Origin of the sequence: Lentzea sp. NBC_00516 (assembly GCF_036346835.1) — a bacterium.
Classification (GTDB): domain Bacteria; phylum Actinomycetota; class Actinomycetes; order Mycobacteriales; family Pseudonocardiaceae; genus Lentzea; species Lentzea sokolovensis.
The window spans coordinates 6,627,858-6,685,528 of record NZ_CP107840.1 but is presented as its reverse complement, the minus strand read 5'-3'; the positions used below and the strand labels follow the sequence as shown (position 1 = coordinate 6,685,528).

51 protein-coding genes and 2 riboswitches (2 of these 53 cut by a window edge) are annotated in these 57,671 nt (G+C 68.4%); of the genes, 28 read left to right on the top strand and 23 right to left on the bottom strand.

Annotated elements, in window-relative coordinates; translation table 11 throughout:
- The 3 genes in view from OG205_RS30270 to OG205_RS30260 are tightly spaced (at most 5 nt apart) and all read right to left on the bottom strand, a layout consistent with a single transcriptional unit that may run on beyond the window.
- Window positions 1-1,034: the 5' portion of a class I adenylate-forming enzyme family protein gene (locus tag OG205_RS30270; RefSeq protein ID WP_330271395.1), read on the bottom strand. It extends 352 nt beyond the left edge of the window; only the first 1,034 of its 1,386 coding nucleotides appear in the window; the start codon lies at window positions 1,032-1,034; its stop codon lies beyond the left edge, outside the window.
- Between the two features lie 5 nt (window positions 1,035-1,039).
- Window positions 1,040-2,113: a 3-dehydroquinate synthase II gene (locus OG205_RS30265; protein ID WP_330271394.1), complete on the bottom strand. Its 1,074-nt coding sequence runs from the start codon at window positions 2,111-2,113 to the stop codon at window positions 1,040-1,042.
- Window positions 2,110-2,898: a 2-amino-3,7-dideoxy-D-threo-hept-6-ulosonate synthase gene (locus OG205_RS30260; RefSeq protein WP_330271393.1), complete on the bottom strand. Its 789-nt coding sequence runs from the start codon at window positions 2,896-2,898 to the stop codon at window positions 2,110-2,112. The genes OG205_RS30265 and OG205_RS30260 overlap by 4 nt, the downstream gene beginning before the upstream one ends.
- A gap of 200 nt (window positions 2,899-3,098) precedes the next feature.
- On the opposite strand from OG205_RS30260, the gene OG205_RS30255 reads away from it, so the two are divergent.
- The gene (locus OG205_RS30255; protein ID WP_330278258.1) at window positions 3,099-4,013 is read left to right on the top strand and encodes a LysR family transcriptional regulator; all 915 of its coding nucleotides are present in this window, start codon (window positions 3,099-3,101) and stop codon (window positions 4,011-4,013) included.
- On the opposite strand, the gene OG205_RS30250 is transcribed toward OG205_RS30255, so the two are convergent.
- The 3 genes from OG205_RS30250 to OG205_RS30240 are packed head-to-tail and all read right to left on the bottom strand — an operon-like array spanning window position 4,008 to window position 8,125.
- The gene (locus OG205_RS30250) at window positions 4,008-4,319 is read right to left on the bottom strand and encodes a hypothetical protein (RefSeq protein WP_330271392.1); all 312 of its coding nucleotides are present in this window, start codon (window positions 4,317-4,319) and stop codon (window positions 4,008-4,010) included. The two genes, OG205_RS30255 and OG205_RS30250, sit on opposite strands and share 6 nt — an antisense overlap.
- Before the next feature lie 20 nt (window positions 4,320-4,339).
- On the bottom strand, window positions 4,340-5,257 hold the full coding sequence (locus OG205_RS30245) for an N-acetylglucosamine kinase (protein ID WP_330271391.1): 918 nt from the start codon (window positions 5,255-5,257) through the stop codon (window positions 4,340-4,342).
- 51 nt (window positions 5,258-5,308) lie between these two features.
- Window positions 5,309-8,125, bottom strand: a complete 2,817-nt coding sequence (locus OG205_RS30240) for a S8 family peptidase (RefSeq protein WP_330271390.1) — start codon at window positions 8,123-8,125, stop codon at window positions 5,309-5,311.
- 113 nt (window positions 8,126-8,238) lie between these two features.
- On the opposite strand from OG205_RS30240, the gene OG205_RS30235 reads away from it, so the two are divergent.
- From OG205_RS30235 to OG205_RS30195, 9 genes are read left to right on the top strand one after another with little or no spacing between them, the layout of a single operon-like run.
- Window positions 8,239-9,093, top strand: a complete 855-nt coding sequence (locus tag OG205_RS30235) for a fumarylacetoacetate hydrolase family protein (RefSeq protein WP_330271389.1) — start codon at window positions 8,239-8,241, stop codon at window positions 9,091-9,093.
- A 4-nt stretch (window positions 9,094-9,097) separates the two neighbouring features.
- The gene (locus OG205_RS30230; RefSeq protein ID WP_330271388.1) at window positions 9,098-10,408 is read left to right on the top strand and encodes an enolase C-terminal domain-like protein; all 1,311 of its coding nucleotides are present in this window, start codon (window positions 9,098-9,100) and stop codon (window positions 10,406-10,408) included.
- The gene (locus tag OG205_RS30225) at window positions 10,401-11,153 is read left to right on the top strand and encodes an SDR family NAD(P)-dependent oxidoreductase (RefSeq protein WP_330271387.1); all 753 of its coding nucleotides are present in this window, start codon (window positions 10,401-10,403) and stop codon (window positions 11,151-11,153) included. Before OG205_RS30230 ends, OG205_RS30225 begins: the two co-directional genes overlap by 8 nt.
- Before the next feature lie 14 nt (window positions 11,154-11,167).
- Window positions 11,168-12,202 (top strand): sugar ABC transporter substrate-binding protein, encoded by a 1,035-nt coding sequence (locus OG205_RS30220; protein ID WP_330271386.1) that lies wholly within the window; start codon window positions 11,168-11,170, stop codon window positions 12,200-12,202.
- Window positions 12,202-13,677 carry a sugar ABC transporter ATP-binding protein gene (locus OG205_RS30215; protein ID WP_330271385.1) on the top strand — a complete coding sequence of 492 codons (1,476 nt, stop codon included), beginning with the start codon at window positions 12,202-12,204 and terminating at the stop codon, window positions 13,675-13,677. Before OG205_RS30220 ends, OG205_RS30215 begins: the two co-directional genes overlap by 1 nt.
- Window positions 13,674-14,687, top strand: coding sequence for an ABC transporter permease (locus tag OG205_RS30210; protein ID WP_330271384.1), 1,014 nt, complete (start codon window positions 13,674-13,676; stop codon window positions 14,685-14,687). The genes OG205_RS30215 and OG205_RS30210 overlap by 4 nt, the downstream gene beginning before the upstream one ends.
- Window positions 14,688-14,700: 13 nt before the next feature.
- Entirely contained in the window at window positions 14,701-15,003 is a 303-nt protein-coding gene (locus OG205_RS30205; protein ID WP_442916601.1) for an L-rhamnose mutarotase, read from the top strand.
- Entirely contained in the window at window positions 15,000-15,956 is a 957-nt protein-coding gene (locus OG205_RS30200; RefSeq protein ID WP_330271383.1) for an aldo/keto reductase, read from the top strand. The genes OG205_RS30205 and OG205_RS30200 overlap by 4 nt, the downstream gene beginning before the upstream one ends.
- Entirely contained in the window at window positions 15,953-16,783 is an 831-nt protein-coding gene (locus tag OG205_RS30195; protein WP_330271382.1) for an amidohydrolase family protein, read from the top strand. Before OG205_RS30200 ends, OG205_RS30195 begins: the two co-directional genes overlap by 4 nt.
- Here the strand turns inward: OG205_RS30195 and dapA are convergent.
- Window positions 16,780-17,637: a 4-hydroxy-tetrahydrodipicolinate synthase gene (gene dapA, locus OG205_RS30190; RefSeq protein WP_330271381.1), complete on the bottom strand. Its 858-nt coding sequence runs from the start codon at window positions 17,635-17,637 to the stop codon at window positions 16,780-16,782. The two genes, OG205_RS30195 and dapA, sit on opposite strands and share 4 nt — an antisense overlap.
- 71 nt (window positions 17,638-17,708) lie before the next feature.
- On the opposite strand from dapA, the gene OG205_RS30185 reads away from it, so the two are divergent.
- Entirely contained in the window at window positions 17,709-18,587 is an 879-nt protein-coding gene (locus tag OG205_RS30185; protein WP_330271380.1) for a LysR family transcriptional regulator, read from the top strand.
- On the opposite strand, the gene OG205_RS30180 is transcribed toward OG205_RS30185, so the two are convergent.
- Window positions 18,573-19,247 (bottom strand): FadR/GntR family transcriptional regulator, encoded by a 675-nt coding sequence (locus OG205_RS30180; protein ID WP_330271379.1) that lies wholly within the window; start codon window positions 19,245-19,247, stop codon window positions 18,573-18,575. The genes OG205_RS30185 and OG205_RS30180 overlap by 15 nt on opposite strands.
- 189 nt (window positions 19,248-19,436) lie before the next feature.
- On the opposite strand from OG205_RS30180, the gene nagA reads away from it, so the two are divergent.
- Complete coding sequence (gene nagA, locus OG205_RS30175) at window positions 19,437-20,645, top strand: N-acetylglucosamine-6-phosphate deacetylase (protein WP_330271378.1); 1,209 nt, start codon at window positions 19,437-19,439, stop codon at window positions 20,643-20,645.
- A 53-nt stretch (window positions 20,646-20,698) separates the two neighbouring features.
- Here the strand turns inward: nagA and OG205_RS30170 are convergent, their stop codons facing one another.
- From OG205_RS30170 to OG205_RS30150, 5 genes are read right to left on the bottom strand one after another with little or no spacing between them, the layout of a single operon-like run.
- A complete protein-coding gene (locus OG205_RS30170; protein WP_330271377.1) occupies window positions 20,699-21,736 on the bottom strand; it encodes an SIS domain-containing protein in 1,038 nt (345 codons plus the stop codon).
- Entirely contained in the window at window positions 21,733-23,151 is a 1,419-nt protein-coding gene (locus OG205_RS30165; RefSeq protein ID WP_330271376.1) for a glycoside hydrolase family 3 protein, read from the bottom strand. The genes OG205_RS30170 and OG205_RS30165 overlap by 4 nt, the downstream gene beginning before the upstream one ends.
- A gap of 3 nt (window positions 23,152-23,154) precedes the next feature.
- Window positions 23,155-23,973: a carbohydrate ABC transporter permease gene (locus OG205_RS30160; RefSeq protein WP_330271375.1), complete on the bottom strand. Its 819-nt coding sequence runs from the start codon at window positions 23,971-23,973 to the stop codon at window positions 23,155-23,157.
- Window positions 23,973-24,971, bottom strand: a complete 999-nt coding sequence (locus OG205_RS30155; RefSeq protein ID WP_330271374.1) for a carbohydrate ABC transporter permease — start codon at window positions 24,969-24,971, stop codon at window positions 23,973-23,975. Before OG205_RS30155 ends, OG205_RS30160 begins: the two co-directional genes overlap by 1 nt.
- A 10-nt stretch (window positions 24,972-24,981) precedes the next feature.
- Window positions 24,982-26,256 (bottom strand): extracellular solute-binding protein, encoded by a 1,275-nt coding sequence (locus tag OG205_RS30150; RefSeq protein WP_330271373.1) that lies wholly within the window; start codon window positions 26,254-26,256, stop codon window positions 24,982-24,984.
- A gap of 223 nt (window positions 26,257-26,479) precedes the next feature.
- Here OG205_RS30150 and OG205_RS30145 point away from each other — a divergent pair, with 223 nt between their 5' ends.
- Together OG205_RS30145 and OG205_RS30140 are read left to right on the top strand one after the other, a co-directional pair.
- The gene (locus OG205_RS30145; RefSeq protein WP_030480591.1) at window positions 26,480-27,235 is read left to right on the top strand and encodes a GntR family transcriptional regulator; all 756 of its coding nucleotides are present in this window, start codon (window positions 26,480-26,482) and stop codon (window positions 27,233-27,235) included.
- Between the two features lie 29 nt (window positions 27,236-27,264).
- Complete coding sequence (locus tag OG205_RS30140) at window positions 27,265-28,692, top strand: MFS transporter (protein ID WP_330271372.1); 1,428 nt, start codon at window positions 27,265-27,267, stop codon at window positions 28,690-28,692.
- On the opposite strand, the gene OG205_RS30135 is transcribed toward OG205_RS30140, so the two are convergent.
- Window positions 28,666-29,571, bottom strand: a complete 906-nt coding sequence (locus tag OG205_RS30135) for a threonine ammonia-lyase (protein WP_330271371.1) — start codon at window positions 29,569-29,571, stop codon at window positions 28,666-28,668. The genes OG205_RS30140 and OG205_RS30135 overlap by 27 nt on opposite strands.
- Complete coding sequence (locus OG205_RS30130) at window positions 29,568-30,497, bottom strand: threonine ammonia-lyase (protein WP_330271370.1); 930 nt, start codon at window positions 30,495-30,497, stop codon at window positions 29,568-29,570. Before OG205_RS30130 ends, OG205_RS30135 begins: the two co-directional genes overlap by 4 nt.
- A gap of 63 nt (window positions 30,498-30,560) precedes the next feature.
- On the opposite strand from OG205_RS30130, the gene OG205_RS30125 reads away from it, so the two are divergent.
- Together OG205_RS30125 and OG205_RS30120 are read left to right on the top strand one after the other, a co-directional pair.
- On the top strand, window positions 30,561-31,049 hold the full coding sequence (locus OG205_RS30125) for a hypothetical protein (protein ID WP_330271369.1): 489 nt from the start codon (window positions 30,561-30,563) through the stop codon (window positions 31,047-31,049).
- A 583-nt stretch (window positions 31,050-31,632) separates the two neighbouring features.
- On the top strand, window positions 31,633-32,580 hold the full coding sequence (locus tag OG205_RS30120; protein ID WP_330271368.1) for a S1 family peptidase: 948 nt from the start codon (window positions 31,633-31,635) through the stop codon (window positions 32,578-32,580).
- 57 nt (window positions 32,581-32,637) lie between these two features.
- Here the strand turns inward: OG205_RS30120 and OG205_RS30115 are convergent, their stop codons facing one another.
- Window positions 32,638-33,537 carry an NADP-dependent oxidoreductase gene (locus OG205_RS30115; protein WP_330271367.1) on the bottom strand — a complete coding sequence of 300 codons (900 nt, stop codon included), beginning with the start codon at window positions 33,535-33,537 and terminating at the stop codon, window positions 32,638-32,640.
- 49 nt (window positions 33,538-33,586) lie between these two features.
- On the opposite strand from OG205_RS30115, the gene OG205_RS30110 reads away from it, so the two are divergent.
- Window positions 33,587-34,144: a TetR/AcrR family transcriptional regulator gene (locus OG205_RS30110; RefSeq protein ID WP_330271366.1), complete on the top strand. Its 558-nt coding sequence runs from the start codon at window positions 33,587-33,589 to the stop codon at window positions 34,142-34,144.
- Here OG205_RS30110 and OG205_RS30105 read toward each other — a convergent pair.
- Entirely contained in the window at window positions 34,137-34,898 is a 762-nt protein-coding gene (locus OG205_RS30105) for a dioxygenase family protein (protein ID WP_330271365.1), read from the bottom strand. The genes OG205_RS30110 and OG205_RS30105 overlap by 8 nt on opposite strands.
- Before the next feature lie 31 nt (window positions 34,899-34,929).
- Window positions 34,930-35,568: a thiamine phosphate synthase gene (thiE, locus tag OG205_RS30100; protein WP_330271364.1), complete on the bottom strand. Its 639-nt coding sequence runs from the start codon at window positions 35,566-35,568 to the stop codon at window positions 34,930-34,932.
- Window positions 35,569-35,594: 26 nt separating this feature from the next.
- Window positions 35,595-35,706, top strand: a riboswitch (TPP riboswitch).
- On the opposite strand from thiE, the gene OG205_RS30095 reads away from it, so the two are divergent.
- The 5 genes from OG205_RS30095 to OG205_RS30075 all read left to right on the top strand — a co-directional run bounded on the left by OG205_RS30095 (window position 35,701) and on the right by OG205_RS30075 (window position 38,826).
- The gene (locus OG205_RS30095; RefSeq protein WP_442916600.1) at window positions 35,701-36,657 is read left to right on the top strand and encodes an FAD-dependent oxidoreductase; all 957 of its coding nucleotides are present in this window, start codon (window positions 35,701-35,703) and stop codon (window positions 36,655-36,657) included. (Overlaps the previous riboswitch by 6 nt.)
- A complete protein-coding gene (thiS, locus tag OG205_RS30090; RefSeq protein WP_319975882.1) occupies window positions 36,654-36,854 on the top strand; it encodes a sulfur carrier protein ThiS in 201 nt (66 codons plus the stop codon). The genes OG205_RS30095 and thiS overlap by 4 nt, the downstream gene beginning before the upstream one ends.
- A gap of 1 nt (window position 36,855) precedes the next feature.
- The gene (locus OG205_RS30085; RefSeq protein WP_330271363.1) at window positions 36,856-37,611 is read left to right on the top strand and encodes a thiazole synthase; all 756 of its coding nucleotides are present in this window, start codon (window positions 36,856-36,858) and stop codon (window positions 37,609-37,611) included.
- A 77-nt stretch (window positions 37,612-37,688) separates the two neighbouring features.
- Entirely contained in the window at window positions 37,689-38,132 is a 444-nt protein-coding gene (locus OG205_RS30080; RefSeq protein WP_313887795.1) for a MarR family winged helix-turn-helix transcriptional regulator, read from the top strand.
- 70 nt (window positions 38,133-38,202) lie between these two features.
- Window positions 38,203-38,826 carry a hypothetical protein gene (locus OG205_RS30075; protein ID WP_330271362.1) on the top strand — a complete coding sequence of 208 codons (624 nt, stop codon included), beginning with the start codon at window positions 38,203-38,205 and terminating at the stop codon, window positions 38,824-38,826.
- Here OG205_RS30075 and thiD read toward each other — a convergent pair.
- From thiD to OG205_RS30060, 3 genes are all read right to left on the bottom strand, one after another.
- A complete protein-coding gene (gene thiD, locus OG205_RS30070) occupies window positions 38,769-39,584 on the bottom strand; it encodes a bifunctional hydroxymethylpyrimidine kinase/phosphomethylpyrimidine kinase (protein WP_330271361.1) in 816 nt (271 codons plus the stop codon). The genes OG205_RS30075 and thiD overlap by 58 nt on opposite strands.
- On the bottom strand, window positions 39,581-41,236 hold the full coding sequence (gene thiC / locus OG205_RS30065; protein WP_330271360.1) for a phosphomethylpyrimidine synthase ThiC: 1,656 nt from the start codon (window positions 41,234-41,236) through the stop codon (window positions 39,581-39,583). Before thiC ends, thiD begins: the two co-directional genes overlap by 4 nt.
- Window positions 41,226-41,350: riboswitch (TPP riboswitch) on the bottom strand. (Overlaps the previous gene by 11 nt.)
- Before the next feature lie 709 nt (window positions 41,351-42,059).
- Window positions 42,060-42,662: a LysE family translocator gene (locus OG205_RS30060; RefSeq protein WP_330271359.1), complete on the bottom strand. Its 603-nt coding sequence runs from the start codon at window positions 42,660-42,662 to the stop codon at window positions 42,060-42,062.
- Between the two features lie 88 nt (window positions 42,663-42,750).
- Here OG205_RS30060 and OG205_RS30055 point away from each other — a divergent pair, with 88 nt between their 5' ends.
- Window positions 42,751-43,695, top strand: coding sequence for an aldo/keto reductase (locus tag OG205_RS30055; RefSeq protein WP_330271358.1), 945 nt, complete (start codon window positions 42,751-42,753; stop codon window positions 43,693-43,695).
- A 3-nt stretch (window positions 43,696-43,698) separates the two neighbouring features.
- Here OG205_RS30055 and OG205_RS30050 read toward each other — a convergent pair whose 3' ends face one another.
- Complete coding sequence (locus OG205_RS30050; RefSeq protein WP_330271357.1) at window positions 43,699-44,280, bottom strand: peptide deformylase; 582 nt, start codon at window positions 44,278-44,280, stop codon at window positions 43,699-43,701.
- Between the two features lie 108 nt (window positions 44,281-44,388).
- On the opposite strand from OG205_RS30050, the gene OG205_RS30045 reads away from it, so the two are divergent.
- Together OG205_RS30045 and OG205_RS30040 are read left to right on the top strand one after the other, a co-directional pair.
- On the top strand, window positions 44,389-44,667 hold the full coding sequence (locus tag OG205_RS30045) for a DUF3263 domain-containing protein (RefSeq protein WP_089910320.1): 279 nt from the start codon (window positions 44,389-44,391) through the stop codon (window positions 44,665-44,667).
- Window positions 44,667-45,275: a LytR C-terminal domain-containing protein gene (locus OG205_RS30040; RefSeq protein WP_330271356.1), complete on the top strand. Its 609-nt coding sequence runs from the start codon at window positions 44,667-44,669 to the stop codon at window positions 45,273-45,275. Before OG205_RS30045 ends, OG205_RS30040 begins: the two co-directional genes overlap by 1 nt.
- Window positions 45,276-45,767: 492 nt before the next feature.
- Here the strand turns inward: OG205_RS30040 and OG205_RS30035 are convergent, their stop codons facing one another.
- Window positions 45,768-47,921, bottom strand: coding sequence for an AAA family ATPase (locus OG205_RS30035; RefSeq protein WP_330271355.1), 2,154 nt, complete (start codon window positions 47,919-47,921; stop codon window positions 45,768-45,770).
- Window positions 47,922-48,188: 267 nt separating this feature from the next.
- On the opposite strand from OG205_RS30035, the gene OG205_RS30030 reads away from it, so the two are divergent.
- The 3 genes from OG205_RS30030 to OG205_RS30020 all read left to right on the top strand — a co-directional run.
- On the top strand, window positions 48,189-51,425 hold the full coding sequence (locus tag OG205_RS30030) for a LamG domain-containing protein (protein ID WP_330271354.1): 3,237 nt from the start codon (window positions 48,189-48,191) through the stop codon (window positions 51,423-51,425).
- A gap of 62 nt (window positions 51,426-51,487) precedes the next feature.
- Complete coding sequence (locus OG205_RS30025) at window positions 51,488-54,760, top strand: LamG-like jellyroll fold domain-containing protein (protein WP_330271353.1); 3,273 nt, start codon at window positions 51,488-51,490, stop codon at window positions 54,758-54,760.
- A gap of 122 nt (window positions 54,761-54,882) precedes the next feature.
- A protein-coding gene (locus tag OG205_RS30020) for a LamG domain-containing protein (RefSeq protein ID WP_330271352.1) crosses the window boundary here: on the top strand, window positions 54,883-57,671 show its 5' portion. Its footprint extends 490 nt past the window's final position; only the first 2,789 of its 3,279 coding nucleotides appear in the window; it begins with the start codon at window positions 54,883-54,885; its stop codon lies beyond the right edge, outside the window.

Here is a 57,671-nt window from a genome sequence, read left to right as displayed (position 1 = left end):
TCGTCGGACAGCTCGCCTCGGTCGCCGGTGCGGAACCAGCCGCCGGAGAACCGCGTCGAGTCGTTCTCGGACAGGTAAGGCGTTTCTTTCAGCGCCACCTCCACCAGGCCGTCGCGCACGCGTGCCGTGATGCCCTGCATGGGCTTTCCGACCGACGGGCGGACGGTGCCGTTGACCGCCATGGTGAGCGCGCCGGTCTCGGTGGTGCCGAAGCATTCGCCGACCGGGAACCCGTAGGTGGCCGCGAACCTGTCGGCCACGTTCTGCGGCATCAGCTCTCCGCCGGCGAAGGCGCCGCGGACCGTGCGCAACGAGTCGCAGTCGGGCGAGGAGGCCAGCAGGTCGAAGTGGAACGGCAGGCCGGTGACGAAGTCGACCTCGTGCGCCCGTGCGTGATGGAGGATGTCTTGTGCGGTGGGCTTTCCAGCGAACACGAGGTGCACGCCCGCCGCGAGAGAGTGCAGCAGGCCACCGATCAGGCCGAAGCTGGCGGCGGGGGAGTTCAGCAGCAGGAGGCGTTCGCCGCGTCTTGGCATGCCGTCGGATGCTTCGAACCGTGCCACCTCGTCGGTCAGGGACTCGGTGCTGCGGCCGATCACCTTCTGCCGTCCGGTCGAGCCGGAGCTGAACTGGACCAGCCGGTGCGGGGTCGCGGCGGGGAGACCCTCGACCGGCTCGGCCACGAGTCCGTACCGCTCCTGGAAACCCTGCGCGGGAACGCCACTGGGGTGCACGAGGAACTCGGGACGCGTCAGCTCGTGCAGGACATGGGTCTCGGCCTGGCGCAACCGGTGGTCGATCGAGATCACCTGCGCGCCGATGCTCCACAACGCGAGCACGGCCTCCAACTGGCTGAAGCTCGGCGGCACCTGGACGGCGACCGTGCTCCCGTCACGGATTCCGACGGCTTCGAACCGTGCGGCGTGAGCGGAGACGTCGGCGCGCAACAGGCCGTGCGTGACTGTGTTGCGGTGGCTGAAGATCGGCACATCGTCGCCGTGCCGGTGGAGCAGGTCGGTGATGAACTCGCGCATTTCTTTCAGTACTCCTTGCAGAACTCGCCGATCGGGAGGCCCACGTGCCGTTGCTCGGAAGCGATGTAGCCGAGCAGTTCGTCGCCGCGCTGAAGTTCGGTGACGTTGCGGACCTTGCCGCCGGGACCGAGCACGCGGACGTGCCAGTCGTCCTGCACCATCAGGTGGACCTCGACGTCCTCCGGCGAGCGCGCGGAGATGGTGAGCATCGGCCGTGACTCGAGCTTGGCCCTGCCGACGGTGATCTCGCGGGTGCGGCCCTCGGCGTTGACGGCAAGGACCTTGCTGCCGGACCGCAGTTCGGACAGGTAGTTGGTGCGGTTCGCCGGGCCCAGCACGTAGGAGTGCAGCGCGCCCGCGTTGACCCGGAACGGTCGTGTGGGCATGTACGGCAACGGATGCGTTTCGCTGCAACAGAGGATGAAGCCCGACGAGAACGAGCCGACGAGGATGCCCTCGTCCTCCTGGAAGTGCGAGGCGGTGTCGACGCAGACGCGGTCGCCGAGACCGTTGTGGGTCAACGCTTCCACGGTGAGCGTGGTCAGGGTCAGCGGCGGGGACGTGACTTCCAGCAGCCGGGCCAGTTTGAACACGTCGGTCGCGTCGGCAGGGGCCATCAGCACGCCGTCCGAGCCGTGTTCCAGGCATTCGAGGACGATCGCGGCCTCGACGAGGTCGGTCACGACGGTGACGAGCTTGCCGGGTGCGCCGTCCGCTGCGGCGATCACGATCTCGAGGGGGATCTTCGTCGGGTCGGTGAACGCGACGACGGTGTGGTCGAGTCGTTCCGCTGCGGCACAAGCGAGTTTGAGCGTGCGGTCGTCGCTGACCGTCACAAAGGCGGAACCCGTGGACAACCGGTCGAGCTGGTCCTGCTCGTCCACGACCACGGTGACGAGGTGCGGGCTCTCGACGTGGTTCTCGGTCAGCAACACGCGGGTGATCGTCGGCGGCAGGTCGTCGAGCAGTGCGGGATCGTCCGCGACGACGCCGGCGATCCGGCTGTGCACCGCCGCGTCGATCACGGCGGTCCGGTGCTGTTCCGGGACGGTTCTGAGGTCGATCCAGGCGAACTTCACCGGTTCTCCAAGGTAGCGGTCAGTGCGTGCATGAGGCTTGCGTCGGTGGGCGCGTGGACGATCGACGCCAGCTCCGCGACCAGTTGCATCGGCGCGGGCGAGGTGAAGACCCGTCGTCCGACGGCGAGACCTGAGCAGCCGGCGGCCATCGCGGCACTGGCGTGGCCGGCCAGGCTGTTCGCCGAGGCAGGACCCCCCGCGACGATCACGGGAATCGGGCAGCTGGCCACGACCTCGGTCATGTCGTCGGCCAGGTTCGTCTTGACGATGTCCGCGCCGAGGTCCGCCGCGATGTTGACGACGTGGGCGAGCAGCGCGGGATCCCTCGGGTCGGCGACGCGGGGCCCGCGGGCGTAGGCCATCACGACCAGCGGGACGTTCCACGAGTCGCACGCCGCCGCGACCGCGCCGAGGTCGGTGAGCTGGCGGGCCTCCGTGTCGGAACCGATGTTGACGTGCACGCTCACCGCGTCGGCGCCGAGTCGCAGCGCCTCGTCGACCTCGCCGACGAGCACCTTCGCGTTGGCGTCGGCCATGTGCGCGGTGCCGGCGCTCAGGTGGACGATCAACGCACATCCGCCCAGCACGGCGGGTTCGATGGTGCGCACTCGTCCTTTGTGGACGATGATGGCGTCCGCACCGCCCTGCACGACGGCACGGATGAGCTCCTGCCACCTGTCCCGCGGCACCACCGGACCGTCCGAAACGCTGTGGTCCAACGGCACGAAGAGATACCTGTCGTCCTGCGGACGGGAAAGGCGTCGCAGCCGCAACGCTTTCCTCATGGCGCTCACACCCCTCGATCGTTTGGTGTCAACAGGGTGGAGGAGTCCGCGCGCACAGCGGCAGGTGTGAGGTGCCGATAATTCCCGAGTTATCGGCCTGATAGCGCAATCGCGCTTGCAACGGCGACAGAGCGTCATCTGGTGACACCCGCGTGGCCGTGTTTGTGGATCGGTAACTGCCCTAGGCTTCGTCGGTGCGAATGGAGCTCAGACATCTGCACGTGGTGCTGACCGTGGCAAGAGCAGGCAGCATCAGCAGAGCCGCCTCCCAGCTGAAGATCGCCCAGGCCGGGCTCACCGCGCAGGTGAGGCGCATCGAGGCGAGTCTCGGCGGTCCGGTGTTCCTGCGCCGCACCGACGGCGTCGAGCTCACCGAACTAGGCCGGCACGTCGTGCTGCAAGCCCAGGACCTGGTCGAACGCTTCGACGACCTGCTGGTCTCCTCGCGCAGGCTGGCCGAACGCGGCGAGTCGGGCATCCGCCTGGGCGGGGTGGTGGGCTCACCGACCGCGTTGCTCGTCGGCGTGGTGCGCGAGATGCTCCCCGGTCTGCCGCAGACCACTCACATCGAACGCGGCGGCGACGCGGTGCTGGAACTCGTCCGCACCGGCGACCTGGACCTCGCGCTGGTGGTGGAGTTCCCGCGCAGCCCGTTGCGGTTCCCCAAGGCGGTGGGCCTGCGTGGCGTGGTCACGGAACGCATGCTGATCGGCGTGCCGGTCGGCCACCGCCTGTCCGGCCGCAGCGAGGTGCTGCTGTCCGAACTGGCGGGCGAGGAGTGGGTGGCGCCGGACGAGAACCACGGCGGCCGCCTCAACCTCGACCTGGCCTGCGAGGCCGTGGGTTTCACTCCGCGCTGCGCCCACTTCGGCGTGGATCCGGTGGTGGCGGCGGACCTGGTGCGCTCCACCGGTGCCGTGGCGGGCTTCTTCCCCGGCCCCGACGTGCCGGGCGTGCTGCTCAAACCGATCATCGGCAACCCGCTGCACCGGCGGATCACGCTGGTGTGGAACACCGACGTCGACGCCGCCGAACACGTGGACGACGTGCACGCCGGACTGCTGCGCGCCTACCGCGACCGGACCCCGCACTCGGGCCGGCTGCTGGCGTCATGACTGCGGCGGCTGCGGTGGCTGCTGCGGGTACTGCTGTGGCGGATACGGCTGTTGCTGAGGCGGGTACGGCTGCTGCTGCGGATACGGTTGCTGCTGCGGCGGGTACGGGTACTGCTGTTGCTGCTGTGCGTAGTACTGCTGCTGGGCCCAGTACTGCTGTTGCTGCTGGTGATACCGCTCGCGGTTCTTCCTGTTGTTGCGGGTCACGACGATCACGACGATGACGATGACCGGGATGATGGCGTACCCGACCAGCCGGCCGAGGATCCTGGCGCCGCTGGGTTCAGCAGCAAGAACGTGGAGCATGGTTGCACTTTCGCACACATCTAGCTGGGCCGCGGGGCTTTGGGTCCGAGCACGTCCACGGCCGCCAGCCAGGCAGCACCGGCCGCGCCCTCCGTCGCCATGATCACCTGAGCGTTGCAGCGCGTGAGCAGCTCCTGCTTGAGGTGAGTCCCGACCGGCGTCTTGATCAGGCTGCCGACCAGCACGATGGGGGACGTGTCGGACGGCTCGCGCACGGCTGAGGCCGTGTCGGCGAGCAGCCGGGCGGCGGAGCCGACGATCGCCAGCGCCTCCGGGTCGCCGTGGTGGTAGGCCGAGCTGACCAGCGGGGCGAACCGCGCCAGCGCGATCGGGGGCTGGGCGTTGACGGCGTTGATCAGCTGGCCGCGGTTCTTCGCGCCGGCGGCGGTCAGGACGGCGGTGGCCAGGCCTTCCAGCGGCGCGTCCACGTCCAGCAGTCGCAGTGCCGCCCGGACGGCTTCGCGGCCCAGCCAGAACGCCGAGCCGTCGTCGCCGATCAGCCAGCCGTAGCCGCCGGACTGGGCGATCATGCGATGGCCGGCGATGCGGCCAGCAATGGAACCCGTGCCCGCCACCAGAACCGTGCCGTCGGGCGAGGAGGTGCCGGTGGCGAAGGCGGCCTCGCAGTCGGTGATCACCCGCATCGGGCAGTGCAGGCCCGCGCGTTCCCAGGCCTCGCGGAACAACGCGGAGATCGCGGGATCCGCCAGTTTCGAAGCGCCTGCCATGCCGAGGACGCCGGAACGGACCTTGCGGGAGTCGAGGCCGTCCAGGGCCTCCGCCAGCGCCTCGCCGATGTGGGCGGCGGCGACCGTCGGTGGGTGCGAGTTCGGGTTCGCGCCGCCCGCCAGGCCCTGGCCCAGGCGGGCGCCGTCCAGATCGAGCACCAGCGCCCTGGTCGAGGTGCCGCCGGCGTCGAGTCCCACAACCAGGTCCATAACGACCGAGTATGCCGAGACCCGCTCACCTTAGGCACGCCCAACCGGGTGTCACCTCACGAAAGCGCGGTTACCGCTTGCGTTGTGGTGGAAGAACACCAACGATCCAGACGAAAGCGGATCACCCGGACGAACCACTGTGGACAGTCCGGGAACGATCAGGCCGTAGTCGAACGTGGCGGCGGGCGTCACGTCGACCAGGTCGTCCGAGTCGGCGGGCGCGGTGTAAGGACTGCGCACGCCAACGGTGTAGGTCACCGGGCCGGATGGCAGAGCCGCCCGCGACACCGGCAGCACCACGACGTCGCTGTCGAACAGGTTCGTGTCGGTCGCGCCGTCCAGGCCGTTCAACGGCTGCTCGTCCACGACCTCGTCCGAACCGGCGACCTTGGTCCTGGCGAGCCAGATGTCGGCGGTGATGTCGCCGTCGGGGTTGGTCGGCTTCACGGCGGTGGTCACGAAGTCCTTGCCACCCACCGAGAACTTCACCTGGGGCTGGATGTTGCTGCCGATGTTCGCCCAGGTGCTCCAGGTCGCGACGCCGAACGCCAGCAGGTCGGACGTCGCCGTCGCACCCACGTAACGCAGGTCTCCACCACGAGCGGTGCGGTTGATCGCGCAGTTGTCCTGCACGTCAGGGCCGCAGTCGGGCAGGCGGTCTGAGCGTGCGCCGAGCTTCAGCACGGTCATGCGGGACTGGTAGTCCTGCTGGTCGAGGCCACGGCCCGCGACCCGTCCACCGGCCGCGGTCAGCCGCGACACCGGCTTCGGCGCCGCGTAGACGGGCACGTGCAGCGTCCGGTCGCCGGTGAACGTCACCTGGCCGGACGCCTCCGCCAGGAACTGACGGCCCTCGTCCAGCGCGACCGTGGGGTCGGGGGTCTTGCGCAACGCGGCGGGGTTCGAGATCCGCAGCTGCACGGGAACCGACGCCGAACCACCCGGCGGCAACGCGACGTACGGCGCGATGACCTGGAAGGACACGCCAGGCACGGTGGTGATCGGTTCGAAGCGCGCCTGCAGACGAACGCTCTGCGAACCCTTGTTCACCAACCGGATCGTGCGACTCGTCAGCACCGGACCGGCGGCCTCGACCGTGCCGAACGACGCGTCGCCCAGCGCCAGCACGTCGGACGACAGCGCGGCGAGCCCGTCCACCCGGCCCGCGCCGACCCTCATCGGCGCCTCCCGCACGCCCTTCGCGTCCTTGATCACACCGGACGCGGTGTTCATCAGCGCGGCCCTGATCTCCGCGACCGTCCACTTCGGATGGACCTCGCGCAGCAGCGCGGCGATCCCGGCGACGTGCGGCGACGCCATCGACGTGCCGCCCATCGACACACCGGCCGAGGCCGTTCCGGAGGCAGCGGAGAAGATCGTGTCACCCGGCGCGGCCACGGCGATCGACGAGCGGGAACGCGACGACGACGGCGTGATCGTGTCCGCGATCGCCGGCTCCACGGATGGCACCGCGACCTTCAACGCCGAGGTCAGGTGCACGCTCAGGGGCCCGGCTTCCAGCGCGGGACGCAGTGCGGTGGAAGCCGCCGCCGTCAGCTGGAACGCGGGAATGTGCGCGTTTCCGGCGATTCCGGCCGCGAACACCGGCAGGGAGGTCGGCAGCAGCACTCCGGCCGCCCCGGCCTTCCAGGCGTTGTCGGTGCGGGCACCGGAACCGCAGGCGCGGGTGGCGTCGCTGTCGTCCCACTCCAGCCAGACGATCTTCCCGGCGAGCGCCTCCGAGATCGGCTTGCAGCCATCCACATCGGACGAAAGCCGCACCACGGGCAGAGTCAGGTCGAAGGAGTCCTTGAAGTTCTGGCTGTACTGGCCGGGCCACTGCTTCCCGGCGACCTCCAGCCCGTCCAGCATCGAGAACGAGTCGCGGCTGTTCGCCACGGAGATCGCCTCGGGGGTGTTGCCGGGAGATCCGGAGACGTCGTAGAAGTCGCCACCGTTGCCGGCCGCCGCGACCACCACCACGCCGTGCTCCACGAGCTTGCGCACGAACAGCGAGTCCGGGTCGTCCGGTGCGCCGAAGTCGCTGCCCAGCGACAGGTTGACCACGTCGAGCTTGTCGGCGAAGTCGCCGTCGCCGTTGGGGTCGAGAGCCCAGTCCAGTGCCTGCGCGGTCAGGTTCGTGCCGCCCTCGCAGCCGAACACCTTCAGCGCGTAGAGCGACGCCTTGGGGGCCGTGCCCGGTCCGATCTTCAACGAGTCGAGATCGACCGACGAGTAGGAACCGCGATAGGTCGTGCCGTCGGCGTTGACCCCGTACCCGGCTGCGGTCCCGGCGACGTGCGTGCCGTGGCCCTCGCAGTCCAGCGGGTCCGCGTCCGGCTCCGGGATCGACCCGGACTTGCCGGTGTAGGCGTCGCCCGCGAAGTCGTGGCCGCCGACGACCTTGGCGTTGGGGAACGTGCCGCCGCCGAAGTCCGCGTGCCGGTAGTCGATGCCGGTGTCGATCACGCCGATCCGCACGCCGTCGCCGAAGCGCCCGAGCGACTTCCAGACGTCGGACGTCCGGGTGAGGCGGACGGCGTGGGCGTTCGTGAGCTTCTTGGGGACCATCCGGTGCACCGCCCGCACCTCGGGCATGCGCGCCAAAGCAGACAAGCGTGACTTGTCGGCCGACAGCACGACGCCGGGCACCGCGTTGGTCGTTCGGGCGACTTCCCGGCCGCCGGATCGGGACACGACGCGGGAGACGTGGTCCGATGTCCGATCCCGCGCTGAACGCGCCTGCGCAACGGTGCCCGTGTCAGCGGCTGCGGTCGAGGTCAGCTCGACGAAAACGGTTACAGGCTCGACGGGGCCGGATGGTGCGAGCAGTGCGCCCACCAGGAGTGATGCGGTCACCAGATTCATGATCAACTCCTCTTATTCATCGGACGACTTCACGCTGGGCTCTAGACGAAACCGGCCTTGCAGGGCTATACATCCGATGTATTTCGTAGGGTGTGAGCAGAGGAGGAACGGCCGTGCAGTTCTTGCGCCTGGGGCCGGTCGGCGACGAACGTCCTGCAGTCAGGACCGACGACGGGACCACATACGACCTCCTGCCGATCACCCCGGACATCGACGGGGCCTTCCTCGCGAACGACGGCGTGAACCGCGTGCGCGCCGCCCTCGAGGCCGGCGAACTGGGGGCGCTGAGCACCGAGGACGTGCGCGTCGGGGCGCCGCTCGCGCATCCGGGCAAGGTCATCTGCATCGGCCTCAACTACCGCGACCACGCGGAGGAGACCGGCGCGGACATCCCTGGCGAGCCGGTGATGTTCCTCAAGACGCCCGACACGATCGTGGGCCCGTACGACGAGGTGCTCGTGCCGCGCCGGTCCGTGAAGACCGACTGGGAGGTCGAGCTCGGCGTCGTCATCGGGCGCACCGCCCGCTACCTCGAGTCCGAAGAGGACGCTCTGGCGTGCGTCGGCGCGTACGTGCTCTCGCACGACGTGTCCGAGCGCGAGTTCCAGATCGAGCGCGGCGGGACGTGGGACAAGGGCAAGAACTGCGAGACGTTCAACCCGCTCGGCCCCTTCCTCGTGCCCGCCGACGAGATCGCCGACCCGCAGAGCCTGGAGATGCGGCTCTGGGTGAACGGCGAGATCAAGCAGAACTCGTCCACCAAGAACATGATCTTCCCGGTGGCGGAGATCGTTCGCTACCTCAGCCAGTTCCTTGTCCTTCGTCCGGGTGACGTCATCAACACGGGTACACCCGCTGGTGTCGCGCTCGGCCAGCCGGAGCCGAAGCCGTACCTGCGCGCCGGTGACGTCGTCGAGCTGGAGATCGAAGGCCTCGGCAGGCAGCGGCAGATCCTCGGGCAGGCCTGAACCCATGCCCAAGATCACCGCACTGGACGTCCTCGACATCCGGTTCCCGACGTCGCGCGAGCTCGACGGCTCCGACGCGATGAACCCGGACCCGGACTACAGCGCCGCGTACGTGGTGCTGCGGACCGACGACGGACCTGAGGGCCACGGGCTCGCGTTCACCATCGGCCGCGGCAACGACGTGCAGGCCGCCGGCATCAGGGCGCTGGCTCCGCACATCGTCGGCAAGGACGTGCCGGAGGACGCGAAAGCGCTGGCGGAGCTGTACTTCGAACTCATCGGCGACTCGCAGATCCGCTGGCTCGGCCCTGAGAAGGGCGTCGCGCACATGGCGATCGGCGCCGTCGTCAACGCGGCCTGGGACCTCGCGGCCCGTCGCGCCGGGCTGCCTGTCTGGCGGTTCCTCGCGCGGATGACGCCCGAGGAGATCGTCAGCCTCGTCGACTTCCGGTATCTGAGCGACGCCCTGACGCCCGACGAGGCGTTGCAGATCCTGCGCAAGATCGAGCACGGCAAGGCCGAACGCGCGGAAACCATTGCCCGCGAAGGATATCCGGCCTACACGACGTCACCGGGCTGGCTCGGCTACTCCGACGAGAAGCTCGCGGGACTCGCCCGCCAGGCCCTCGCCGACGGCTTCGACATGATCAAGCTGAAGGTCGGCGGCAGCCTCGACGACGACGTCCGCAGGATGAAGCTCGCCCGCGAGGTCGTCGGCGACGAGGTCCGGGTGGCGGTCGACGCGAACCAGCGCTGGGACGTCGACACGGCCGTGCGCTGGATGCGTGAGCTCGCGCCGTTCGACCCGTACTGGATCGAGGAGCCCACCTCCCCGGACGACGTGCTGGCGCACCGCGCGATCGCCGACGCGCTGGCCCCGATCAGGATCGCCACCGGCGAGCACGTGCAGAACCGGGTGATCTTCAAGCAGCTGCTGCAGGCCGGTGCGATCGACGTGCTGCAGCTCGACGCCTGCCGGGTCGCGGGCGTCAACGAGAACATCGCGATCCTGTTGCTGGCCAGGAAGTTCGACATTCCGGTGTGCCCGCACGCCGGCGGCGTCGGCCTGTGCGAACTGGTCAGGCACCTGTCGTTCTTCGACTACGTCGCGGTCTCCGGCGAGGTCGGCGAGCGCGTGATCGAGTGGGTCGACCACCTGCACGAGCACTTCCTGGACCCGGCCGTCGTCGAGAACGGCCGCTACCTGGCCCCCGCCGAGCCGGGATTCTCCGCACAGCTCAAGGACGAGACGCTCGCCGACTACCTCTACCCCGAGGGTCCTGTGTGGACAGAGCTGGAGGGTGGGAATGACTGACTTCGAAGGACTCGTCGCCGTCGTCACGGGCGGTGCGTCCGGCATCGGCCTCGCCACGGCGAACCTGCTGAGCGGCAGGGGAGCGACGGTCGTCGCGCTGGACCTGAACCCGGACGTGAAGGACCCGCTGGTCGGGATCCGCGCGGACGTGTCGGACGACGAGAGCGTGAAAGCCGCCATCGACGAGGTCGTCGAACGGTTCGGACGGCTCGACGTCGTGGTGAACAACGCGGGCATCGGGTCGCAGGGCGACGTGGCGGCCAACTCCGACGACGAGTGGCTCAAAGTGCTCAACGTCAACGTGCTCGGCATGGTCCGCGTGTCGCGGGCCGCGCTGCCGCACCTGCGGAAATCGCCGTCCGCGGCGATCGTCAACACCTGTTCCATCGCTGCCTGGGCCGGGCTCCCGCAGCGTGCTCTCTACTCGGCCAGCAAGGGCGCGGTGTACTCGCTGACGCTCGCGATGGCCGCCGATCACGTGCGCGAAGGCATTCGCGTCAACGCGGTCGCCCCCGGCACGGCGGACACCCCGTGGGTGGGCCGTCTGCTCGACTCGGCGCCGGACCCGGCCGCCGAACGAGCCGCGTTGGAGGCACGCCAGCCGCACGGCCGGCTCGTCTCCGCCGATGAGGTCGCGGGAGCCATCGCCTACCTGGCGAGCCCGCTGTCGGGGTCCACCGCCGGCACGATCCTCGCCGTCGACGGTGGCATGTACGGCCTGCGCTTGCGTCCCCAGCAGTCATGAAAGGCAGTTCAACGATGAAGCGTCGCAACCTCACCGCCGCGGTGTGCCTCGCGTTTGCCGGTGCACTCACACTGTCCGCGTGCGGCGGCGGGACCGCCGGCACGGGTGCCGGTGGCGTCGGCCCGATCGGCGCCGACCACCCGCGCGCCGACACCGACTTCTGGAACTCCTACATCAAGTACTTCCCGGAGAAGGCCAAGGACCTCGGCGTCAACCTGCTGAACCCCACCAACTCGCAGAACAAGGTCGAGAACCTGGTCGCCAACGCCCAGTCGCTGCAGTCGCAGGGCGCCAAGGCGATCATCATGGCACCGCAGGACACCGGCGCGATCGCGTCCACCCTGGACCGGCTGGAGAAGGCGAACATCCCCGTCGTCACCGTCGACACCCGTCCGGACAAGGGCAAGACCTACATGGTCGTCCGTGCGGACAACAAGGCGTACGGCGAGAAGGCCTGCAAGTTCCTCGGCGACAAGCTCGGCGGCAAGGGCAAGGTCGTCGAGTTCCAGGGCGCGCTGGCGTCGGTCAACGGCCGCGACCGCTCCGAGGCGTTCGCCGCCTGCATGAAGAAGGACTACCCCGGCATCACGGTGTTCGAGGAGCCGACCGACTGGGAAGGCCCGAAGGCGTCCGCGGCCCTGCAGACCCGTCTCAATCAGCACCCGGACATCAACGGCATCTACATGCAGGCCGGTGGCGCGTTCCTCACGCCGACGCTGCAGGTGTTGCGGCAGAAGAACCTGATCGTCCCGCCGACCGACCCGAAGCACATCTTCATCGTCTCCAACGACGGCATCCCGCAGGAGTTGGAAGCGATCCGCAAGGGCGAGATCGACGCGACCGTTTCGCAGCCGGCCGACCTCTACGCGCAGTGGGCGCTCTTCTACGCCAAGGCCGCCGTCGAGGGCAAGACCTTCCAGCCCGGCAAGACCGACCACGACTCCGTCATCGTGGACACCGGTGGTGGCCGTCTCGAGGACCAGCTCCCGGCGCCGTTGATCACCAAGGAGAACGTCGACGACAAGGCGTTCTGGGGCAACCAGATCTGATGAACGAGTACGCAGCTGTCGCGCGTGGCGTGACGAAGAGGTTCGGGCAGACGCTCGCGTTGGACGACGTGGGCATCGAGATCCGGGCCGGTGAGTCGCACGCGCTCGTCGGTCGCAACGGCGCGGGCAAGTCGACGTTGGTCTCGATCCTCACCGGCATGCAGGCGCCGGACGCGGGCGAGGTCAGCTTCTTCGGCGAACCCGCGCCGCCCGTCGCCGACAGTTCGGCGTGGCGCCGGCATGTCGCGTGCGTGTACCAGAAGTCGACGGTCGTGCCGGAGCTGTCCGTCGCCGAGAACCTGTTCATCAACCGGCAGGACCTCGGCGGTGGGCTGATCAGCTGGAAGAGGCTGCGGCGGGAGGCTTCGTCGCTGCTGGAGACCTACGAGGTCGCGGTGGACCCGGACTCGTTGGTGTCCACGCTGACCGTTGAACAGCGTCAGCTGGTCGAGATCGCGCGGGCGCTGTCGATCGGCTCGCGGTTCGTGATCCTCGACGAACCGACCGCGCAGCTCGACGGCCCGGCGATCGAGCGGCTGTTCGACCGGATGAGGTCGTTGCAGGACAAGGGAGTGACGTTCCTGTTCATCTCCCACCACCTGCAGGAGGTCTACGAGGTCTGCCAGACGGTGACGGTCTACCGCGACGCGCGGCACATCGTCACCGCACCGGTGGCCGAGATGTCGAAGCCAGACCTGATCGAGGCGATGACCGGTGAGGCCGGTGGGCTGAACGTGCCCAGCGGCGACGACCGGCCGTCGTCCGCCGAACAGGTTCTGACCGTGTCCTCGCTGAGCGGGGACCACTTCTCGGACATCTCGCTGTCGGCCACCCGCGGTGAGGTCATCGGGCTCGCCGGCAGCGCGTCGTCGGGCAAGCACGAGTTCGCCGAGACCGTCTACGGGCTGCGCAAGCCGTCGGCCGGGTCGATCTCGGTGGACGGTGCTTCGGTGCGCGGCGGCGACGTTCCGGCTGCTTTGAAGGCTGGAATCGGCTGTGTGCCACGGGATCGGCATCACCAGGGGCTCGTGCTGGACCTGTCGATCGCGGAGAACGCGACGATGAGCACGGCGGGTGCGTTCGTGTGGCCGTCGGCCCAGCGCTCGGCGGGCAGCACGGCGATCGCGTCGTACGACGTCAAGGCAGCGGGCCCGGACCAGCCGGTCTCGGACCTGTCCGGCGGCAACCAGCAGAAGGTCGTGATGGCGCGTGCGCTGGCAGGCGACCCGTCCGTGCTGGTGCTGATCAACCCGACCGCGGGCGTCGACGTGAAGTCCAAGGAGTCGCTGCTCGGGGTCGTCGACGCGCAGGCGCGCCGGGGCAAGGCCGCGATCGTCGTCTCCGACGAGCTCGACGACCTGCGGGTCTGCGACCGTGTTCTGGTGCTGTTCCACGGCCAGGTCGTGCGGGAGTTCGCCCGCGGCTGGCGCGATCAGGAACTCATCTCTGCCATTGAAGGAATGAGCTCAGAATGACCAAGGCCATGACTCCGCCTGTCGCGGCACCCGCGCCTGACAAGCCGAAGTTCCGGCTCGCGAGGTACCAGGACCTCGCGCTGGTCCCGGTGATCATCCTGCTGCTGATCATCGGGGCGATCCTCTCGCCGATCTTCCTGACGCCCAACAACCTGATCGCCGTGCTCACCCAGCAGAGCGAACTGTCGTTGCTGGTGCTGGGCCAGGCGATGATCCTGATCGTCGGCAAGATGGACCTCTCGCTGGAGTCGACGGTCGGTCTCGCGCCCGCACTCGCGGTCGCGTTGATCATTCCCTCGTCGGCAGGTGGGCTGGACATCGGTCTGGCCGCGTGGCTGGCGTTGCCGTTGTGCATCCTGATCGGTGTCGCGATCGGTGGCCTGAACGGGTTCCTGATCCTGAAGGTCGGGCTGTCCGGGTTCATGGTGACCCTGGGGATGCTGACGATGCTGCGCGGTCTGCAGCTCGCGATCACCGAGGGCAAGTCGCTGATCGACGTGCCGGAGTCGTTCCTGTACCTGGGTTCCACGACCTGGCTCGGGCTGCCGGCGGCGGTGTGGATCTGCATCGTCTGTTACGCGGCGGGCATCTTCGTGCTGAAGTACCTGCGCGCCGGCCGTTCGCTGTACGCGATCGGCGGCAACTCGGAGGCCGCGCGGGCTGCGGGCATCCGGGTCGACCGGGTGGTGTGGACCGTGCTGATCATCGGTTCGGTGCTGGCCGTGATCGCGGGCATCCTGATGACCGGACGCCTTGGTTCCGTTGCCGCCACGCAGGGCGAGGGCATGATCTTCCAGGTCTTCGCGGCCGCGGTGATCGGTGGCATCTCGTTGAACGGCGGCAAGGGCACGCTGTTCGGTGCTCTGTCCGGTGTGCTGATGCTGGGGCTGGTGGAGCAGATTCTGAGGTTGCAGGGTGTTTCCGGCTTCTACATCAAGGCCTCGTACGGCGCGGTGATCATCCTCGCGTTGATCGTGACGCGGTTCGCCACCGGCCAGAAGCAGGAGTGAGCGTTGGAGACCGTTGCGTTGCACACCCGGCTTCGCGAGGGGGCGCGAGGCCGACTACGACCGCATCCACGCGTCCATTCCCCTGGAGCTGGATGGGGCGTTGCGCGAGGCCGGGGTGCACTCGTGGCGGATCTGGCGTTCTGGGCGCGAGCTGTTCCACCTCGTCGAGGTGGATGACTACCGTGCGATGAGGGCGTTTCTCGCTGAGCACCCGGCCAACGTTCCGTGGCAGGCTCAGATGGCCGAACTGCTGGAGGTCGAGGACGACTACTCCGGCGCCGAACCCGCTGTGCGACTCGTGTGGGAGCTGCCGTGAAGGTTGCTGTTTCTCGTCTGGGCTTTGGCGCCGCGCCGATCGGCAACCTCTACCGGGAGATTCCGGACGAGGAGGCCTTGGGTGCGGTGGAGGCGGCCTGGCAGACCGGCGTCCGGTACTTCGACACCGCGCCGCACTACGGGCTCGGGTTGTCGGAACGGCGACTCGGCCTGGGTTTGGCGGGGCGGCCGCGCGACGAGTACGTGATCTCCACGAAGGTCGGGCGGCTGCTGGAGCCCGCGGACGGCGTCGGGCTCGACGACGAGGGTTTCGCGGTGCCGCGGACGTTCCGGCGGATTCGGGACTACTCGGCCGACGGGGTGAAGCGGTCTCTTGAGTCCTCTTTGGAGCGTCTCGGGACCGACCGGGTGGAGATCGTCTACATCCACGATCCCGACGACTACTGGGACGTGGCTTTCAGTGAGGCCTATCCAGCGTTGGAAGAGCTGCGGTCGCAGGGTGTCGTCGGTGCCATCGGCGTCGGCATGAACCAGTGGGAGATGCCGGAGCGGTTCGTCCGCGAGACCGACATCGACGTGGTGATGCTGGCCGGGCGGTACACGCTGCTGGAACAGCCCGCGTTGCCGTCGTTCCTGCCGGCCTGCGTCGAGCGCGGTGTTTCGGTGGTGGCGTGCGGGGTCTTCAACTCCGGGCTGCTGTCCAAGCCCGTCGTGCCCGCTGACGCGAAGTACAACTACGAAGAGGCGCCTGCCGCACTGGTTGCGCGGGCTCGGGCGATCGCCGAGGTGTGCGGGCGGCACGGGGTGACGTTGCCCGAGGTGGCGATCCAGTTCGCCCTCGGTCATCCCGCCGTGGTGTCGGTCGTGATCGGCTCTCGCAACGCCGAGCAGATGACGTCGAACGCCTCCTACTTCTCGGCCTCGATTCCCGCCGGGTTGTGGGAGGAGCTGAAGTCGTTGGGGCTGCTGGACGCGGAGGTTCCGACGCCGTGATCGTCGACGCTCATCACCACCTGTGGGACCTGTCCGTCCGGGACCAGGACTGGATCACCGATCCGCCGATGGGCGTGATCCGGCGGTCGTTCCTGGAACCGGACTTCGTCGCCGCGGCACCGGACGTGTCGACGTCCGTGCTGGTGCAGACGGTGTGCGTGCCGGAGGAGACGCCGGAGTTCCTGGCGATCGCGGCGTCTTCGGACGTGGTCGGCGCTGTTGTGGGCTGGACCGATCTGACTTCGGCGGCCGTCGGCGATGCGCTGGCATCGTTGGTGGACCGGCCGGACGGTTCGTGGCTGCGCGGGATCCGGCACCAGGTGCAGAGCGAACCGGACCCGGAGTGGTTGTGCCGCAAGGACGTGTGGCACGGCCTTGCTCAGGTCGGCGCTGCCGGGCTGCTCTACGAGCTGCTGACGTTGCCGCACCAGCTGCCTGCCGCGCGACGGACCGTGGCGGCGTTGCCCCAGGTCCCGTTCGTGGTGGACCACTGCTCGAAGCCCGCGATCGGTTCGGATTCGGGCGAGTGGGCCGAGCTGGTGCGCTCCTTGGCGGCGCACGAGAACGTGACGTGCAAGCTGTCCGGCCTGGTCACCGAGGCCGACTGGAAGTCGTGGGACGTCGCTGCGTTGAGGCCCTACTTCGAGGTCGTGCTGGACGCGTTCGGGCCTTCACGGCTGATGTTCGGCTCGGACTGGCCCGTGTGCCTCCTGGCAGCGACCTATGACGAGTGGCTTGGTGCTGCTCGGGAGTTGGTTTCGGAGCTGTCACCCAGCGAGCAGGCCTCGATCTTCGAGGGCACTGCTCGCCGGGTCTACGGGCTTTAGAAGAGGGCCTTCAGTTCGTTGATCAGCTTCGGAGTCGCCTCCGCGAGCGGTTCGCGGACCGGGCCGGCCGGGAGTCCGAGCAGGTTGAGCGCTGCCTTGACGGCGACGGCACCGGGCTCGCGAGTCATGATCGCGGTGATCACCGGCAGCAGCGCCTGGTGGCGGCGCAGGGCTTCCTTGTTGTCGCCCTCGTCGTAGGCGTCGAGCATCGCCTTGATCTCGTTGCCGACGACGTGGCCGACGGTGCTGACCGTGCCGACGCCGCCGATCGAGTACAGCGGCAGGATCAGCTCGTCGTTGCCGGAGTAGAAGTCGAGGCCGGTCTCGGCGATGACGCGGGCCGTGGCGAGCAGGTCGACCTTGCAGTCCTTCACGCCGACGATCCGCGGGTGCTCGGAGAGCCGCAGCAGCGTCTCGGTCTCGATCGCGGTGCCCGTGCGGCCGGGGATGTCGTAGAGCAGCGCCGGGACGCCGGACGCGTCGGCGACGGTGCGGAAGTGGTTCTCGACGCCTTCCTGCGTGGGCTTGCTGTAGTACGGCGTCACGACGAGCAGGCCGTCCGCGCCGTTCTCCTCGGCGCTGCGGGAGAGTTCGATGGTGTGGCGCGTGGAGTTGGTGCCGACGCCCGCGAGGATCTGGGTCCGGTCGCCGACGGCCTCCTTCACGGCCCTGATGATCCGCGCCTTCTCGGCATCGGTGGTGGTGGGCGCCTCGCCGGTCGTGCCGTTGACGACCAGCCCGTCCGCCCCGCCCTTGTCGACGAGGTGCGCCGCCAGCTCCTGCGCACCCTTGAGGTCCAGGTCACCGTCGGGGGTGAACGGGGTGACCATCGCTACGAGCACTCGTCCGAACATGACTCCAGCGTGGCTCTAGTCTTCGCAAAGTTCCAGTTAGAAGTTCTGCTCGGAACGTTAAGCTGAGCTTTGTGTTGGATGTGCGACGGCTCCGGTTGCTCCACGCTCTGTCGGTCCACGGCACGGTCACGGCCGCCGCGGAGGCTCTTCACGTGACCTCTCCCGCCGTGTCCCAGCAACTCGCCGCGCTGGAACGCGAGGCCGGCGTGGCGCTGGTCGAACGGGACGGGCGGCGGCTGGCGCTGACCCGCGCCGGGCACGTCCTGGCGGCTCACACGCAGCTCGTTCTGGATCAGCTCGCCGCGGCCGAGGCGGACCTGGCCTCACTGCGCACCTCCGTGTCCGGCGTGGTGCGCGTCGGGGCGTTCGTGTCCGTTGCCGCCCTGCTGCCACGCGTGATCCAGGTGCTGAGGTCGGCGCACGGGTCTGATGTGGAGCTTTTCGTGCACGAGATGGAGCCCGAGGCGTCACTGCCCGCGTTGCGGCGCGGGGACATCGACATCGCGGTGATCCACTCCTACAACATCATGCCGCGGTCCCTGCCCACGTCCACCGAGTCGCACGAGCTGTTCGTGGAGCCCGTGAACGTGGCGCTGCCGTTGAGCGATCCGTTGGTGCAGCAGGATTCCGTGGACCTCGCCGTGCTGGCCGACCGGCCGTGGATCATGCCGCGCACCGACGCGTCCTGCCACGAGCTGACCCAACGAGCCTGTGGCGCCGCCGGGTTCGTGCCGCGGGCACAGGCCTACTGCGACGACTTCGGGGTGATGTGCGGGCTGGTCGAAGCCGGTCTGGGGGTGGCGCTGGTGCCGTCCGTCGCACGACGGCCCGGGGTGGCGTTGCGGCCGTTGAAGCAGGAGGTGTTCCGGACCGTGTCCGCCGTGGTGCGGAATCGGGCCGATGGACAGCCCGCGGTGCGTGCGGTGCTGGAGCAGCTACGCCAGGTCTGACAACCACTGCTCGACGCCGGCCACGTGCACCGTGGACCAGCTGCGCGCGAGTTCCGGCTGGTGCGCGGCCAGCGCGTCGACGATGGCGCGGTGCTCGGCGACCGTGCGGTCCACGGCGTTCGACTGGGTGATGCCGCGCCAGATGCGGACGCGGACCGTCGGGCCGGCCAGCGTGTCGAGGAGCTGGGCCAGGTAGGCGTTGCCGGAGCAGTGCGCGATGGCGCGGTGGAAGTCGAGGTCGTGCTCGACCAGTTCCTCCACGGACTTGGCGCTTTCGGCCGCGTCGCAGAGGGCGCGGAGCTTGACGACCTCGTCCGGGTCGATGCGCTGGGCGGCCATCGCGGCGGCCGCGGGCTCGAGAATGCGCCGAACCTGAAGAACTTCCAGGACCGAATCTTCGCCTCGGTGCAGATCGAGCACGAACGAGAGCGCGCCGAGCAGGTCGTCCGCGCGAAGTGACGAGACGTACGTGCCATCGCCCTGACGGACGTCCAACACCCGGACGAGTGACAGTGCCTTCACGGCCTCGCGCAGCGAGTTGCGCGACAGACCGAGACGTTCTGCCAGGTCAGCCTCACGCGGGAGCCGATCGCCAGGCTTCAGCTCGCCCGAAACGATCATCTCCTTGACGCGCAGGATCGCATCGTCAGTGACTGCCACGGCACCCTCAACTCGTCGTAGACCTCGGATGTCTGGGGACCAGTATGCGCCACAGATGGTCATCTTCGGCGCAACCCGGCATTTCCGGCGATCATTAACCAAGTCCTATGTAAGATGGTTATCTCTTAACTACACGTGACGGGAACCCCTGTTGTCGCCATAATGGTCTGGACCATTCAAGGAGGGATCTTGGACGCCGTTGTCGCAGCACCGCGCGCATTGCTCGGTCGCACGATCGTCGGTCCTGCCTCGGTGCGGATCAGGGACGGCCGCATCGTCGAGGTGACCACCGGTGAAGCACCACCCGGCGCGGAGGTCCTGTCCGACGGCCTGCTGACACCGGGCCTGGTCGACGTGCAGGTGAACGGCGCCGTCGGCGTCGACTTCGCCGAGGTGGACGCCGCCGGAATGCGTTCCGTGGCCGAAGCTCTGCCGTCCACCGGTGTGACCCGGTTCTTGCCCACGTTGATCACCGCACCGGTCGACGTGATCCTGAGGCAGACGAGGGCGGTTCTGGCCGCTTCGGCAGCGCTGCCGGACGGGGTCGGGGCCAGGCCGCTCGGCGTGCACCTGGAGGGGCCGTTTCTGTCGCCGAAACGGGCCGGGGTGCACGATCCGTCGTTCATGGTCGAGCCTGGGCCCGCCCAGATCTCGGCGCTTCTGGACGACGAACTGATTCGCCGTGCGTTGCGCATGGTGACCATGGCGCCGGAGCAGCCAGGAGGTCTCGAGGCCGTTCGGCGGCTCGTCGAGGCCGGGGTTCTGGTCGCGGTGGGCCATTCCGACGCCACCGGTGAGCAGACCAGGGCCGCCGCCGACGCGGGTGCCCGCATGGTGACGCACCTGTTCAACGCCCAGCGCCCGCTCGGACACCGCGAACCCGGTGTGCCCGGCGTTGCCCTGGTCGACGAACGCTTCACCCTCGGGCTCATCGCGGACCTCGCCCACGTGGGCCCGGACGTGTGCCGGCTCGTGTTCAACGCCGCCGGGGCACGAGTCGCGCTGGTCACGGATGCCGTCGCCGCCGCGGGGATGCCGCCCGGCCGCTACCACCTCGGTGGCGCGGACGTGCTGCTCACCGAGGACGGCGTGCCGCGTTCGCCGGAAGGCACGATCGCGGGCTCGGCGCTCACGCTGGACCGCGCCGTCCGCAACATCGTCTCCGTGGGAGTGCCGGTCGCCGACGCTCTCGCCTCGGCGACGATCGTGCCGGCCGAGGTGATCGGCGAGTCCGGTCTCGGCCGCCTCGCACCGGGTGCCGTCGCGGACCTGGTGTGGTGGGACGACGACCTCAGGCCGAAGAAGGTCTGGGTCGACGGACGGGTCGTGTTCGACGCCTCGGCGCCGAAGGTGCCCGTCGCGCCGGTCGTGGCCGGGTACGCCACCGCAGGGCAGTAATACCAACGAAAAAGGCCCCCGCTCACCGTGAGCGGGGGCCTTTTTCGTTGGAACTAAAGGGTGCGAGTCACCTTGTTCAGGCCTCGCGGGCTGTCCGGGTCGCCGCCGCGGGCGAGCGCGAGGCCGTAGGCCAGGCGCTGCACGGGGAGGATCTCCAGCACCGGAGCCACTTCCTCCGGCGTTTCCGGTATGGAGATGGACAGGGTCGCCCCCACCTTCTCCGAGGCGGAGCCGACGGCCACGACGTCCGCGCCGCGCTGGTGCACCACGTCGAGTGCGTCGCGCAGCGAGTCGCCGCCCTTGCCCAGCGAGGTGATGGCCAGGACCGCGGTCTCGCCGTCGACGGCCGCGACCGGGCCGTGCAGGAGGTCCGCGCCGCTGTACGCGCGGGCAGCCAGGTACGACGTCTCCGCCAGCTTCAGCGAAGCCTCCAGCGCCGTCGCGTAGGAGTAGCCGCGGCCGGTCGTGAGAACGCGCTCCACGAACCGGTAGCGACGGACCGCCTCGTCGACGGTCGGAGCCGACTGGTCCAGCGTCACCTGGGCCAGTTCGCCGAGGTTGGCCGCGGCCTCGCCGTTGCCGCCACGGATGGCGTCGATCAGCAGGTAGAGCGCGAGCAGCGTGGCCGAGTAGGTCTTGGTGGCCGCCACCGCGTGCTCCACGCCCGCGGAGACGTCCACCGAGAGCTCGGCGGCCGCGTTCAGGGGTGAGGACGCGGTGTTCGTGACGGCCACGGTCAGGGCGCCGCGCCTGCGGTAGGAGGCGGTGACCTCCAGCAGGTCGGGGGAGCCGCCGGACTGGGAGACCGTCACCAGCAGCACGTCGCGGAGGTCCGGCTCGGCGCCGTACAACGTCGTGGTCGACGCCGAGACCAGGCCTGCGGGGAGCTGGAGCAGGATCTCGGTCAGGTACTTCGCGTAGATCGCGGCGTGGTCGCTGGAGCCGCGGGCCGCGAAGAGCACGAAGCGCGGTGCGCGTTCGCGGATGACGGCGGCGACCTCGGCGAACGACGAGCGCGCCGAGTAGAGGGACGAGAAGATCGACGGTTGCTCGGCGATCTCGGCTGCCATGTGCCGGCCTGGCGTGGTCATGTCGTGCCTTTCAGGATCAGCTCGGCCGCGGCTCGGAGGCTCACCCGAGAACCGCCGTGGGTGTCGATGCGGGCGACGCTGCCCAGGTCTGGACCAGGCACGCCGGTTTCCACGTGCACCACGTCCCTGCCCAGATTAGTTAAGTTTGTTACCAGTTGTCGAGCGCCGGTGTGCCGGTGTGCGTCGCGGGTCACGACCACAATCGTGCGGTCACCTGCGGTTTTCGCAACTTCGTCCGCGGAGATGTCGCGCGCGGCGATCACTTCCGCGCCCGGCAGCACCTCGCGCAGGTAGGGGCCGAGGCCCCACGGCACGTCGCCGACCGCGATCGACGAGTCCACGACCAGGTCCACGACGACCGGGTCCGGACCGACGTCGACCCGGCCACGCACCTCGACGGCACGCCGAGCGGCGACGAGACCGATCTCGGCGTCGTGGGCGTCGATGGTCGACGGAGGCATGCCCAGGGCCAGCGACCGGGCCGCGGCGCGGGTGAGGCGTTCTTCCGACAGCTCACCGTTCTTGACCGCCGCGACGATCGAGTCGATCAGCCACTGGAGGTCGTCGTCGTCCAGGGCCATGCCGCCCAGGCACAACGAGTCCACGCCGGCGGCCAGCGCCCGGACGGCGCCCACGGCGAGATCGCCGCCGACCGCCTTCATGTCCAGGCCGTCGGTGATCACCGCGCCGGTGAACCCGAGCTCGGTGCGCAGCAGGTCGATGGCGTGCTTGTTCAGCGTCACCGGCGCCGGGCCCCACTCGGGGATCACCAGGTGGCCGGTCATGATCGAGCGGACGCCCGCGTGCACGGCCGCCTGGAACGGGACGAGCTCGACGGCGCGCAGCTGTTCCTCGGTGCGGGGAAGCACCGGAAGCTGCTCGTGAGAGTCCTCAGTGGACGCTCCGTGGCCCGGGAAGTGCTTGGCGCAGGCCGCAACGCCCATGGCCTGAAGACCCTCGACCCACGCGGCGACGTGCCGCGCGGCGAGCACCGGGTCCGATCCGAACGCGCGGACGCCGATGATCGGGTCGTCCAGCGTCAGCACCAGATCCGCGGAAGGCGCGAGGTTCAGCGAGATCCCGCACTTCGCCAGCCGCGAGCCGATGGACGCGGCCACCGAACGCGTGAGGTCGAGGTCGTCCGCCGCGCCCAGGGCGTGGTTGCCCGGCACCTCGGAACCGCGGCCCGCGTCGAGACGCGTGACGTCGCCGCCCTCCTCGTCGATGCCGATCACCACGTCCGGGCGCACCGAACGCAGTTCGCCGCAGAGCTTGGTCACCTGGGCGTCGTCGACGACGTTGCGCCCGAAGAGCACAACGCCGCCGAGGCCGTCAGCGACCCGCCGCAGCAACCAGTCGGGGGCGGTCGTTCCGTGGAAACCGGGAAGCAGAACGGCAGCGGCCAACTGATCCACGCGTCATCCCTTCACAGCACCGGCGGTGACGCCGGCGACCATCTTGCGTTGCACGATCAGGAAGAACACCAGCGCGGGCACGGTGAACAGGACGGACGCGGCCATCGCGCCACCCCAGTCGGTGCCGAACGCGGTCTGGAACCCGGACAGCCACACCGGCAGCGTCTCGCTGTCCTGGCTGCGGATCAGCACCTTGGCGAACAGGAACTCGTTCCACGCGGTGATGAACGCGAACACCGACGTCGCGACGAGACCCGGTCCCAGCAAAGGCAACGTCACCTTCTGGAACGCACCCCAACGGCCGCAGCCGTCGACCATCGCGGCCTCTTCGAGCTCCGCCGGGATGCCGTTGACGAACCCGCGCAACGTCCACGCGCAGAACGGCAGCGTCACCGCGAAGTACACGAGGATCAGCGACGAGAAGTGTTCGTAGAGCCCGAGGTCCCGCATCATCAGGAACATCGGGATCAGCAACGCCTCGAACGGCGCCATCTGCGCGACCAGCATCAGCAGCACGAAGCTCTTGCGGCCGCGGAACGCGAAGCGCGACATGGCTACCGCGGCGGTGATGCCGATGACGATCGCGGCGACGACCGCGGTCAGCGTCACCAGGAGGCTGTTTCCGAGCGAGGACAGGAAGCCCGGCTTGGTCCACGCCGTGACGAAGTTCGAGAACGTCACCGAGAACGGGATCAGGTCGTAGTCCGACGTGATCGTCGTGCCCTTGGGCTTCATCGCCGACGTGACCATCCAGTACGTCGGGAAGATGAAGAACAACGCCAGCGCGATACCGGTGACGTTCGCAGCAGACTTCTTGAGCATCAGATCTTGCCCTCCTCCGTCTGCAGCAGCTTGCGCAGGTACTGGAACGTGATCAGGCCGAGGATGACCATCATCAGCACGGAGATCGCGGCCGCGACGCCGAAGTGGCTCTTCGCGATGCCTTCCAGGTACTGCAGCACCGGCAGCGTCGTGCTCTCACCGCTGGGACCGCCCTCGCGGAACACCCAGATCTGGGCGAAGACCTTGAAGTCCCACAACGTCGACAGGAACGTCACCATCATCAGCAGCGACCGGATCTCCGGCCACGTCACCGCGCGGAACGTCTGCCAGCCCGTGGCGCCGTCGATGCCCGCCGCCTCGTAGAGGTCACGAGGAATGCCGACGAGCCCCGCGTAGAGCGAGAAGGCGAGGAAGGGGATCGCCTGCCAGATGATCAGCAGGCCGACGACGGACAGCGTGGAGGTTCCCGAGGAGAACCAGGAGTAGCCGGCGAACGAGTCGAAACCCAGTTGCACCAGCGTTTTGTTCAAGATGCCGTAGTTCTGGTCGAACATCCACTGGTACACCGTGGTGGACGCGAGGATCGGCATCGCCCAGGCGCAGAGCATCGCGATCTGCAGGGCGACGCGCACCCACGGCGTCAGCACGCGCATCAGCAGCGCGATCCCGAGGCCCATGCCCACCGAGGCGCCGACGACGGCGACGGTGAACACCACGGTCCGCAGGGAGACGGTCCAGAACCGTTCGTCCTTGAGCACCGTCACGTAGTTGTCGATGCCCGTCCACACGATCTCACCGCGGACCAGCTCGCCGAGGTTCAGCTGGCGGAAGCTCGTCACGAAGACGGAGACGACCGGCCAGCCGATCAGCCAGAGGATCGCGATGAGAGCGGGAGCGAGCAGCAGGTAGGGCAGCGCCCGGTCGAAGGCACTGCCCCGGCGGCGGCGCTTGTGCGCCCCACCCGTCGCGGCAGGCGGCAGCGCCGGAGGGATGTCCCCTGCCGGCGCTGCCGTTTCGGTCGTTTTGACGGCCGTCATCTCAGCTTGGCTAGGCCATGGCCTTGGTGATGGCGTCGCTCGCGTCCTTCGTTGCCTGGTCCAGCGACTTGGCACCGGTGAGGTACGCGGTCAGCGCGTCCTTCAGCGGGTTCTGGCCCGCCTCGACGGCCGCCCACTTCGGCGTCACCGGGGTGACCTTGCCGTTGGGGGACGAGTCCGCCATGGCCTTGCCGATCGCGTTGCTGGCGAGCTTCGAGGTGTCCTTCGAGGTACCGGGGACAGCGCCACCCGTGGCGAGCTCGTCCTGGTACTTCTTGGAGGACAGCAGCGCCAGGTACTTCTTGGCGGCCGCGGCGTTCTTGCTGGAGGCCGGGATGGCGAGGTTCGAGCCACCGAGGAACACCGGCGCGGCCGAACCGGCCTTCTTGGACGGGATCGGGAACGCCGAGGTCTTGTCCGCCAGGTCCGGCTTCGCCTTCACGGCGCCGCCGAGCTCCCACGGGAGGCCGACCATCATGCCCACGTTGCCCGTGCCGAAGACCTCCATCTGCTGGGGCTTCGCCTCGTCGATGTCAGCCGGGACCTTCTTGGTGGCCGACGCGTCGTAGAGGGCCTTGTAGGCCTCGAAACCGGCCTTCGCCTGCGGCGTGTCGAGGGTGCCCGTCCACTTGCCGTTGTCCTGCTTGGCGATGTCGCCGCCCTCGTCCCAGATCAGGGAGAGCAGGAAGTACCAGGACTGGCCAGGCAGGTACAGCGCCTGGAAGTCCGGGTTGGACGCGTTGGCGGCCTTGAGCTTGTTGATCGCGTCGATCCACTCGGCACGCGACGTCGGCGGCTTCGCCACGCCGGCGGCCTGCAGCAGGTCGGTGCGGTAGATCACGGTGCGGTTCGCGGCGTAGAACGGAACGCCGTACTGCTTGCCGTTCAGCGTCAGCGAGTCCTTGAGGCCACCCAGCCACTCGCCACCGTTGAACTGACTGGCGTCCGCGGTGACGTCGGCCAGCGTGCCCTGGTCGGCGAAGCTCGCCGTCTGGGTGTTGCCGAGCTCGATGACGTCAGGCGGAGTGCTGCTGGCCAGCGCCGTGGTCAGCTTCTCCTGGATGCCGGTCCACTTCTGGACCTCGTACTTGACCTTGATCCCGTTCGCTGACTCGAACTCCTTGTTCAAGGCGTCGGTCAGGGTCGGCGCCGCGGAGCCGTCCATGAGCCACACGGTGATCTCTTTGGTCTCCGTGGTGCTACCGCTGTTCGTGCTCGTGCCACAGCCTGACACGGCCACTGCCAGTGCGGCGGCACCAGCAGCGAGTCCTCTCCAGCCCTTCACAATTCGCGCCCTTTCACCAAGCCCGGCACTCGGCCGGAACGTCCAAGTGGTGTAGACCAATGCGGAACAGCGTGTGCTGCGTCACCGCGTCTGTCAAGCGCGTTGCCAAGACGTTGCGAAGTCATCGGACGAATTTCGGGGCGGATGTCGGGGGTTCGGACGCACGAATCGACACGGACAAGGCATCCTTGTGATGCTTGACATGGAGTGCGAGGAGGAGGCCATGCTGGAGACGACGCCTGCATCAGGCGTGGACGCCAGGACGCGGGCGCAACGCGAACCCAAGTACTGGGGTCTCAAGCGGCACCTGCTCGACCTGTTGAGGGCGTTGCCGCCCGGTTCGCCGATCCCCACGGAACGGTCGCTGGCCGCGGAGTTCGACGTTTCCAGGACGACCGTTCGCCAGGCGCTCGCCGAGCTGACGGTGGAAGGCCGCCTGCTCCGTGTGCAGGGCAAGGGCACCTTTGCGGCGGAACCCAAAGTCGCCCAGAGGTTGCAGCTGTCTTCGTACACAGAGGACATGCGGGCTCAGGGTCGCGTGCCGTCGTCGAAGCTGATCGAGGCTTCGGAGATGCCGGCAGAGGCGGAGCTCGCCCGGTACCTGGGCGTGCGTCCTGGGGCGAAGGTCCTGCGTCTGCACCGCTTGAGGCTCGCCGACAACGAGCCGATGGCGATCGAGACGACGCACCTCGCGCTGGGCCGCTTCCGCGGGCTGCGCCGGTACCTGGCGCCGGGAGCGTCGCTGTACCAGGTGCTGTCCGAGCGGTTCGGCGTCGAGATGGGACACGCGGAGGAGACGATCGAGACCGCGCTCGCCTCGCCTGAGGAGGCAGAGCTGCTCGGCGCCGACATCGGCCTGCCGATGCTGCTGCTGTCGCGGCACTCGTTCGACACCGAGGGCAATCCGATCGAGTGGGTCCGGTCGGTCTACCGCGGCGACCGCTACAAGTTCGTCGCCACGCTGAACAGGCCGTCTTGATCGCCTGGGGCACGCCACGAGCCCGTTGGGTGTTGACGACGACGATCCTCGGCTCGGGCATGGCCATGCTCGACGGGACGATCGTCAACGTGGCGCTGCCCCGGATCGGCGCGGAGTTCAGCGCGTCGGTCACCGACCTGCAGTGGATTCTGAACGGGTACCTGCTCGCGCTCGCCTCGCTGATCCTGATCGCCGGTTCGCTCGGCGACAGGTTCGGGCGGCGGCGGGTCTACGTGATCGGCGTGATCTGGTTCGGCGTCGCGTCGCTGCTGTGCGGCGCCGCGTGGAGCGTTCCGGTGCTGGTCGCGGCACGGGTGCTGCAGGGCGTGGGCGCGGCGTTGCTCACGCCTGGGGCGCTCGCGATCCTGCAGTCGTCGTTCAACCGGGAGGACCGCTCCCGCGCGATCGGCGCCTGGTCCGGGCTGGCCGGTGTGGCGACCGCCGTCGGGCCGCTCGTCGGCGGATTGCTGGTGCAGGCCTGGTCGTGGCGGCTCGCGTTCCTGGTGAACTTGCCGGTGGCCGTGCTCTGCGTGTTCCTCGCGCTGCGGTTCGTGCCGGAGTCCAAGGACGAGTCGGCCGGGCATCCGAACTACCTGTCCGCGCTGGTCGGTGCGGTCGGGCTGGCGTTGCTGACGGGTGGGCTGGTCGAGCAGTCGTACGTGCTGGCGGCCGCGGGACTGGCCGCGATGATCGCGTTCGGGCTCGTCCAGAAGCGGTCCGCTGATCCGCTGGTGCCGCCGGAGCTGTTCCGCGACCGGACGTTCCTGGTGTCCAACGTGGTCACGTTCCTGGTCTACGCGGCGCTCGGCGGCGTGATGGTGCTGCTCGTGCTGCAACTGCAGATCTCGCTCGGCTACTCGCCGACGGCATCGGGCCTGGCCAGCGTGCCGCTCACGATCATCATGCTGCTGGCGTCCTCGACGTCCGGCCGGCTCGCCCAGCGCTACGGGCCCCGGTTGCAGCTGATCGCCGGCCCGATCCTGGTCGGCCTCGGCATGTTGCTGCTGCGCAACGCCGTTCCCGGCGCCTCGTACGTCACCGGCGTGCTGCCCGGCGTGGTGCTGTTCGGCGTCGGCCTCGCGATCGTGGTCGCCCCGGTGACGGCGACCGTGCTCGCTTCCGCCCCTGATCACCACGCGGGTGTCGCGTCCGGCGTGAACAACGCCGTGGCCCGCACCGGCAGCCTGCTCGCGATGGCCGTGCTGCCCGCCGCGGTCGGCCTGATCGGCGAGGACTACCTGAACCCCGTCGTCATGACCGACGGGTTCCAGATGGCCCTCGTGCTGTGCGCGGGCGCGGCGATCATCGGCGGTCTGCTGGCGATCGGCGTGGACAACCGGGTGTTGGCCGCGGCGCCTGAGCAGCACGAAGCCCCGCATCCCGGCGAGTGCCTGCACTGCGGCGTGGAAGGTCCGCCGACGCACATCCGGTCAGGTGGCGAGAAGGCGCGCCAGTAGCGCGGGGTCGACGTTGCCGCCGGACACGATGGCGACACCGCCTCCGAGCCTGGCCTGGGCCGCCACCGCGACGGCGCCGCTCGGCTCCGCGATCAGTCGCGCCCGGCGGGCCAGGTCGGTCACCGCTTTCAGGATCTCTTCTTCCGACACCGTGATCACGTCGTCCACGTACCTGCTGATGTGGGCCCAGGTCAGTTCCGAGGGCTCGTCCCTCAACGCGTCAGCGGACGTCTGAGCCCGTTTCAGCGGGTCCCAGCGCACCAGTTCGCCCGCTTTGAGGGATTCCGCGATGTCGGCCGCCAGCTCGGGTTCCGCGCCGATCACGCGGACGTCCGGGCGCAGCGACTTGATCGCCGTGGCCACGCCGGAGATCAGCCCGCCGCCGGACATGGGCACCACGACGGCCTCGACACCAGGCAGGTCGTCGAGGATCTCCAGGCCGATCGTGCCCTGACCTGCGATGACGTCGGGGTGGTCGAACGGCGGGATCAGCGCCGCGCCGCGCTCGGCGACCAGGGCCTCGGCGCGCTCGACGCGTTCGGTGATGCCGACGATGAAGACCTCGGCCCCCAACGCCTTCGTGGCCTCGATCTTGACCGCCGGGGTGTTGTCCGGCATCACGATCGCGGCGGGAACACCGTGCAGGCGGGCCGCGAACGCCACGGCCTGCGCGTGGTTGCCGCTGGAGTAGGCGACCACGCCGTTGGCGCGGTTCTCCAGACGCGCCAACGCGTTCAGCGCACCCCTGAGTTTGAAGGCGCCGATCGGCTGCAGGTTCTCGGGTTTGAGCCAGCCAGGACCGAACGGCAGCAGCGGCGTGCGCACCACGTGCGGCGCGATGACCGCCGCCGCCGAACGGATCTCTGGGAGCGCGATCATCCGAGGATCGACGCGAGCAGGGTGGGCTCGATGTTGCCGCCGGAGACGATCGCGACGGCCGGACCGGCCGGCAGATCGCGGTTCAGGTACGCGGCGACGGCCACCGCACCGCTCGTCTCGGACACGACCCGCGTGCGGCGGGCGATCTGCCTCACCGCGTCCCGGATCTCGTCCTCGGAGACCGTCACGACGTCGTCGACGTACTCGCGGATGTGCGCCCACGTCAGCTCGGAGGCCTCGGCGCGCAGACCGTCCGCGACGGTGCGTGCGCGGTCGTGCGCGTCCCAGCGGACCAGCTCGCCGGCGGCGAACGACGCGGCGGTGTCGCCGGCCAGTTCGGGCTCGACACCGATCACGCGGACGTTGGGGCGCAACGACTTCACCGCCGCCGCGACGCCGGAGATCAGTCCGCCGCCGCTCACCGGCACCAGGACCGTTGCCACGTCGGGAAGGTCCGCGCAGATCTCCAGGCCGATGGTGCCCTGGCCGGCGATCACGTCGGGGTGGTCGAACGGCGGGATCAGCGTCGCCTTCCGCTCCTCCACGAGCTCGTAGGCGCGCGACTCGCGTTCGGTGATGCCGACGACGAACACCTCGGCGCCGTGCGCGAGCGTCGCGTCGATCTTGATCTGCGGGGTGTTGTTCGGCACGACGATCGCGGCCGGCATGCCCAGGATCTTGGCGGCGTAGGCGACCGCTTGCGCGTGGTTACCGCTCGAATACGCCACGACACCGCGCGCCCGGTCCTCGGAAGGTATGCGGGACAACGCGTTCACCGCGCCGCGTTGCTTGAAGGCGCCGATCGGCTGCAGCGACTCGGGCTTGATCCACAGGCCGGAGTCGAAGGGCAGCAACGGGGTGTGGACGACATGCGGGGCGATCGCGGCGGCGGCCGCGTGGACGTCTTCGAGAGTCACCAGGCGCATACGTCGATGATGCACGTCACCGGGGCACAACCGGTGAACTGTGCCCAACGTCCTACAAGTGTCATGTCTGATAAGGAGAAGATCACCCCCGTCAAGCTCATCGCGAGTGTGCTCGCCGCCGCCACCGCGGCCGTGCTGAGCCTTCGCCTCAACCTCGTCGGCACCATCGTCGGTGCGATTCTGGCGAGCCTCGTGACCACTTTGGGCGCTGTGTTCTACCAGCGTTCGATGGAACGCGAGAAGCGCTGGCAGGTGATCGCGGTCGGCGGCCTGCTTGTTTTCGCTGTGACCGTGCTCACCGCGACGAGCGTCCAGCTGGTCACCGGCAAGCCCGTCACCGCCGATCCGGGCAAACCGTCCACAAGCACCCAGACCGAGACCCACACCGAGACGACGAAGACCGAGACGATCACCGAGACCGTGCCTCCGAGCACGCCCGTTCCGTCGTCGTCGCAGGGCACCACGACCACCGCGCCCACGACGACGTCGACAGAATCCCGACAGCCGACCGACAGCTCGGCGCCCTCCCCGACCACCGACCCCATTCGGTGATCACGTCACTACTTTGAGCGACAGTTAACTGTCAAAGGCTACGCGCCGCAGTTGATCTGTCGTGAGCTGTGACACACTTCGTTCACGTTCGAGGCAGGGCGTCATAGCCAAGAGGCCCGCAACTTCACTCGAACGGGCGAAGGAATTCGGTCCGAAAGAGACCGGGAGGAGGCGCAATGAGGCTCGTGGCACGTCCGCTTGAGCCCGGCGCCGTCGGTGGAGGGCACAACGCCTGCACCGGATTTGAGAGGCAACTCAGGACGGGAGGGGTGGGGCGACCCCTGCCGCCGCCCCACCACCCGTCCCCCTAGAGCCCCCGAGAGAGGTCCCTGCAACCGATCTCTCGGGTTCCCCTGCACCCGAAAGTGAGGGAGACGTCTTGATGAACCGCACGAGTGCGGCCCGTGTAACCGGTGCCGTTGTTCTCGCCACCGGAGTCGTGACTGCTCTCAGCGTACCGGCGTTTGGCGCCCCTGCCGCACCGGTCGCCCCAACCGGTTCCGATACGGAGAGCTACTCGGCAGAGTTGCTCCAAGCGGTCCAGCGTGATTTGGGCCTGAACGCTGACCAGGCACGCGTCCGATTGGCTTCTGACCAGAGGTCGAGCGAAATCGCGGAGCAGTCGAAGTCGTCTCTGGGAGACGCGTTCGGCGGAGCCTGGATCGACCAGGCGAGCGGCAGACTGACGGTCGGGGTGACCAAGTCGGGACTCTCCGTGACCGGCGCGGACACCCAGGTCGTCACGAACTCGCTCACCCAGCTCAACGGGACCAAGTCGGTTCTCGACCTCATGAGCGCCCCTGCGGCGATCACCAGCTGGCGCGTCGACGAGAAGTCGAACAGCGTCGTCGTCGAGGTCAACAAGAACGTGCGCGACGCGGCCGCGGACAAGTGGATCGCGACCGCGAAGTCCGTCAGCGGTGCGGTTCAGGTCGCCGAGGTGACCGAGAGCCCGACCCCGCTGTACGACCTGCGCGGTGGTGAGGCCATCTACATGGGCGGCGGCCGCTGCTCACTCGGCTTCTCCGTCAGCGGTGGCTACGTCACCGCCGGCCACTGCGGCACCACGGGCACTGCCGTGTCCGGCTCCAACCGCGTCGCACAGGGCACGTTCGCAGGCTCGGTGTTCCCCGGCAACGACTACGCCTGGGTGCGCACCAACGCGAACTGGACCCCGCGTCCGTGGGTGAACCGCAGCGGCTCGAACGTCGTCGTGAAGGGTTCCACCCAGGCGGCTGTCGGCTCGCAGATCTGCCGTTCCGGTTCCACGACCGGATGGCGCTGCGGCACCGTCCAGGCGTTCAACCAGACCGTGAACTACCCGCAGGGCCAGGTCCGGGGCCTCACCCGCACCAACGCCTGTGCCGAGGGTGGCGACTCGGGTGGTTCGTGGGTGGCGGGCTCCGGCTTCGGCCAGGCCCAGGGCGTGACGTCCGGCGGTTCTGGCAACTGCTCGTCCGGCGGCACCACGTACTTCCAGCCGGTGAACCCGATCCTGTCGCGCTACGGCTTGACCCTCACGCGCGGCTAGATCTGATCTACGTCTGAAAGCGCTGCGGCACTTCGGTGTCGCAGCGCTTTCGCGTTCTCAGACGAGCACGATCTTGCCGTGGGCGTGGCCGGTCTCGCTCAGCCTGTGGGCGTCGGCGCCTCGATCGAGCGGGAAGACCTCGGCCAGCGGAACGGTGAACGCGCCCTGCTCGGCGAGTGCCGCCGCGATGGCGAGGCCGTGCAGCGCCTGGGGATCGGCGCCGGGACCGCCCGCGGTGTGGGTCAGCCGGATCCCGTGGTCGCCGGTCAGGTCGGCGATCGTCACCACGCGATCCGGTGAGCCCGCGATCGAGATGAGTTCGGGCACCGTGCCCGCGCAGTGCAGGACGGCGTCGACCGCGCCCACCCGGTCCGCCAGGCCTTCGCCGTAGACGACCGGCGTCGCGCCCAGCGAGGCGACGAAGTCCTGCGTCGCCGGCCCCGCGGTGCCGACCACCTTCACGCCCCGCGCGATCGCCAGCTGGATCGCCACCGTGCCGACGCCGCCCGCCGCGCCCGCGATCAGCAACGTCGTGCCGTCGCGCACCCCGAGCAGGTCCAGCGCCCTGGTGGCGGTCTCCACGTTGGCCGCGGCGCCGCCCGCCTGCTCCCAGCTCAGCGCCGTCGGCTTCGGTGCCCACGCGGCCAGCACCGCGAACTCGGCGTTGGCTCCGCCGAGCAGGGCCAGGTCGACCACGCCGAACACCTCGTCGCCCTGGTGCACGCCAGTCACCCCCTCGCCGACCTCGTCGACGACACCGGCCGCGTCCACGCCGGGCACGTGCGGCAACGGCAACCGCTCGCCGAACATCCCGGAGCGGAGGTACGTGTCCCCTGGAGTGACCCCGGAGGCGCGCACGGCGATGCGGACCTGACCGGGACCCGCGTGCGGTTCGGCGACCTCGGCCACGCGCAGGAGGTCAGCGGGTCCGTACTGGGTGAACTGAAGTGCTCGCATGTCGGCGAAATTAGTGGAACAGGGCGTCCACTTAGCCGAAACTGAGACGGTGACGGTGGATCTGACTCAGAACCTGCGTGCGGACGCCCAGGACAACCGCGACCGGATCCTGGTCGTGGCACGCGAGGCCTTCGCCTCGGAAGGCCTGGACGTGCCGATGCGCGAGATCGCCCGCCGGGCCGGGGTCGGTCCGGCGACCCTCTACCGCCGGTTCCCCACCAAGGAGGCGCTCCTGGTGGAGGCGTTCTCGGAGCGGATGGCGGCCTGCGCGGCCGCGATCGAGGAGGGCCTGGCGAACCCGGATCCCTGGCAGGGGTTCTGCCGGACCGTGGAGCAGGTGTGCCTGCTGCACGTGCTCGACCGCGGGTTCTCGGCGGCGTTCACGACCGCCTACCCCAGGGCGATCGACTTCGCCACGGTGCGCGAGACGGCGTTCCGCTCGCTCACCGAACTCATCCGGCGGGCGAAGGCGACCGGACGGCTGAGGGCCGACTTCTCGGTCGACGACGTGGTGCTGCTCCTGATGGCGAGCGGGGGCGTCCGATCGGGGACGCCCGCGATCGCGCGGCGGCTGGCCACGCTGTTCCTCGAAGGAGCGGCTAGCTGAACTGCACGGACCGCTTCGAGAGTCCGTACCAGAAGCCGTCGACGCTGGTGCGGGCCTTCTCGTCGCTGGCGGCGCCGAGCGCGACGAACAGCGGCGCGAAGTGCTCAGTCCTCGGATGTGCGATCCCGGCGGCCGGCGCCTTCTGCTGGAAGTCGAGCAACGCGTCGACGTCGCCGTTCGCGAGTTGCTGGTGTGCCCAGTCGTCGAACTCCTTCGACCACGACGGCGGCTCGTAGTCCGGTCCGGCCGGGAAGTTCACGCAGCTCAGGTTGTGGGTCATGAACCCGCTGCCGACGATCAGGACGTTCTTGTCCCGCAGCGGTGCCAGTTTGCGGCCGATCTCGTGCAGCTCACGCGGGTCGAGCGTGGGCATCGACATCTGCAGCACGGGCACGTCGGCGTCCGGGAACATCTCCTTCAACGGCACGTAGGCGCCGTGGTCGAGCCCGCGCGCCTCGTCCTGCTCGACGTGGCCGCCGAGGAGCTTGCGGACGTCGGCGGCGAGTTCCGGTGCGCCCGGCGCCTCGTACTTGACGTCGTAGTACCGCTGCGGGAAGCCCCAGAAGTCGTAGACCAGCGGCACGGTCGTCGTCGCGCCGATGGTGGTCGGCGCCTCCTCCCAGTGCGCGGAGACCATGAGCACGGCCTCCGGGCGCGGGAGGGTGGCGGACCAGTCCTTGAGCTCTCTGGTCCACGTCTCGTCATCAGCCAGCGGGGGAGCCCCGTGGCTCAGGTACAGCACAGGTGCGCTCACGTCATCGAGAGTACGCCTGTTTGTTCAAATTTCAACTAGTAAGTTCAATTTTGAACGACTCGGCGGCCTTGCGGGGGTCCTCGGCGTCGGTGATGGCCCGGACGACGACCACTCGAGTGGCTCCCGCCAGGAGCACTTCGCGGAGGTTGGTGAGGTCGATGCCACCGATGGCGAACCAGGGGCGCTCGGATTCCGTGGCCCGGACGAGGTCGAGGCCCGGCGCCGGACGGCCCGGCTTGGTCGGGGTCGGCCAGCACGGCCCGGTGCAGAAGTAGTCCACGCCGGGTTCCGTCGTCGCCGCGGTCATCTGGTCGACGTCGTGGGTGGAGCGGCCGATCACCACCTCGTCGCCGACGATCCGGCGGGCGAGTGGAACGGGCAGGTCGTCCTGGCCGAGGTGCAGGACGTCGGCTTGGACGGCGTGGGCGATGTCCGCGCGGTCGTTGACGGCGAGGAGTCTGCCGTGGCGTTCGGTGGCCTCGGCGAGGATCTCGATCGCCTCGATCTCCTGCTTCGCCTCCAGTGACTTGTCCCGCAACTGGATGATGTCGACACCGCCCGCGAGCGCCGCGTCCGCGAACTCGGCCAGATCGGGCCGGTCCGGCGTGCAGAGGTAGAGCGTCGCGTCGGCGAGTCGTTGCCTGATCAGGTTTCCGTCGAGTCCTGGCACGTACGCACGTTAACCGTTATGTTGAAGCCGGTCCGCACGGGAGCCTGGAGAACACCGGGCTGAGAGGGAGCGTGGTTCGCTCCGACCGTCGAACCTGATCCGGGTCATGCCGGCGCAGGGAGCGTGAATGCCTTGAGCAGTGTGGAAGTGGCCGTCCGGGGTGGCGGTGTCATCGGGCTGTCCGTGGCTCTTGCCGCGGCACGGGCCGGGTTCTCGGTCTCCGTGTTCGACGACGGCTCGCCGCACGCGGGGTCGCGGGTCGCGGGCGGGATGCTCGCGCCGTTGACCGAGGCCTGGCCCGGCGAGGAAGCCGTGGTGGCGCAGGGTGTTGAGGCGCTCGCGCTGTGGCCCTCGTTCGCCGCCTCGATCGGAGTTCCGCTGTTCACGGCGGGGACGCTGGCGGTTGGCACGCAACCCGGTGACCTCGCCGATCTGCGCCACGCGGGGGAGTTGCTGACCTCGCGGGAGATCCGCGCTCTCGAACCTTCGCTGGGGCCGGCGGTGCGGGGCGGCGTGTACGCGTCGGGTGATCTCGCCGTCGACAACCGCGTGCTGCTTTCCGCACTGTGGAAGGCTTGTCAGGACGCCGACGTCGTGTCCTCAGTGGACGGACGGGTCACGGTGATCGCCGCCGGGGCGTGGAGTGGTTCGTTGCATCCCGCGTTGAAGGACGTGATCCGGCCGGTCAAGGGCGAGATTCTGCGGCTGACCCATCGGTCAGGAGCGTTGCCGCCGCCTCGTCACACGATCCGCGCGCTGGTGTCGGGTCGTCCGGTGTACCTGGTGCCGCGAGACGACGGCCTGGTCGTCGGCGCGACCCAGTACGAGGCGGGGTTCGACACCGACGTGTCCGTCGCGGGCGTGCGGGACCTGTTGCGGGACGCGGAAACCGTGCTGCCGGGCATCGCCGAGTACGCGCTGACCGAGGCCGCCGTCGGGTTCCGCGCGGGCAGTCCGGACAACGTCCCGATCGTCCGCCGGCTGGAGCCCGATGTCATCGCGGCGACCGGCCACCACCGCAACGGCCTGCTGCTGGCCCCGCACACCGCACGGCTCGTCGTCGATCTGCTCCAGGGAGGAAGTTCGTGAAGGCACAGGTGAACGGGGCTTCCCGTGACTTGGCGGAGGGCACGTCGGTGGCCGCGGTCGTGACGCTGGTGGGAGCACCCGAGAAGGGCGTGGCGGTGGCGCTGGACGGCGCCGTGGTGCCGAGGGCGTTGTGGGACAGGACGATCGTGCCGGATGGCGGCGTGGTCGAGGTGCTGACCGCGGTCCAGGGAGGGTGACGTGGACGATCCGCTGATCATCGCGGGCCGGGAGTTCCGGTCCAGGCTCATCACCGGCACCGGCGGTGCCGCGAACCTCTCCGTGCTGGAACGGGCCCTGGTCGCGTCCGGCACCGAGCTCACGACCGTGGCGATGCGCCGCGTCGACGCAGCCGGTCAGACCGGCGTGCTGGAGTTGTTGCGGCGACTGGGAATCGAGGTCCTGCCGAACACCGCGGGCTGCCGCACCTCCGCCGAGGCCGTGCTGACCGCGCAGCTGGCACGGGAGGCCCTGGAGACCAACTGGGTCAAGTTGGAGGTCGTCCACGACGAGGAGACCCTGCTGCCGGACCCGGTCGAGCTGCTCGACGCGGCCGAACGACTGGTCCGGGACGGCTTCGTGGTCCTGCCGTACACCAACGACGACCCGGTGCTCGCCCTGAAGCTCCAGGACATCGGTTGCGCGACGGTCATGCCGTTGGGCTCTCCCATCGGTACGGGTCTCGGCATCCGCAACCCGCACAACATCGAGATGATCACTTCCCGAGCATCTGTTCCAGTAGTGCTCGACGCGGGCATCGGCACGGCGTCGGACGCGGCCCTCGCGATGGAACTCGGCTGCTCAGCGGTGCTGCTGGCGACAGCCGTCACACGGGCGCAGGACCCGGAACGGATGGGCGCCGCCATGCGTTGTGCGGTCGAGGGCGGACGGCTGGCGCGCCTGGCCGGACGAATTCCACAACGCTTTTGGGCCCAAGCGTCTTCGCCGGGACTCTGAGGTCGCTACCGTGGGTGCACACGTGTTGGGGGATGATTGAGAACTACCTGAAATCCCGCCGAGGAGGACGACAAGCCGTGACGGCCCCCATTGACGCCGAGGTCGAGGACGCGACCGCGCGCCTGTACCTGGCGATCGGCCGGCTGGCCCGGTTGCTGCGACGCACCGGTTCCCCCGGACTCGGCCCCGGCGCGGTCTCCGCGCTGGCCACCCTCGCCCGCTGCGGCCCCATGCGCCTCGGCGACCTGGCGAACAAGGAGGGCGTGGCGCCGCCGACGTTGTCCCGCATCGTCGCCGCGCTGGTGGAAGCCGGTTACGTGAAGCGCGAACCCGACCCGCAGGACGGCCGCGCCTGGCTCGCCACACCCACGCCCGAGGGCGAGACGATGGTGTCCGGCGTGCGGTCCGCGCGGGTGCGCGAGCTGCAGCGGCGGATCGAACAGCTGACACCGGAGCACGTTTCGGCTCTGGTGCACGCCCTCGACGCGTTGGAGACGCTGGTAGGCGAGGAGTCGAAGTAAATCTCATGCTCCGGCAGGGCGTTCGTGCTCTCCTGTGGGGATGATGCCGTCCTCGGAACACGATCAGCTGGTGGACCTGGTCCGTTCGCGGCTCGCGGACGGGACCGGGCACGACAGGGTGCTCGCCCTGCTTCGGCAGCACGGGGCGCACAAGGTCGCGTCCATGCGGATCATGGCGGATGCCACGGGCATGGGGCTCGGCAAGGCCAAGGTGCTGGTGCACCTGAGCCCGGTGTGGGACGACCGCAGGGCGAGCGACGAAGCGTTCCACGAATGGCTCTTCCGCGGGATGTTCGTCCTCGCCGTGCTGGGAGAGGCCGAGATCAACGCGCCGGCCGAGGACGTGGCCGAGTGCGAGGAGCGCAGACAGCGCGCCGAGCCCCAGTTGAGGGACGTGGCGGCAGGCCTGCCCGAAGACGCGTTGCCCCGCTTCCACGAGCTGATGGCCGAAGGTCTGCTCGGTAGGGCGTTCGCCGAACTCGTGGCGGTCGTGCGGGAGCAGGGCGCGCAGTGCTGGGCCGAGCTGGCCGCGGTCGCCGACACGCTGCTCCTCACCGACGAAGAAGAGCCTGCCGGTGAGAGCGAAGGCCGCGAGGACTGGGCGTTCGCGGCCTTCGAGGTTCACCGGCGCGCCCGCTACCCCTCCAGCCTCCAGAACGGCGACACCGGACCGACGCCGCCACCCAGCGGGTAGGCCGCGGCCACCGACCTCACGATGAACTCCTTGCCGAACCGCACGGCTTCCGGCACCGAGGCACCCTTCGACAGCGCTGAGCTGATCGACGACGCCAAGGTGTCGCCGCTGCCGTGCGTGTGCCTGGTGTCGTAGCGAGGTCCAGGCAGTTCGATGAACTCATTGCCGTTGTAGAGCAGGTCGAGGCACTCCGGGTCGTCCCACATGTGGCCGCCCTTCACGAGCACCCACTCCGGCCCCAAAGCGTGCAACGCCTCCGCCGCCACGCGCTGGTCCTCACGGTCCTTCACCGCGATGCCGGTGATCAGCCGCACCTCGTCCAGGTTCGGCGTCACCAGCGTCGCGCGCGGGAACAGCAGGCCGCGCAACGCGTCCAAGGCGTTGTCGGCCAGCAGTTGGTCGCCGTGCATGGACGCCGAGACCGGGTCGACGACGAACGGCGTCTTCCCCGACCCGATGCCGACGCGGTCCAGCGCCGGGGTGATGGCCTCGATGATCCGCGCCGACGCGAGCATTCCGGTCTTAGCGGCCTGCACGCCGATGTCCTCGGCGACCGAGATGATCTGCGCCGCGACGACGTCCGCCGGAATCTCCGAGACTCCCGTGACGCCCAGCGAGTTCTGGACCGTCACGGCCGTCAGTGCGACGCAGCCGTGCACTCCGCACGCGAAGAGCGTGCGGAGGTCGGCCTGGATACCCGCACCACCGCCGGAATCGCTTCCGGCGATGGTGAGGACCCTGGGTGGTGGCTCGGTCACGAAGTCTCCACGACCGGGAGGTAGACCTTGTTGCCCGTGTCCGCGAACTCGCCGGACTTCTCCGCCATGCCCGCCTCGATGGCATCCACTGTGGACAGTCCGCGTTCCTCGGCGTAGCGCCGCACGTCCTGCGTGATCTTCATGGAGCAGAACTTCGGCCCGCACATCGAGCAGAAGTGCGCCGTCTTCGCCGGTTCCGCGGGGAGCGTCTCGTCGTGGAACGAGCGCGCGGTGTCCGGGTCGAGCGACAGGTTGAACTGATCCTCCCAGCGGAACTCGAAGCGAGCCTTGGACAGTGCGTCGTCCCAGTCCTGGACGCCGGGGTGGCCCTTGGCGAGGTCGGCGGAGTGCGCCGCGATCTTGTACGTGATCACGCCGGTCTTCACGTCGTCGCGGTTCGGCAGGCCGAGGTGCTCCTTCGGCGTGACGTAGCAGAGCATCGCGGTGCCCAGCCAGCCGATCTGCGCCGCGCCGATCGCGGACGTGATGTGGTCGTACGCCGGCGCGATGTCCGTGGCCAGCGGCCCGAGGGTGTAGAACGGCGCCTCGCCGCACCACTCCTCCTCCAGCCGGACGTTCTCGGCGATCTTGTGCATCGGCACGTGGCCGGGGCCCTCGATCATGACCTGGACGTCCTTAGCGCGCGCGATGTGCGTGAGCTCGCCCAGGGTCCTGAGCTCGGCGAACTGCGCTTCGTCGTTGGCGTCCGCGATGGAACCCGGCCGCAGCCCGTCACCCAGCGAGAACGTCACGTCGTAGGTGCGCAGGATGTCGCAGAGCTCCTCGAAGTGCGTGTAGAGGAAGCTCTCCTTGTGGTGCGCGAGGCACCACGCGGCCATGATCGCTCCACCGCGCGAGACGATGCCGGTGACGCGCTTGGCCGTCAGCGGCACGTACCGCAGCAGCACGCCCGCGTGGACCGTCATGTAGTCGACGCCCTGCTCGGCCTGCTCGATCACGGTGTCGCGGTAGACCTCCCACGACAGCGCCGCCGGGTCGCCGTTCACCTTCTCCAGCGCCTGGTAGATCGGCACGGTGCCGATCGGAACGGGCGAGTTGCGCAGGATCCACTCGCGCGTCTCGTGGATCCGCTTGCCGGTGGACAGGTCCATGATCGTGTCGGCACCCCAGCGGGACGCCCACACCATCTTGTCGACCTCGTCCTCGATCGACGACGACACCGCGGAGTTGCCGATGTTGGCGTTGATCTTGACGAGGAACTTCTTGCCGATGATCATCGGCTCGGCCTCGGGGTGCTTGCGGTTCAACGGAATCACCGCACGTCCGATGGCCACCTCGCTGCGGACGAACTCCGCGTCGAGGTTCTCGCGCACCGCGATGTAGCGCATCTCCGGGGTGATGATCCCGGCCTTCGCGTACGCGAGCTGGCTGACAGCTCCGTTGATCGGTTCCCGTGCGGCGATCCACCCCGACCTCAGGTCAGGGAGTCCACTGTGGACGTCGATGGTCGCGTTGTCGTCGGTATACGGACCGGAAGTGTCGTAGAGATCGACATGTTCGCCGTTGGTCAGCTCGACCCTGCGGTAGGGCACCCGGATGTCAGAGGAGACTTCCCGATACACCTTGCGCGAGCCCGAGATCGGGCCGGTGGTCACACTGGGCTTGACCGAACGGTCGTCAAGTGCCGTCACGACATTCCTCCCTACGCCGGCATTACCCGGTCAGGTTCAGGCGGTCGGTGACACCGGCACTACTGCCAGTCACCCTCTCAGCCCGCTCAGGCGCGAGCTCCCGCGTTGTGTTGAGTTGTCGAGAACCGACCATAGTCAGAGCGCGCCGTGGCTGCCAAGGGCGTCGTTTGCCCCTAATCTCTTCCTCGTGGCTGATCACCAGCCGTTCCCGCCCGGCGCGCGACGCGGCCAGCGTCCCGCCGTGGTCTCGGCATGCCCTTCCTGCGGCGAACTCGCAGGTCGCGGCTACCCCGACTGCGGCTTCTGCGCGGAACTGCTCGACCAGTTCTGGCTCGCGGACTGGGAGGCGCTGCGCACGTCGTCCCAGCTGGCGGACCGGGAACTGGCCGAACTGGTGACCTCCGCGGACGTCGGCCAGTACCCGTGGACGTGCGTGGACTGGGCGATGACGCTGCTCGCCTGTTCGAGGTGCGGTGCCGAACTCGGTACCGGACCGGTCGAGTGCGTGCGGTGCGCGGTGACCGAAGAACGCCGGTGGAGCTGGGACCACTCGGCACATCCGTACACGATGAGCGCGAACGAGCACCTTCTGAGAGTCGCCCGCGCGGCCCTGCGCGCACCTCACCGGCGTCGTCCGGCCGTCGTGCAGGCCTGGCAGCTGGTGCTGCCGTTCCTGATCGCCGGTGAGGTGATCGAGTTCGGCCGCCTGGACCGGATCCGCGCGCACGTGCTGGCCGGCGGCTACGCGTCGATGGCCGCCTGCCACACCTTCGACGAGCTGGCCGGGCTGCCCGAGCTGTTCTGGCGCCGGGGCAGCCCGATCTCAACGCGGGTCGAGTACCAGCCGGACTCCGAGCGCCAGCAGCACGCCGCCCGACAACTTCTCGAGCGCGGGACGGACGCGCGGCCGGCTCAGCCAGCCGCGGATCGTGTGCAGGATCGACACGATGATCAGGTACCAGACGGTGTCGATCAGGACCCAGGCGACGGCGAGGAAGAGCAGAACCCCCTTGCCGGCCTCCCCGGCAGGCACGAACTGCGGTAGGAACGAGATCGCGAACACGCCCAGCTTCGGGTTGGCCAGGTTCACGACCAGGCCGCTGCGGAACGCGTGGCTGGCCGGTGGAGCTTCGGCCGCGGGCAGGCTCTTGCTGATCAGGGCCTTGACGCCCAGGTAGATCAGGAAGGCCGCGCCGACGATCCGGAGCGCGTGATAGGCGATCTCGGACGCCGTGAGCAGGACGCTCAGGCCCAGCGCCGCGGCGATCGCCCAGCAGGCCACGCCGACCTCCATGCCGAACACCGTCGCCAGCGCGGCTTTTCGCCCGTGCACCGACTGTCGCAGGACCATGGCCGTGCCAGGTCCGGGCGACAGTGCGATGAGGAACGAGGCCGCGACGAAGGCGACGATGTTTTCGATGGGCATGCCGTTGATGGTCGCTGGTCGTCGCAATTTCTTTTTTCTGGAAGCGGCGGGTTGACCTGGAGCGCGCTCCAGGATGTTCGGTGGTCCCATGACCTTGGAACTGGGGAAGTTGGGTTTCGGCACGTGGGCCATGGGTGGACCGTTCTCGGGTCCGGACGGATCGCCGGTCGGCTGGGGACCGGCTGACGACGGCGAGTCGGTCAAGGCGCTGCGGCGGGCGGTGGAGCTGGGCGTGACCCTGTTCGACACGGCGGACGTCTACGGCTGCGGACACGCGGAGACCGTGGTGGGGCAAGCGCTTGCGGACGTGCGTGACCAGGTGCTCATCGCCACGAAGTGGGGCTGCGGATTCGATGCCGAGTCTCGTCGGATGACCGGCAACGAGGGATCCGTCGAGTACCTGCGTCGTGCCGTCGAGGGGTCGTTGCGGAGGCTGGGGACCGATCGGATCGACCTGTACCAGCTGCACGTCGGCGACCTGGGGCTGGACGAGGCCGCGCTGCTGCGGGACGAGTGCGAGGCGCTCGTGGCGGCGGGCAAGATCCGGGCCTACGGGTGGAGCACGGACGACGTCGAGCGGGCGCGGTTCTTCTGCGAAGGGGAGCACGGGATCGCAGCCCAGGCCGACATCAACCTGCTGTTCGACAACCCCGAGATGTACGCGGGCGACTTCGCGGTGCTGTGCCGCCGTCCGCTCGCGATGGGGCTGCTGGCGCGGGAGACGTTCGCCGAGCTGCCCGCGGACGACGTGCGCGTCACGAACCCGTCCTGGCTGCGGTTCTTCGTGGACGGGAAGCCGTCGCCGGAGTACTTCCAGGCGCGCGAGGCCGTTCGGGACGTGCTGACCTCAGGCGGGCGGACGCTGGTGCAGGGTGCGCTGGCCTGGTTCTGGGCGCGTTCTCCCCGGCTGGTCCCGATCCCGGGCGTGCGGACGGTGGCTCAGGTCGAGGAGAACGCCGGCGCGTTGAAGTTCGGTGCTCTGACGGCGGACGAGCTGGCGCAGGTGGAGTCGGTGCTCCGGCCCCGGTCCTGAGCCCTAGTCCTCGTCGTCCTCGTCGAAGTTCGCCGGGTCGTTCGGATCCCACGAGAGGCCCGGCACGTTCCACTCGTTGTCGCGCAGCATCCGCTTGGCCTCCTTCTTGTACCGGCCGATGAGGCGGTCGGTGTAGAGGTAGCCGTTGAGGTGGTCGGTCTCGTGCTGCAGGCAACGCGCGAAGAAGCCGGTGCCCTCGACCTCGAACGGCTGCCCGTCGAGGCCCTGGCCGGACACCTTCGCCCATTGGGCGCGTCCGGTCGGGTACGCCTCGCCGGGCACGCTCAGACAGCCCTCGAAGTCGTCGTCCGGGTCCGGCATGGACTCCGGGATATCGGAGGTCTCCAAGGTGGGGTTCACGACCACGCCGCGGTGCTGGACACCCTCGTCATCCGGGCAGTCGTAGACGAAGACCCGCAGGTCGAAGCCGATCTGGTTGGCCGCGAGCCCGACACCACGAGCAGCTGCCATCGTCTCGAACATGTCGTCGACGAGCGTCTTCAGCTCGGTGTCGAACTCGGTGACCTCGCGCGTCGGGTTGTGGAGCACGGGGTCGCCGGCGATGCGGATGCGATGGACGGCCATGGCTGAACTTTATGCGGTCCAAAACTGTCGGTGTCGCGCGGTAGGTTGGAACAATCACGTGATTGAATTGCCCGCACCTGAGATGGTGTGGCGACCGTGGGGAGCCAGATGGATCACGCCGAGACGCTCACCTCCGCTGACGGGCTGACCAGCCGCGAACGCACGATGCTCGCGTTCGAGCGTCAGTGGTGGAAGTACTCGGGATCCAAGGAACAGGCCATCAGGGAACTGTTCGACATGTCAGCTACCCGCTACTACCAGTTGCTCAACGCGCTCGTTGAATCCGAAGCCGCACTGGCTGCCGATCCGATGCTGGTCAAGCGGTTGCGCGGCGTGCGAACAGGCCGCCAGAGGGTTCGCGCACGCGCCAGGAGCACCGAGGACTGATGACCTCCCCCGAGTCCGCAAGCCCGTCCCGTCCGGCCAAGGCCGCCGGCTTCGCCCTGCTCGGTGTCGCCGCCGTCGCGTTGGTGATCGGTGTTGTGAGCCTGTTCAGCAGCGGGGGGTCTGAGACACCCCCGGTTGCCGAGGGGTCGTCCACCGCGCCGCCCGCGTCCGGCAGTTCCGAGCCTCCGGCGTCTGATCCGGCTTCGACACCTGCCTCTACTCCGGCCTCGACCCCGTCTTCGGCGCCGCCGGCTTCCACGCCGGGTACCTCCGTTGTGCCGCCTCCGCCGGTCACCCAGCCTGGAGCGGCCAAGGCTCCGGTTCGGGTTTACAACAACTCGACCATCACCGGGTTGGCTTCCAAGGCTTCGGATGCGGTTCGGGGCAATGGGTGGACTGTTGCCGAGACCGGTAACTACTCGTCTGGGACCATCCCGACCACTACTGTGTATTTCCGGCCTGGGACTGATGAAGAGGCCTCTGCCAAGGAGTTGGCCGCGGTTTTGCGGGCTCGCGTTGAGCCTCGGTTCGATGGGATCCAGTCTGCTGCTGCCGGGATCATTTTGATTGTCACGAATGATTTTCAGGGGCCTTCTAAGAACAAGTAGGTTTCGAGTCCGTGGGTGGTTGGGTTGCGTGCGGGCCGTGCGGCTGATTCCTGGGGCTCCGCCCCAGACCCCGCCAATCTGATCAAAAACCGGGGTCTACGCCATGCGTAGGTAGATGGCACGCCTGTTGCTTTGGGCGGAGGCGCGTTGCTTTGTGGGGCGCGTTGGTGGGGTGGTCTCGTCACGAGCCGAGCCAAGAGCGGGCCACAGGCAGAAGGGGATGTCAAACGGACGAAAAGCGTGTCCGTTTGACATCCCCTTCTGCCTGCAGCAAGAGCTATGGCACGACTCGTGACGAAACCACCCCACCCAGACCGCACGGTAAGAACGGCTCGCCTTCGGCTTCGCGGGTGATCTGCGTTCCCGTGACCGCGCGCTAAGTACGGCTCGCCTTCGCCTTCGCGGGCGCCCTCGCGCTCGCCTTCGCGGGAGTGTCAGACCTCGTCGCTAAGTTGGGTCGCGGGGGGTCCTTGTATCGAGGGGACCCCTGCGTCAGCGTGCTTTTGCGTAAGCGGCCAGCGATGCCAACTGTGCCGAATCCAGTGACGGGCGCACCACTGTCCTCGCCTTGGCCAGGTGGGCCTGAGTCACCTCGGCCGCGTCGAGCGACTCCCGCATTGCGGTCAGCGCCGCCTCGCGGATCAGGGCTGCGCAGTCTGCCGCCGAGTACATGTCCAGGTCTTCGGCCAGTTCGGACAGGTCCACGTCGGCGGACAGTGGTGTGTTTCGGGACGAGGCCTTGAGGATTTCCGTGCGGGCCTCGGCGTCTGGTGGTGGCACGTAGATGATGCGTTCCAGCCTGCCTGGGCGGAGCAGGGCCGGGTCGATCAGTTCTGGGCGGTTGGTCGCGGCGATCACGACCACGTCGCGCATGGGTTCCACGCCGTCCAGTTCGGTGAGCAGGGCGGCTACCACTCGGTCGGCCACGCCTGAGTCCGAGGACTGGCCTCGGCGTGGGGCCAGGGCGTCCACCTCGTCCAGGAAGACGAGTGCTGGGGCGGCGTCTGCTGCTCGGCGGAAGAGTTCGCGGACCGCTCGTTCTGATTCTCCTACGAACTTGTCCATCAGCTCGGCGCCCTTGACGGTCAGGACGTTCAGCTGGCCCGTGCCTGCCAGTGCTCGGACCAGGAACGTCTTGCCGCATCCCGGCGGGCCGTAGAGCAGGAGGCCGCGTGGTGGGTCCACGCCCAGACGGGCGAAGGAGTCCGGGTAGCGCAGGGGCCAGAGTGCCGCTTCTGTCAGGGCCTGCTTGACCTCCTTCATGTCGCCCACGTCGTCCAGCGTCAGGCCGCCGGTCTGGACCGTGTCGGAGGCGGACATGGAGATCGGGCGGACCGTGTTGAGGGCGCCCAGCAGATCCTCTTGTCCCACACGGGGTTCTGCCACCTCGCGTTGGCGCAGGGCGGCTCGGACCGCTGCTTCGCGGCGCAGGGCGCAGAGGTCCGCCGCCACGAAACCCGGTGTGCGGGCGGCTACTTCGCCGAAGTCCACATCGGACTGCACCGGGACGTCGCGCAGCAGTACCCGCAGGAGTTCGGTCCTGCCCGCGGCGTCGGGGAGGGGGAGTGCCAGCTCGCGGTCGACGAGATCGGGGGCGCGCAGGCGGGCGTCGACCGACTCCGCGCGGGCCGAGGTGACCACGAGTGCGAGGTTCGGGCGGGAGATGGCCGTGCGCAGGATGTCCAGGACGACGGTCGCCACCGGTGGCGGTGCGGTGGGCAGCAGTGCGTCGATGTCGGTCAGGAGCAGGACAGTGGGGTGTTCGGGGACGCCCGCGATCGCGTCACCGAGTTGCTTCGCCATCGCGCCCGGTTCCAGGACGGCGATGCTCGGCGCGGCCAGTTCCACGACCGTCGCCTCGACCGAACGGGCCACGGCGCGGACCAGCGTTGCCTTGCCGACGCCTTCCGGGCCGCTGATCATGGCGGCCAGGCGGGCGGAGGCGCCCAGCTTGGTGAGGAGTTCGGGCTGGCGGAACATCAGCTCCAGCCACTCGGTCAGGCGGCGCGCCTGTTCGCGCTGGCCGACCAGGTCCGCGAGCGGCAGCGCCTCGTGCTTCTCCTGCACCACCACCGGCGTCACCTCGGCGGCGGGAGCCGAGGCCGAACGCCAGCCCACGACGCTCGACGGCTGCACGGCCACCGGGCCCGCCGGGTCGGTCGAGGTGATGGTGATGAGTTCGTTGGTCCACGTCATGCCGATGGCGTTGGACAGCTTGCGGCGCGTCTCGGAGACATTCGCGCCGGGCGGCGGCGCGAGGTCCTGGGGGAGCAGCGAGACGTTGTCGCCGACGGTCAGGACCTTGCCCGTCAACGCCATGCGCACGTGGTCCGGCGTCAGCGCCGTGGTGGCCAGGCGGGAGCCCGCGACGGTGATCGAACGCGCGGCGGTCACCTGGACGGGAGCCACGACGATCTCGGAGCCCTCGACCACGCCGAGGTTGGTGAGCGTCACGTCGTCGACCAGGACCACGCCCGGTGGCTGCTCGCCGGCGGCGGCCAGAGCGGCGCTCACACGGGCGCCGGTCAGCTTCACCGCGTCCCAGGCGCGCAGGCCCAGGGCGTCGAGCACCTCGGGGTGAAGGCGGACCACCCCGCGCCGGGTGTCCAGAGCGGACGGGGACAGGCGAGCCGTCAGCGTGATCACGACCACGACTCTAGTTCCTCGCTGTGAACGTGCCGGGTGGCTGGGGAACAGCGCGCGTAGCGCGATCTTGAACCACGCCAATCACACATTGGTCACACATGTCCTGGTGAGACGGGATTAGCCCGAACGGAGTCTTCCGGGTAAGGCGGATGTAAAGGCACGGTGGTGCGGAGCCCGAGCTGGGCTCGGTCGTCACGCGGCGGCGTGACGTGGCACAACCTGGGGGGCAACACTTTCATGCGCCATAGACAGGCGCGCGTATTTCGCATGCGCGCATTCGCTCTGGTATTGGCCGTTTCGGCCGGATTCGTCACTCCTGACGCGCTCGCGGCGCCTGCTCCGGGCGAGTTGCCGGACGAGGTGTCGGCGCTGGCGGCGGCGCGGAGGTTCGACAAGCCGGTGAAGGTGTCCGGGCTCACGACCGAGGCGTCGGAGACCGTGGCGAACCCCAACGGCAAGATGACGTTGATCCAGTCGCTGAAGCCGGAGCGGGTGAAGCGCGGCAACAAGTGGGTTCCTGCCGACACGAAGCTGCGCAAGCACTCGGACGGTCTGATCCGCCCTGAAGCGGCGGCGGTGGACCTCCAGTTCTCGGGCAAGGGCAAGGGCAAGCCGCTCGCGCTGGTGGCGAAGGACGGCGTCGAGGTCGGTCTGTCCTGGCCTGAGGCGCTGCCGGAGCCGAAGGTCGAAGGCGCCAAGACGACGTATTCGGACGTGTGGCCGGGCATCGACCTGACGGTCGAGGCCACCGAGACCGGGTTCAGCCAGTTGCTGGTGGTGAAGAACGCCGACGCGGCGAAGTCCGACAAGCTGCGCAAGGTCACCTACGGCTCGCACGTCAAGGGCGGCAAGCTGAGCCAGGCCGATGGCGTGCTCACCGTGAAGGACGACAAGGGAACCGTGCGGTTCACCGGTGACGCGTCGCAGATGTGGGACGCGACCGGTCGTCCGGCCAAGATGGGCGTCGAACTCACCGACGACACCCTCTCCGTGCTGCCCGACCAGGCGTTCCTCGCCTCGCCCGAGACGAAGTTCCCGGTGTCGATCGACCCGCGGTACAACTGGGCCGGGTTCAAGAACCACCACCTCGTCCTGCAGGAGTACTTCCCGAACGCCCGCAACTACGACCGCACCGACGGAGAGTTGGGCGACCTCAAGTCCGGCTGGCACAGCAGCACCGGCGCCTCGATCTCCTACGTCGAGATGAACACGGGTCCGCTGGCGCGGAAGAAGATCCACTCTGCGAAGTTCGCGACGAAGGTGATCCACTCCGCCAACTGCGCCGCGGCCGAACCGACGGCTCTGTGGCACATGGGCGGGATCGGCCCCGACACCACGTGGAACAACGGAGGGCCCGCGTGGTTCAGCAAGTGGACGACGATCAACACGAAGAACAACGGCAGCTTCTGCCCGTCCGACGGGCAGGCCGAGTTCGACATCACCGGCCTGGTCCAGTACCACGCCGAGAACGCGTACCCGGCGATGACGGTCGGCCTCATCAGCGACAACCTGGCCACGAACGACAGGGCGTGGCGCCGGTTCGACCTCAACCCGGTGCTGAGGGTCGAGTACAACTCGTACCCGAACAAGGCGCGGGACCTGAGCATGGAACGGGGCCTGTACGCGTGCGGTAGCGGAGACAAGAAGTCGTACGTGCCGACGCGAACGCCGCGCTTGCGCGGTCAGCTGTCCGATCCGGACGGTGGCGTGCTCGTGTCGCACTTCGCGTTGCACAAGGGGCCGCTGGGCAACAGCTTCTCCATCGGCGACTACTTCATCTGGGAAACGCCGTCGGGTTCGTACGCCGAGGCACCGGTCCCTGCCGGGACGATCACCGAGGACGGTGTCTACAACTGGTCGGTGGACACCGGCGACGGTGAGTTGCTGTCCGGCTGGGAAGGCAACTGCGAGTTCATCGTCGACACGGTGAAGCCCGTTGTGCCGCTGGTGAAGTCGGTGGAGTACCCGGAGGCCGCGCCCGGTGGTGGCGCGGGCGTGACGGGCACGTTCGAGCTGGACTCGGTGAAGTCGTCGAGCGGTGACGTGGCGAAGTTCATCTACTCGTTCACCTCGGACGGTGGTGACGGCCTGGGCAAGGAGCAGGCCGTTGACGCGGACGGCAAGGCGACGATCCGCTGGACGCCGCCAAGCGGTACGACCGAGACGTTGTACGTGAAGACGGTCGACCGGGCGGGCAACCTGTCCGACCTGCGGACCTACAACTTCATCGTGCTGGCCGGCGGACCTCCCGCGGCCCACTGGGCCCTGGACGGCGCGCTGACCGATGCCAACGGCGGCAACCCGCTGACGTCGAACGGCACCCCGAACCCCGCCGCGGCGGGCCACGTGGGCAAGGCGGTCGCCCTGCCCACGAACCAGGACTTCCTCAGCGGCGGCGCGGTCGTCGACACGTCGAAGAACTTCACGTTCTCGGTGTGGGCGAAGCTCAACAACGCCAACGAGAGCCAGGCCGTCCTGTCCACTTCGGACCCGTCGAACCTCAGCGCCAGTCTGTACTACGAGAACGTCAACAAGCGCTGGGCGTTCGGCATGACGTCCAAGAACAACCACTCCGACCTCCGCGTCGTGCAGAGCCAGAACGAGGCGTCAGCAGGCGTCTGGACGCATCTCGCCGGCACCTATGAGGCGACGAACAGGACGTTCGTGCTGTACGTCGACGGCAAGAAGCAGGCCGAGGCGACGGGGCTGGAGAGCTGGCAGGCCTCGCAGCTGCTGGCCGGACGCCACCTGTGGGGCGGTCAGGGCATCGCGGGTCTCACCGGCTCGGTCGACGAGATCAAGCTCTTCGGGCGGACGTTGAACGAGCCCGAGGTCAAGTCGCTGGCGAAGCAGGCCGGTGTTCGCGCTCATTACAAGATCTCCGAGGGCACTGGCACGTCGACGAAGGACGAGGTCACCGGCCGCAACGCCACCCTGACCGGGAAGACGGCCTGGGAGGCGGACGGCACTGACACGTCGTTGTTGCTCAACGGTCCTGACGCCGACGGCAACCCGCAGGATCTGGCGGCGTACACGTCGGCTCCTGCTCCGGGAATCCGGACGGACCGGTCGTTCACGGTCTCGACGTGGGCGCGGCTTGATCTGGACGCGCACGAGGACAAGCCGCGCACGGTCGTGAGCTTGGTGAACGGCGGAAGTTCACAGCTCGACATCCGTTACGGCGGCGCGTCGAAGAAGTGGGAGTTCGTGATGGGCGGCACGACCGTTGCGACGGCGTACCGCGCGGAGATGTACGAGTGGGTCTACCTGACAGCGGTGCATGACACGACCACGTCGGAGATGCGTTTCTACCTCAACGGCATCTACATCACCAGGGCCCCGTTCACCGGCGGCACGGCCTCGACGGAGTCCACTGTGGAGTTCGGCAGGTTGAGCCCGGCCACGGCGGCCGGCGGTTTCTGGAAGGGCGGCATCGACGACACCCGCGTCTACGCAGGCGTGTTGACGGACGAAGCGATCCTTTCGCAGGCCATCCGCAGCTGAGCCACAGCTCAGGGGGCCAGGGCTCTCGCCCTGGCCCCGGCCTCGAAGACCTGGGGGAAGACTTGAAGCGCCACAAGCAGGCGCGCGCGTTCGGCGTGCGCGCGCTCACTCTCGCACTGGCCGTTTCGGCCGGTTTGATCACTCCTGACGCGCTCGCGGCGCCTGCTCCGGTGGAAATGCCGGACGAGGTGTCCGCCACGGCGGCGGCGAAGAAGTTCAAGAAGCCGGTGAAGGTGTCGGGCCTGACGACCGAGGTCTCGGAGACCGTCGTCAATCCGAACGGCAAGATGACGTTGGTCCAGTCGCTCAAGCCGGAGCGGGTCAAGCGCGGGAACAAGTGGGTTCCCGTCAGCACGAAGCTGCGCAAGGACGCGGACGGGGCGATCCGGCCGGAGGCATCCGCCGTGGACCTCCAGTTCTCCGGCAAGGGCAAGGACAAGCCGCTCGCGTCGGTGGCGAAGGACGGGGTCGAGGTCGGCCTGTCCTGGTTGGACGCGTTGCCGGAGCCCGCGATCGACGGCGCGAAGACGACCTATCGCGACGTGTGGCCAGGTGTCGACCTGACGGTCGAGGCGACTGAGACCGGGTTCAGCCAGCTGTTGGTGGTGAAGAACGCCGACGCGGCGAAGTCGGACAAGCTGCGCAAGGTCACCTACGGTTCGTACGTCAAGGGCGGTGCGCTGAGTCAGGCCGACGGCGTGCTGACGGTGAAGGACACCCAGGGGCAGGTCCGGTTCACCGGTGACGCGTCGCAGATGCGGGACGCGACCGGCCGTCCGGCGAAGATGGGCGTCGAGCTCACGGACACCACCCTCTCCGTCCTTCCCGACCAGGCGTTCCTCGCCTCGTCGGAGACGAAGTTCCCCGTGTCGATCGACCCGAGCTACAACTGGGCCGGCCTCAAGAACCACCACGCCGTCATCCAGGAGAACTTCCCGAACGCCCGCAACTACGACCGCACCGACGGCGAACTGGGCGACCTCAAGGCCGGCTGGCACAGCAGCACGGGCTACTCGATCTCCTACATCGAGATGGGCACGGGCGCGTTGGCGGGCAAGAGGATCCACTCGGCGAAGTTCGCGGCGAAGGTGATCCACTCCGCGAACTGCGCGGCGGCCGAACCGACGGCCCTGTGGCACATGGGCGGAATCACTCCGCAGACCTCGTGGTCGAACGCTCCTGGCTGGATCGGCAAGTGGGGGACGACCAACAAGACGAACAACGGCAGCTTCTGCCCGTCCGACGGCCAGGTCGAGTTCGACGTCACCGGCCTGATCCAGAACCACGCCGACAACGCCCACCAGCAGGTGACCCTCGGGCTCTTCACCAACAACGACGCCAGGAACGACAAGGCGTGGCGCCGGTTCGATCTCAATCCGGTGCTCAGGGTCGAGTACAACTCGCCCCCGAACAGGGCAGTCGACCTGAGCATGGAGCGCGGCGTGAACCATTGCGGGATCGGGCCGGACAAGGCGTACGTGCCGACCAGGACGCCTCGCCTGCGCGCTCGGGTGTCAGACCCGGACGGCGGGGTGGTCACCTCTCACGTCAACTTGCACAAGGGAGCGCGGGGCGCCAGCTTCGCCATCGCGGGCTACGAGACCTCTGACATCCCATCAGGTTCGTTCTTCGAAGTGCAGGCCGCACCGGGGTTGATCACGGAAGACGGTATCTACCACTGGCTGGTGAACACGAGTGACGGTGAACTGACCTCCGGCTGGGTGGACGGCTGTGAGTTCGTCATCGACACGGTGAAGCCCGTTGTGCCGCTGGTGAAGTCGGTGGAGTACCCGGAGGCCGCGCCCGGTGGTGGCGCGGGTGTGACGGGCACGTTCGAGCTGGACTCGGTGAAGTCGTCGAGTGGTGACGTGGCGAAGTTCATCTACTCGTTCACCTCGGACGGTGGTGACGGCCTGGGCAAGGAGAAGGTCGCCGATGCGGACGGCAAGGCGACGATTCGCTGGACGCCTTCCAACGGCACGAGTGAGACGCTGTTCGTGAAGACGGTGGACCGGGCGGGCAACCTGTCCGACCTGCGCAGGTACAACTTCATCGTGTTGCCCGGCGGGCCTCCCACAGCGCATTGGGCATTGGACGGTGCCCTCACGGACTCCAACGGCGGCAACGCGTTGGTGTCGAACGGCACCCCGAACCTCTCCGCGACGGGTCACGCGGGCAAGGCCGTCGCCTTGAACACGACGCAGGACTTCCTCAGCGGTGGAGCCGTGGTCGACACGTCGAAGAACTTCTCGTTCTCGGTGTGGGCGAAGCTCAACAGCGCCAACGTGAGTCAGGCGATCATGTCCACTTCGGACGCCTCGACGTTCAGCGCCGCCCTGTACTACGAGAACGTCAACAAGCGCTGGACGTTCAGCATGACGCCGAACGAGAACCGGTTCGACCGCAAGCTGGTGTACTCGGCCGCCGAGGCGGAAGCCGGTGCCTGGACGCATCTCGCCGGCACCTACAACGCGACGAACAGGACGTTCGAGCTGTACGTCGACGGCAAGAAGCAGGGTGAGTTCGCCGGGTTGGAGAGCTGGCCGGCGTCGCAGATGCTCGTGGGTCGCCAACAGTGGGGCGGTCAGGGCACCGCGGGTCTCGTCGGCTCGGTGGACGAGCTCAAGGTCTACCGCCGCACGTTGAACGACTCCGAGGTCAAGGCGCTGGCGAAGCAATCGGGTGTGCGCGCTCACTACAAGATCTCCGAGGGCACGGGTACGTCGACGAAAGACGAGTTCACCGGCCGCAACGCCACGTTGAGCGGGAAGACGGTGTGGGAGACGGACGGCACCGACACGTCGTTGCTGTTCAACGGTCCTGACACCGACGGCAACCCGCAGGACCTCTCCGCGTACGCGTCGGCTCCAGCTCCGGGCATCCGCACCGACCGGTCGTTCACGATCTCGACGTGGGCGCGACTGGACCTGGACGCGCACGAGGACAAGCCACGCACGATCGTGAGCCTGGTCAACAACGGAACCTCGCAGCTCGACATCCGCTACGGCGGTACGTCGAAGAAGTGGGAGTTCGTGATGGGCGGCACCACCGTCGAGACCGCGTACCGCGCGGAGCCAGGGGCATCGGAGTGGGTCTATCTCACGGCCGTGCACGACACCACGGCGTCGGAGATGCGCTTCTACCTCAACGGCATCTACATCACGAGGAAGCCGTTCACCGGCGGGTCGGCTTCGACCGAGTCCACTGTGGAGTTCGGCAGGCTCTCCCCGGCCACGGCCGCAGGTGGTTTCTGGAAGGGCGGCATCGACGACACCCGCGTCTACGCCGGTGCGCTGGACGACGCTGTGATCGTCGCGCAGGCGGTTCGCAGCTGACGGAAGGGCGTGAGCGCCGTCAGCGGCGCTCACGCCCTTCCGCGCAGGTCTTCACCACAGACCGTGGTGATGTGTGAAAGAGCCGGGCTCGGCTCGGTGTCAACACTGGGGGGCAGTACTCGATGCGCCACAAACAGGGGCGCGCGTTCAGAACGCGTGCCTCGACTCTGGTGCTGGCCGTTTCGGCCAGTCTTCTCGTCCCTGACGCACAGGCGATGGCCGCACCGGTGGAGCTGCCGGACGAGGTGTCCGCCACGGCGGCGGCGAAGAAGTACAAGAAGCCGGTGAAGGTGTCGGGCCTGACGACCGAGGTCTCGGAGACCGTCGTCGAGCCGGACGGCAAGCTGGTCTTCACCCAGTCGCTGAAGCCGGAGCGCGTGAAGCGCGGGAACAAGTGGGTTCCCGTCAGCACGAAGCTGCGCAAGGACGCGGACGGGCTGATCCGCCCCGAAGCCGCGGCGGTCGACCTGAAGGTGTCCGGCAAGGGCAAGGGCAAGCCGCTCGCGTCGGTCTCCAAGGACGGTGTCGAGGTCGGTCTGACCTGGTTGGAGTCGTTGCCGGAACCGAAGGTGGACGGCGCCAGGACGACGTACTCGGAGGTCTGGCCGGGCATCGACCTGACCGTCGAGGCCACGGCGGGCGGCTTCAGTCAGCTGCTCGTGGTGAAGAACGCGGACGCGGCGAAGTCGGACAAGCTGCGCAAGATCACTTACGGCTCGCACGTCAACGGCGGCAAGCTCAGCCAGCAGGACGGGTTGCTGGAGGTCAAGGACGGCAAGGGAAACCTGCGGTTCACTGGTGACGCGTCGCGGATGTGGGACGCGACCGGCCGTCCGGCGAAGATGGGCGTCGAGCTCACGGACACCACTCTCTCCGTCATTCCCGACCAGGCGTTCTTGATCTCGCCGGAGACGAAGTTCCCGGTGTCGATCGACCCGAGCTACAACTGGGCCGGCCTCAAGAACCACCACGCCGTCGCGCAGGAGTTCTTCCGCGACGCCCGCAACTACGACCGCACCGACGGTCAGCTGAGCGACCTCAAGGCGGGGTGGCACAGCAGCACGGGCTACTCGCTCACGTACCTCGAGATGGACATGAGGCCGATGGTCGGCAAGTGGATCCACTCGGCGAAGCTCGCGATGAAGGTGATCCACTCCTCGAACTGCACCGCGGCGGAAGCGACCGGCCTGTGGCACACCGGACCGATCGGTCCCGCCACCACCTACGGCTCCGGTCCGCAGTGGTACGGCAGGCAGTCGGCGATCAACAGGACCAACAACGGCAGCTTCTGCCCGTCCGACGGGCAGACCGAGTTCGACGTGCTCGGGCTGGCCAGGTTCCAGGCCGACAACGGCTACGAGAGCATGACCGTGGGCCTCGCGACGGACAACGGCGCCGCGAACGACAAGGCCTGGCGCCGGTTCGACCTCAACCCGGTGCTGCGCATCGAGTACAACTCGTACCCGCTCCCGCCCGTCGACCGCAGCATCGAGCGCGGTCTCAACCCGTGCAACGAGGGCGGTACCGCCAACCTCACGTACGTCCCGACGAGGACACCCCGCATGCGGGCCAAGCTGCAGGATCCGGACAACGGCCTGCTGTGGTCGTACTTCCGGCTGTACAAGGTCGTGAACGGCAACCCGGTCGAGATCATGGGCTACCAGAACGAGGGCACCCCGTCGGGGTCGTACTCGGAGGCCCAGGTGCAGCCGGGCACGATCAACGAGGACGGCCCCTACCAGTGGTCCGTGAACACCGGTGACGGCCAGCTGGAGACTCCCGCGGCGAAGCTGCCGCAGTCGTGCCACTTCGTGGTCGACACGGTGAAACCCGTCATGCCGTTGGTGAAGTCGGTGGAGTACCCGGCGGGCACGCCTGGCGGTGGTGTCGGTGTGACCGGCACGTTCGAGCTGGACTCGGTCAAGTCCACGAGTGGTGACGTGGCGAAGTTCGTCTACTCGTTGACGTACGACGGCCAGGACGGTCTGGGCAAGGAGATGGTGGCCGGTCCGGACGGCAAGGCGACGATTCGCTGGACGCCGACCACCGCGGGAACGCAGACGTTGTACGTGAAGACGGTCGACCGTGCGGGCAACCTGTCCGACCTGCAGACCTACAACTTCATCGTGCTGCCGGGCGGACCTGCCGTGGCCCACTGGGCCCTGGACGGCGCGCTGACCGACTCCACCGGCGCCAACGCGTTGACGTCGAACGGAAACCCGAACCTCGCCACCGCCGGCCACGTGGACAAGGCCGTGACGCTGAACGGGACGCAGGACTTCCTCAGCGGCGGTGCGGCGGTCGACACGTCGCAGAACTTCACGCTTTCGGCGTGGGCGAAGATGACCGCGGGTGGCCTCGGTCGCGTCGTGTTGTCCACCGTGGACGCGTCCACGCTCAGTTCCAGCCTGTACTACGACTCGGGCAACAACCGCTGGGCCTTCGCGATGACGCCCAAGGGGAACAAGAACGACGTCAAGGTGGTGCACTCGACAGCCGAGGCGCAAGCGGGTGTGTGGACTCATCTCGCCGGTACTTATGAGGCGACGACGAAGACGCTCATGCTGTACGTCGACGGCAAGAAGCAGGGTGAGTTCGTCGGGCTGGAGAGCTGGCAGGCGTCGCAGCTGCTGGTGGGCCGGCATCGGTGGAACGGCCAGGACGTCGGTGGGTTCGCCGGTTCGGTGGACGAGCTCAAGGTGTACGGCCGCACGTTGAACGACTCCGAGGTCAAGGTGCTGGCGAAGCAGGCCGGTGTGCGCGCTCACTACAAGATCTCCGAGGGCACCGGCACGTCGACGAAGGACGAGATCACCGGCCGCACCGCCACGCTGAGCGGCAAGACGGCGTGGGAAACGGACGGCACGGACACGTCGTTGCTGTTCAACGGTCCTGACACCGACGGCAACCC

Coding starts and splice junctions, on each gene's coding strand:
- OG205_RS30260 (WP_330271393.1), bottom strand. CDS start 2,898: ATGAGGAAAGCGTTGCGGCTGCGACGCCTTTCCCGTCCGCAGGACGAC.
- OG205_RS30255 (WP_330278258.1), top strand. CDS start 3,099: ATGGAGCTCAGACATCTGCACGTGGTGCTGACCGTGGCAAGAGCAGGC.
- OG205_RS30250 (WP_330271392.1), bottom strand. CDS start 4,319: ATGCTCCACGTTCTTGCTGCTGAACCCAGCGGCGCCAGGATCCTCGGC.
- OG205_RS30245 (WP_330271391.1), bottom strand. CDS start 5,257: ATGGACCTGGTTGTGGGACTCGACGCCGGCGGCACCTCGACCAGGGCG.
- OG205_RS30240 (WP_330271390.1), bottom strand. CDS start 8,125: ATGAATCTGGTGACCGCATCACTCCTGGTGGGCGCACTGCTCGCACCA.
- OG205_RS30230 (WP_330271388.1), top strand. CDS start 9,098: ATGCCCAAGATCACCGCACTGGACGTCCTCGACATCCGGTTCCCGACG.
- OG205_RS30225 (WP_330271387.1), top strand. CDS start 10,401: ATGACTGACTTCGAAGGACTCGTCGCCGTCGTCACGGGCGGTGCGTCC.
- OG205_RS30220 (WP_330271386.1), top strand. CDS start 11,168: ATGAAGCGTCGCAACCTCACCGCCGCGGTGTGCCTCGCGTTTGCCGGT.
- OG205_RS30215 (WP_330271385.1), top strand. CDS start 12,202: ATGAACGAGTACGCAGCTGTCGCGCGTGGCGTGACGAAGAGGTTCGGG.
- OG205_RS30210 (WP_330271384.1), top strand. CDS start 13,674: ATGACCAAGGCCATGACTCCGCCTGTCGCGGCACCCGCGCCTGACAAG.
- dapA (WP_330271381.1), bottom strand. CDS start 17,637: ATGTTCGGACGAGTGCTCGTAGCGATGGTCACCCCGTTCACCCCCGAC.
- OG205_RS30170 (WP_330271377.1), bottom strand. CDS start 21,736: ATGACCACGCCAGGCCGGCACATGGCAGCCGAGATCGCCGAGCAACCG.
- OG205_RS30160 (WP_330271375.1), bottom strand. CDS start 23,973: ATGCTCAAGAAGTCTGCTGCGAACGTCACCGGTATCGCGCTGGCGTTG.
- OG205_RS30155 (WP_330271374.1), bottom strand. CDS start 24,971: ATGACGGCCGTCAAAACGACCGAAACGGCAGCGCCGGCAGGGGACATC.
- OG205_RS30145 (WP_030480591.1), top strand. CDS start 26,480: ATGCTGGAGACGACGCCTGCATCAGGCGTGGACGCCAGGACGCGGGCG.
- OG205_RS30135 (WP_330271371.1), bottom strand. CDS start 29,571: ATGATCGCGCTCCCAGAGATCCGTTCGGCGGCGGCGGTCATCGCGCCG.
- OG205_RS30130 (WP_330271370.1), bottom strand. CDS start 30,497: ATGCGCCTGGTGACTCTCGAAGACGTCCACGCGGCCGCCGCCGCGATC.
- OG205_RS30125 (WP_330271369.1), top strand. CDS start 30,561: ATGTCTGATAAGGAGAAGATCACCCCCGTCAAGCTCATCGCGAGTGTG.
- OG205_RS30115 (WP_330271367.1), bottom strand. CDS start 33,537: ATGCGAGCACTTCAGTTCACCCAGTACGGACCCGCTGACCTCCTGCGC.
- OG205_RS30060 (WP_330271359.1), bottom strand. CDS start 42,662: ATGCCCATCGAAAACATCGTCGCCTTCGTCGCGGCCTCGTTCCTCATC.
- OG205_RS30055 (WP_330271358.1), top strand. CDS start 42,751: ATGACCTTGGAACTGGGGAAGTTGGGTTTCGGCACGTGGGCCATGGGT.
- OG205_RS30050 (WP_330271357.1), bottom strand. CDS start 44,280: ATGGCCGTCCATCGCATCCGCATCGCCGGCGACCCCGTGCTCCACAAC.
- OG205_RS30045 (WP_089910320.1), top strand. CDS start 44,389: ATGGATCACGCCGAGACGCTCACCTCCGCTGACGGGCTGACCAGCCGC.
- OG205_RS30040 (WP_330271356.1), top strand. CDS start 44,667: ATGACCTCCCCCGAGTCCGCAAGCCCGTCCCGTCCGGCCAAGGCCGCC.
- OG205_RS30030 (WP_330271354.1), top strand. CDS start 48,189: ATGCGCGCATTCGCTCTGGTATTGGCCGTTTCGGCCGGATTCGTCACT.